At 68.7% G+C, this 57671-nt stretch carries 52 protein-coding genes (1 of these 52 running past the window's edge); 39 read left to right on the top strand and 13 right to left on the bottom strand.

Annotated features, from left to right (window positions below; translation table 11 throughout):
• Window positions 1-292: the 3' portion of a malate dehydrogenase gene (locus E3T42_RS05200; RefSeq protein ID WP_241975861.1), read on the top strand. The gene continues 680 nt to the left of window position 1, outside the view; only the last 292 of its 972 coding nucleotides appear in the window; its start codon lies off the left edge, out of view; it ends in the stop codon at window positions 290-292.
• A gap of 52 nt (window positions 293-344) precedes the next feature.
• On the opposite strand, the gene E3T42_RS05195 is transcribed toward E3T42_RS05200, so the two are convergent.
• From E3T42_RS05195 to E3T42_RS05185, 3 genes are all read right to left on the bottom strand, one after another.
• A complete protein-coding gene (locus tag E3T42_RS05195) occupies window positions 345-932 on the bottom strand; it encodes a DNA-3-methyladenine glycosylase I (protein ID WP_134367681.1) in 588 nt (195 codons plus the stop codon).
• Entirely contained in the window at window positions 929-1429 is a 501-nt protein-coding gene (locus E3T42_RS05190) for a methylated-DNA--[protein]-cysteine S-methyltransferase (protein ID WP_134367683.1), read from the bottom strand. The genes E3T42_RS05195 and E3T42_RS05190 overlap by 4 nt, the downstream gene beginning before the upstream one ends.
• Before the next feature lie 124 nt (window positions 1430-1553).
• Entirely contained in the window at window positions 1554-2720 is a 1167-nt protein-coding gene (locus tag E3T42_RS05185) for a N(5)-(carboxyethyl)ornithine synthase (RefSeq protein WP_134367685.1), read from the bottom strand.
• A gap of 58 nt (window positions 2721-2778) precedes the next feature.
• Here E3T42_RS05185 and E3T42_RS05180 point away from each other — a divergent pair, with 58 nt between their 5' ends.
• The 7 genes from E3T42_RS05180 (at window position 2779) to E3T42_RS05150 (ending at window position 10404) form a co-directional block, all read left to right on the top strand.
• Window positions 2779-3741 carry an aldo/keto reductase gene (locus tag E3T42_RS05180; protein WP_134367687.1) on the top strand — a complete coding sequence of 321 codons (963 nt, stop codon included), beginning with the start codon at window positions 2779-2781 and terminating at the stop codon, window positions 3739-3741.
• A 189-nt stretch (window positions 3742-3930) separates the two neighbouring features.
• Window positions 3931-5094: an acyltransferase gene (locus E3T42_RS05175; protein WP_241975860.1), complete on the top strand. Its 1164-nt coding sequence runs from the start codon at window positions 3931-3933 to the stop codon at window positions 5092-5094.
• A gap of 9 nt (window positions 5095-5103) precedes the next feature.
• Window positions 5104-5694, top strand: coding sequence for a TetR/AcrR family transcriptional regulator (locus tag E3T42_RS05170; protein WP_134367690.1), 591 nt, complete (start codon window positions 5104-5106; stop codon window positions 5692-5694).
• Between the two features lie 8 nt (window positions 5695-5702).
• Complete coding sequence (locus E3T42_RS05165) at window positions 5703-7436, top strand: ABC transporter ATP-binding protein (protein WP_134402601.1); 1734 nt, start codon at window positions 5703-5705, stop codon at window positions 7434-7436.
• Entirely contained in the window at window positions 7433-9409 is a 1977-nt protein-coding gene (locus E3T42_RS05160; protein ID WP_134402600.1) for an ABC transporter ATP-binding protein, read from the top strand. Before E3T42_RS05165 ends, E3T42_RS05160 begins: the two co-directional genes overlap by 4 nt.
• 309 nt (window positions 9410-9718) lie before the next feature.
• Window positions 9719-10072, top strand: a complete 354-nt coding sequence (locus tag E3T42_RS05155) for a YidH family protein (RefSeq protein WP_134367696.1) — start codon at window positions 9719-9721, stop codon at window positions 10070-10072.
• The gene (locus E3T42_RS05150) at window positions 10069-10404 is read left to right on the top strand and encodes a DUF202 domain-containing protein (RefSeq protein ID WP_166805307.1); all 336 of its coding nucleotides are present in this window, start codon (window positions 10069-10071) and stop codon (window positions 10402-10404) included. Before E3T42_RS05155 ends, E3T42_RS05150 begins: the two co-directional genes overlap by 4 nt.
• 39 nt (window positions 10405-10443) lie before the next feature.
• Here the strand turns inward: E3T42_RS05150 and E3T42_RS05145 are convergent, their stop codons facing one another.
• A complete protein-coding gene (locus E3T42_RS05145) occupies window positions 10444-10830 on the bottom strand; it encodes a TraR/DksA family transcriptional regulator (RefSeq protein WP_134367700.1) in 387 nt (128 codons plus the stop codon).
• A 109-nt stretch (window positions 10831-10939) separates the two neighbouring features.
• Window positions 10940-12553 (bottom strand): molybdopterin-dependent oxidoreductase, encoded by a 1614-nt coding sequence (locus tag E3T42_RS05140; RefSeq protein WP_134367702.1) that lies wholly within the window; start codon window positions 12551-12553, stop codon window positions 10940-10942.
• A 106-nt stretch (window positions 12554-12659) separates the two neighbouring features.
• On the opposite strand from E3T42_RS05140, the gene E3T42_RS05135 reads away from it, so the two are divergent.
• Together E3T42_RS05135 and E3T42_RS05130 are read left to right on the top strand one after the other, a co-directional pair.
• Complete coding sequence (locus E3T42_RS05135) at window positions 12660-13100, top strand: DUF6325 family protein (RefSeq protein ID WP_134367704.1); 441 nt, start codon at window positions 12660-12662, stop codon at window positions 13098-13100.
• Between the two features lie 64 nt (window positions 13101-13164).
• Window positions 13165-13515 (top strand): SHOCT domain-containing protein, encoded by a 351-nt coding sequence (locus E3T42_RS05130; protein WP_134367706.1) that lies wholly within the window; start codon window positions 13165-13167, stop codon window positions 13513-13515.
• A 138-nt stretch (window positions 13516-13653) separates the two neighbouring features.
• On the opposite strand, the gene E3T42_RS05125 is transcribed toward E3T42_RS05130, so the two are convergent.
• From E3T42_RS05125 to E3T42_RS05115, 3 genes are all read right to left on the bottom strand, one after another.
• Window positions 13654-14310, bottom strand: coding sequence for an AI-2E family transporter (locus tag E3T42_RS05125; protein ID WP_370261823.1), 657 nt, complete (start codon window positions 14308-14310; stop codon window positions 13654-13656).
• Between the two features lie 89 nt (window positions 14311-14399).
• The gene (locus tag E3T42_RS05120) at window positions 14400-15551 is read right to left on the bottom strand and encodes a glycosyltransferase (RefSeq protein WP_134367709.1); all 1152 of its coding nucleotides are present in this window, start codon (window positions 15549-15551) and stop codon (window positions 14400-14402) included.
• Window positions 15552-15583: 32 nt separating this feature from the next.
• Window positions 15584-17101: a glycosyltransferase family 39 protein gene (locus E3T42_RS05115; protein ID WP_134402597.1), complete on the bottom strand. Its 1518-nt coding sequence runs from the start codon at window positions 17099-17101 to the stop codon at window positions 15584-15586.
• A 152-nt stretch (window positions 17102-17253) separates the two neighbouring features.
• On the opposite strand from E3T42_RS05115, the gene E3T42_RS05110 reads away from it, so the two are divergent.
• From E3T42_RS05110 to E3T42_RS05090, 5 genes are all read left to right on the top strand, one after another.
• Complete coding sequence (locus E3T42_RS05110) at window positions 17254-17931, top strand: response regulator transcription factor (RefSeq protein WP_134367712.1); 678 nt, start codon at window positions 17254-17256, stop codon at window positions 17929-17931.
• Window positions 17928-19370, top strand: coding sequence for a HAMP domain-containing sensor histidine kinase (locus tag E3T42_RS05105; RefSeq protein ID WP_134367714.1), 1443 nt, complete (start codon window positions 17928-17930; stop codon window positions 19368-19370). The genes E3T42_RS05110 and E3T42_RS05105 overlap by 4 nt, the downstream gene beginning before the upstream one ends.
• Entirely contained in the window at window positions 19367-19870 is a 504-nt protein-coding gene (locus tag E3T42_RS05100; RefSeq protein WP_134367716.1) for a DUF2127 domain-containing protein, read from the top strand. The genes E3T42_RS05105 and E3T42_RS05100 overlap by 4 nt, the downstream gene beginning before the upstream one ends.
• Window positions 19871-19933: 63 nt before the next feature.
• Complete coding sequence (locus E3T42_RS05095) at window positions 19934-22453, top strand: RNA helicase (RefSeq protein WP_134367718.1); 2520 nt, start codon at window positions 19934-19936, stop codon at window positions 22451-22453.
• A gap of 58 nt (window positions 22454-22511) precedes the next feature.
• Window positions 22512-23561, top strand: a complete 1050-nt coding sequence (locus tag E3T42_RS05090) for a Gfo/Idh/MocA family oxidoreductase (RefSeq protein WP_134402596.1) — start codon at window positions 22512-22514, stop codon at window positions 23559-23561.
• Window positions 23562-23829: 268 nt separating this feature from the next.
• Here E3T42_RS05090 and E3T42_RS05085 read toward each other — a convergent pair whose 3' ends face one another.
• The gene (locus tag E3T42_RS05085; RefSeq protein ID WP_134367722.1) at window positions 23830-24315 is read right to left on the bottom strand and encodes a LysM domain-containing protein; all 486 of its coding nucleotides are present in this window, start codon (window positions 24313-24315) and stop codon (window positions 23830-23832) included.
• A gap of 60 nt (window positions 24316-24375) precedes the next feature.
• Window positions 24376-25746, bottom strand: a complete 1371-nt coding sequence (locus E3T42_RS05080; protein ID WP_134367724.1) for an L-serine ammonia-lyase — start codon at window positions 25744-25746, stop codon at window positions 24376-24378.
• 128 nt (window positions 25747-25874) lie between these two features.
• On the opposite strand from E3T42_RS05080, the gene E3T42_RS05075 reads away from it, so the two are divergent.
• Window positions 25875-27050, top strand: coding sequence for an FAD-dependent oxidoreductase (locus tag E3T42_RS05075; protein ID WP_134367726.1), 1176 nt, complete (start codon window positions 25875-25877; stop codon window positions 27048-27050).
• 255 nt (window positions 27051-27305) lie between these two features.
• On the opposite strand, the gene E3T42_RS05070 is transcribed toward E3T42_RS05075, so the two are convergent.
• The 3 genes from E3T42_RS05070 to E3T42_RS05060 all read right to left on the bottom strand — a co-directional run bounded on the left by E3T42_RS05070 (window position 27306) and on the right by E3T42_RS05060 (window position 31340).
• Window positions 27306-28307: a YeiH family protein gene (locus tag E3T42_RS05070; protein WP_134402595.1), complete on the bottom strand. Its 1002-nt coding sequence runs from the start codon at window positions 28305-28307 to the stop codon at window positions 27306-27308.
• A 140-nt stretch (window positions 28308-28447) separates the two neighbouring features.
• On the bottom strand, window positions 28448-29548 hold the full coding sequence (locus tag E3T42_RS05065) for an acyl-CoA desaturase (RefSeq protein WP_134367730.1): 1101 nt from the start codon (window positions 29546-29548) through the stop codon (window positions 28448-28450).
• 181 nt (window positions 29549-29729) lie between these two features.
• Window positions 29730-31340: a dolichyl-phosphate-mannose--protein mannosyltransferase gene (locus E3T42_RS05060; RefSeq protein ID WP_134402594.1), complete on the bottom strand. Its 1611-nt coding sequence runs from the start codon at window positions 31338-31340 to the stop codon at window positions 29730-29732.
• Between the two features lie 39 nt (window positions 31341-31379).
• Here E3T42_RS05060 and rsmI point away from each other — a divergent pair, with 39 nt between their 5' ends.
• From rsmI to E3T42_RS04945, 23 genes are all read left to right on the top strand, one after another.
• The gene (rsmI, locus tag E3T42_RS05055; RefSeq protein WP_134367734.1) at window positions 31380-32246 is read left to right on the top strand and encodes a 16S rRNA (cytidine(1402)-2'-O)-methyltransferase; all 867 of its coding nucleotides are present in this window, start codon (window positions 31380-31382) and stop codon (window positions 32244-32246) included.
• A gap of 373 nt (window positions 32247-32619) precedes the next feature.
• Window positions 32620-32862, top strand: a complete 243-nt coding sequence (locus E3T42_RS05050; protein ID WP_134402593.1) for a zinc-binding dehydrogenase — start codon at window positions 32620-32622, stop codon at window positions 32860-32862.
• A 40-nt stretch (window positions 32863-32902) separates the two neighbouring features.
• Window positions 32903-34465, top strand: coding sequence for a methionine--tRNA ligase (metG, locus tag E3T42_RS05045; RefSeq protein WP_134367737.1), 1563 nt, complete (start codon window positions 32903-32905; stop codon window positions 34463-34465).
• Window positions 34458-35405: a TatD family hydrolase gene (locus E3T42_RS05040; RefSeq protein WP_134367739.1), complete on the top strand. Its 948-nt coding sequence runs from the start codon at window positions 34458-34460 to the stop codon at window positions 35403-35405. Before metG ends, E3T42_RS05040 begins: the two co-directional genes overlap by 8 nt.
• A gap of 269 nt (window positions 35406-35674) precedes the next feature.
• Entirely contained in the window at window positions 35675-36469 is a 795-nt protein-coding gene (gene rsmA / locus E3T42_RS05035; RefSeq protein WP_241975858.1) for a 16S rRNA (adenine(1518)-N(6)/adenine(1519)-N(6))-dimethyltransferase RsmA, read from the top strand.
• 44 nt (window positions 36470-36513) lie between these two features.
• Window positions 36514-37449: a 4-(cytidine 5'-diphospho)-2-C-methyl-D-erythritol kinase gene (locus tag E3T42_RS05030; protein WP_134367741.1), complete on the top strand. Its 936-nt coding sequence runs from the start codon at window positions 36514-36516 to the stop codon at window positions 37447-37449.
• 54 nt (window positions 37450-37503) lie between these two features.
• Window positions 37504-39309, top strand: coding sequence for an ABC-F family ATP-binding cassette domain-containing protein (locus E3T42_RS05025; RefSeq protein ID WP_134367743.1), 1806 nt, complete (start codon window positions 37504-37506; stop codon window positions 39307-39309).
• Between the two features lie 175 nt (window positions 39310-39484).
• Complete coding sequence (locus tag E3T42_RS05020) at window positions 39485-40360, top strand: MetQ/NlpA family ABC transporter substrate-binding protein (protein WP_134402592.1); 876 nt, start codon at window positions 39485-39487, stop codon at window positions 40358-40360.
• 151 nt (window positions 40361-40511) lie between these two features.
• Window positions 40512-41573 carry a methionine ABC transporter ATP-binding protein gene (locus tag E3T42_RS05015; protein ID WP_134367747.1) on the top strand — a complete coding sequence of 354 codons (1062 nt, stop codon included), beginning with the start codon at window positions 40512-40514 and terminating at the stop codon, window positions 41571-41573.
• A gap of 1 nt (window position 41574) precedes the next feature.
• Window positions 41575-42234 (top strand): methionine ABC transporter permease, encoded by a 660-nt coding sequence (locus E3T42_RS05010; protein ID WP_134367749.1) that lies wholly within the window; start codon window positions 41575-41577, stop codon window positions 42232-42234.
• A 148-nt stretch (window positions 42235-42382) separates the two neighbouring features.
• Window positions 42383-42946 carry a hypothetical protein gene (locus E3T42_RS05005; RefSeq protein ID WP_134402591.1) on the top strand — a complete coding sequence of 188 codons (564 nt, stop codon included), beginning with the start codon at window positions 42383-42385 and terminating at the stop codon, window positions 42944-42946.
• Window positions 42946-43737, top strand: coding sequence for a lytic transglycosylase domain-containing protein (locus E3T42_RS05000; protein WP_134402590.1), 792 nt, complete (start codon window positions 42946-42948; stop codon window positions 43735-43737). Before E3T42_RS05005 ends, E3T42_RS05000 begins: the two co-directional genes overlap by 1 nt.
• Window positions 43738-44069: 332 nt before the next feature.
• The gene (gene pstC, locus E3T42_RS04995; protein ID WP_134367755.1) at window positions 44070-45122 is read left to right on the top strand and encodes a phosphate ABC transporter permease subunit PstC; all 1053 of its coding nucleotides are present in this window, start codon (window positions 44070-44072) and stop codon (window positions 45120-45122) included.
• Entirely contained in the window at window positions 45122-46423 is a 1302-nt protein-coding gene (gene pstA / locus E3T42_RS04990) for a phosphate ABC transporter permease PstA (protein ID WP_241975849.1), read from the top strand. The genes pstC and pstA overlap by 1 nt, the downstream gene beginning before the upstream one ends.
• On the top strand, window positions 46420-48069 hold the full coding sequence (gene pstS / locus E3T42_RS04985; protein WP_241975848.1) for a phosphate ABC transporter substrate-binding protein PstS: 1650 nt from the start codon (window positions 46420-46422) through the stop codon (window positions 48067-48069). Before pstA ends, pstS begins: the two co-directional genes overlap by 4 nt.
• Window positions 48066-50738 (top strand): hypothetical protein, encoded by a 2673-nt coding sequence (locus tag E3T42_RS04980; protein ID WP_134402589.1) that lies wholly within the window; start codon window positions 48066-48068, stop codon window positions 50736-50738. Before pstS ends, E3T42_RS04980 begins: the two co-directional genes overlap by 4 nt.
• 109 nt (window positions 50739-50847) lie before the next feature.
• Window positions 50848-51939, top strand: a complete 1092-nt coding sequence (locus tag E3T42_RS04975) for a hypothetical protein (RefSeq protein WP_134366602.1) — start codon at window positions 50848-50850, stop codon at window positions 51937-51939.
• Between the two features lie 31 nt (window positions 51940-51970).
• Complete coding sequence (locus E3T42_RS04970; RefSeq protein WP_134402588.1) at window positions 51971-52876, top strand: hypothetical protein; 906 nt, start codon at window positions 51971-51973, stop codon at window positions 52874-52876.
• Between the two features lie 194 nt (window positions 52877-53070).
• Complete coding sequence (locus tag E3T42_RS04965) at window positions 53071-53631, top strand: hypothetical protein (protein ID WP_134366604.1); 561 nt, start codon at window positions 53071-53073, stop codon at window positions 53629-53631.
• Complete coding sequence (locus E3T42_RS04960; protein ID WP_241975847.1) at window positions 53628-54560, top strand: sortase; 933 nt, start codon at window positions 53628-53630, stop codon at window positions 54558-54560. Before E3T42_RS04965 ends, E3T42_RS04960 begins: the two co-directional genes overlap by 4 nt.
• 233 nt (window positions 54561-54793) lie before the next feature.
• Entirely contained in the window at window positions 54794-55567 is a 774-nt protein-coding gene (locus E3T42_RS04955; RefSeq protein WP_198416034.1) for a phosphate ABC transporter ATP-binding protein, read from the top strand.
• 38 nt (window positions 55568-55605) lie between these two features.
• On the top strand, window positions 55606-57141 hold the full coding sequence (locus tag E3T42_RS04950) for a CYTH and CHAD domain-containing protein (protein WP_134366605.1): 1536 nt from the start codon (window positions 55606-55608) through the stop codon (window positions 57139-57141).
• A gap of 107 nt (window positions 57142-57248) precedes the next feature.
• On the top strand, window positions 57249-57671 hold a 423-nt coding region (locus E3T42_RS04945; protein ID WP_134402587.1), incomplete at its 3' end, for a DUF222 domain-containing protein.

Below are 57671 nucleotides of genomic sequence, written 5' to 3'. Positions count from 1 at the left end.
GGCACGCGGCGCGTCGTCCGCGGCGTCCGCGGCCAGTGCGGCCATCGACCACGTCTACGACTGGGTCAACGGGACCGGCGACCGATGGACCTCCGCGGGCGTCGTGTCGGACGGCTCCTACGGCGTGCCGGAGGGTCTGGTCTGTTCATTCCCGGTGCGCGGCGTGGACGGGCGATACGAGATCGTGCCGAACCTCTCGATCGACGCCTTCTCGCGCGCCCGGATCGACAACTCGGTCGCCGAGCTGCTTGAAGAGCGCGCCGCGGTTCTGTCTCTCGGCCTGCTGCCCTGACCTCCGGTCGGACCTCCAGCCGATCCTCTGGTCGGCGCCTCCAGCCGGTCCTCTAGTCGGCGGAGGCGCGGTGGCAGCCCTGCACGTGATCGTCGACGAGGCCCGCGGACTGCATCAGCGCGTACATCGTGGTGGGGCCGACGAACCGGTAACCGCGGGCGCGCAGCTCGCGGCTGAGCGCCGTCGATTCCGGGGTGATGGCCGGGATCTCGCTGAGCGTTACCAGCCGGGAGCTGCGGCCTGGCGGTGCGAAGCTCCAGATCAGCGCGGCCAGGCTGTGACCGAGGTCCCGGGTGACCCGGGCGTTGCCGATGGTCGCCTCGATCTTCCCGCGGTGGCGGATGATGCTGGGATCGGCCACGAGACGGGCGACGTCTGATTCGTCCATGACGGCGACCCGGTCCACCTCGAAGCCGTGAAACGCGGCCCGGAAGGCGGGGCGTCGCCGCAGGATCGTGATCCACGACAAGCCCGCCTGGAAGCCCTCGAGGCACAGCTTCTCGAACAGCGCCCGGTCGTCCCGAAGCGGACGTCCCCACTCTTCATCGTGGTATCGCCGGTATTCGGCGTCGTCGCCCACCCAGCCGCAGCGGGCGAGCCCGTCCGCGCCCACCCGGAGCGAACCGGTCGCGTCGGTCACGACCGGTGCTCGATGCCTTCGTGATCGAGCAGCCAGACCTTGGTGGGGATGCCGCTGCCTCCGCTGTACCCGGTGATGCGCCCGTCAGCGGCCAACACCCGGTGACAACCGACCAGGATGGGCACGGGATTCGCACCGATGGCGCCGCCGACGGCCCGGCCTGAGCCCGGCTTTTCCAGCGACCTCGCCACTTCTCCGTACGAGGTGACGTCGCCGAAGCCCAGTGCGGCCAGGCGCGCCCAGACATCCTTCTGGAACGCAGTGCCCTGCCGCGGCCGGACGGGCACGTCGAAGCTGGTGCGGGTTCCGGCGAAGTACTCCGTCAGCTCCCGGGCGGCCTGGGCGAGCAGGGGGGAGGGGGCCTCTGCCGACGCCTCCAGGGGCAGATGCCCGTCGCGCTCGATCGAGAGCGACAGGATGCTCTCACCGTCGCTGGTCAGTTCCAGCCGCCCAATGGGGCTGGGCAGCCGGATCAAAGACGTTTCGATGCTGATCATGACTCGACTGTAGTCGGCGCCGCAGCGGGACTCTGGCGGCTTTCGGACCTGAGGGGAACTGGCACCGTCGCCCACTGGGGAGGAGGCTTCGGCCATGGTCACCCGACCGGACCAGGCCCCCGGCTCAGGCCAGCGGTAGGTGCGGGTAGTCGGCGGAGCGGTTCTGGAAGGCCAGGATGCTGGGATTCTGGATGACCCCGTTCCTGATCTCGATCGCCCGGCGCAGGGTCTCGTCGGCACCCCAGGCGTTCTCGCCCCTCAGCACGTCCTCGAGGTAGGGGAGGAGTGCCGCACTGATCTCCCAGGTGGCGGAGTCCCACAGATAGGAGGGACTGTGGTCGACCGCGTAGTACGTGACGTTGTCGCCGACGGTGAAGACCGGGTTGGCGAACGTGGTCGGCCGGGCCCAGGCGAACCCCATGCCGGCATCGCACGACACGTCGACGACGAGGGTTCCCGGGGCGAGCAGCGCGAGGTCCGCATCCCGCAGGAAGGTGAGCGGCTGGTTGGGGTCCTGCAGCACGCAGTTCACGATCACGTCGTGGCCGGCCAGGAAGTCGGGCAGCGGCATCCGTTTGCCCTCGACCAGAACGGAGTCGACCGAACCGGCGGCGACACCACCGGAGTCGCCGGCGCCATCCTCGCGCACGAGCGGCACGATCCGGGCGGCGTCGAACACCGACCCCGGCGCGATGGCGCGCGGGGTGACCAGGCTGACGTCGGTGACTCCGTGGGCCCCCAGGGCCGTCACGGCTCCGCGGGCGGTGGACCCGGATCCGATCACGGCCGCGCGCAGCGGGCGGCCGTACACGCCGGTCGAGCCAACGAGCGACAGGGCGTGCACCACCGAGGCGTAACCGGCGAGCTCGTTGTTCTTCTGCAGGATGTGCCGTTTGAAGTCGCCGTCCGCGGTCCACTCGTTCATCGCCTCGAAGGCGATCAGGGTGAGTTTCTTGTCGATGGCGAGCTGGGTGAGGGCCGGGTCCTGCACGCAGTGCGGCCAGCCCCAGAGGATCTGCCCCTCCCGCAGCTGGCCGATATCCGCGAGCAGCGGCTTGGCCAGCAGGATGACGTCACACTCCGCGATCAGCTGCTCGCGGGGGAGCAGGCCGCCCACCAGCGGCGCGAGCCGTTCGTCGGGCATGCCGAACTGTTCCCCGTAGCCCTGCTCCAGATAGATGCGGCCGCGCACGTCGGCATCAATCTGGTCGAGGTGGAGCGGATGCAGCGGAAGGCGACGTTCGTCCACCTTGCCGGAACGGGACATGACGCCAATGGAGAGCCGGTTCATCTGATGCCTTTCGGGTCACGACCTGTTTAGCACAGCGCTGTGAGCCTAATGTGGGGGCATGGCGCAGATCGACTACCGCAGGCTGGGCGATTCGGGACTGATGGTCTCCACGATCGGCCTCGGCTGCAACAATTTCGGTCGTGCGGGCACGGCCACCCAAAGCCAGGCGGGCACCTCCGCCGTCATCGATACGGCGGTCGACGCCGGGATCACCCTGTTCGACACGGCGGACATCTACGGCGCGGAACGGGGCCTCAGCGAAACCCTGATGGGCCACGCTCTGCAGGGCAAGCGGGACCGGATCGTGCTGGCGTCCAAGTTCGGCATGGACATGAACGGCCGGAACGGGCCGGACTGGGATGCGCGCGGCTCGCGCCGGTACATACGCCTGGCCGTCGAGGCCTCGCTCCGGCGGCTGCAGACCGACTGGATCGACCTGTACCAGCTGCACACGCCCGACCCGAACACGCCGATCGAGGAGACGCTGCAGACGCTGGACGACCTGATCCGGGAGGGCAAGGTGCGCTACATCGGCCACTCCAACCTGGCCGGCTGGCAGATCGCGGAGGCCGAGTTCACGGCTCGGCTGCACGGGCATCCGCGGTTCATCTCCGCGCAGAACGAGTACAGCCTGCTCGTGCGCGACGCGGAGGAGGAGGTGCTGCCGGCCGTCAACGCCTACGGCCTGGGGTTCCTGCCGTTCTTCCCGCTCTACAACGGCCTGTTCACGGGCAAGTTCTCGCGTGCCGGGGGCCCGGCCGACAGTCGGATCATGATGTTCAGACCCCATCTGGCCGAGACGGCCCCCTGGGACGTGATCGAGAAGTACGAGGCGTTCTGCGACGAACACGGCGTGACCATGCTCGCGGCCACGTTCGCCTGGCTCCTGGCCCAGCCGGGGCTCACCAGCGTCATCGCCGGCGCCACGCGGCCGGAGCAGGTCGTGCAGAACACCCTCGAAGCGAACGAGTGGCAGCCGACGCCCGAGGACGTCGCCTGGATCTCCGACCTGTTCGCGTGAGTTCACGCGGGGCCGGCCGCCGCGGATGGGCCCAGAGGGGCCGGCTTCCGCACGGGTTAGGCTTACGGGATGGTCGGCGGGAGTAGCCGGTCGCCCGGGGCGAATCATCCTCCGGCAGGTGGCTATCGTCGCTTGAGTGTTCGAGCGCACGCTCACCCTCGTGCCGACAGTGAGGCTCCACCCGTGACGATGCAGACCACCCGGCGGCCGCGCGTGAAGCGCCCCGCCGCCCAGCTCAACACCGTGCAACTGGCCCGAGGGTTCGCGGCGCTCGCCGTGGTGGCCTACCATCCGCAGTCGACCGAGGTGAAGTACTTCTCGGGCACGAACATCCTGCCGGAATTCCTCGGCCGAGGGCTGTCCGGCGTCGACCTCTTCTTCGTGATCAGCGGTTTCGTCATGGTCCTGACCACCCGCGGCAAGCACGGAACGCCCCGCCAGGTGGGCAAATTCGTGTGGAACCGGTTCTTCCGCATCTACCCCACCTACTGGGTCTACAGCCTGGCGCTGCTGCCCGTGCTGCCCGTGCTGTTCCTGGCCCCCGCGTTCATCAACTCGTCCCAGGGCGGTCAGATCGACATTCTCTCGTCCTTCCTGCTGCTGCCGACCGAGATCCTGCCGCTGCTCCTCGTGGCTTGGACGCTGACGATCGAGGTGTGGTTCTACGTCGTGTTCGCGGTGGTCCTGTTCCTGCCGGAGCGGATGCTGGTGTCCGCCCTCGCGGTCTGGTTCGCCCTGCTGGTGATCGTGAACTGGGCCGGCCCCATCTCGGCGAACCCGTACCTCGAACTCCCGACCAACGCCATGGCCATCGAGTTCATCCTCGGCGGGGTCGCCGCGCTGCTGTTCCGGCACGTCAACCGGGTCGTCGCCGCCGTGCTGGCCGTCACCGGCATCGTCGTGCTGCTCTCCTTCGGCGCCACCACTCCCGCGGACCTCTACGCGGGTCCCGGCCTCGACCGCCCACTCACCCTCGGCGTCGGGTTCGCCCTGCTGCTCCTGGCGGCAACGGCCCTCGAGCACCGTCGCGGAATCGGCGCCCTGTCCCGGCTCACGGTTCTCGGCGACATGTTTTACTCCGTCTACCTCTGCCACGTGCTCGTCCTCGCTGTGACGGGTCGCGTCTGGCTGACCATCGCCGGCTCGTTCGCCGCCAACCCGATCATGGTCGCCGGCTGGTGGGTCGTCACCCTCGCGGCCGTGCTCACGGTGGGCTACCTGAGCTACCGCCTGATCGAGCGCCCGGTGATGACCGTGGCGCATCGCTGGCGGGCAGCCGTGTTCCACGAGAAGGACACCGGAAGCCCGGCGGGCGCCACATCCCTCCTTGTGAGTGAGCGCTCACTCAGTTAGTCTGAACGGATGACGCGGAAGCCGGCCCGAGCCAGGTCGCTGTCGGTCGAGGACCGGCAGTCGATGATCATCGACGCCGTCACCCCGCTGCTGATCGAACACGGCCAGGGCGTCACGACCCGGCAGATCGCCGAGTGCGCCGGCATCGCCGAGGGCACCATCTTCCGGGCTTTCGACAGCAAGGACGAACTGATCCGGGCCGTCGTGGCCCGGCAACTCGATCCGGAGCCGCTCCGGGTGCAGCTGGCCGCGGTGGACCTCGCCCTCCCGCTCGAGGAACGGGTGGGCGCCATCGTGGGGCTCCTCCGTGCGCGCTTCGCCCGGGTCTTCACGATCCTGAACATGGCCGGATCGATGGGCAGGCCCCACACCCATGAGGCCGCGCACGAGTTCACCGAGATGCTCGCCCACCTGCTCGCCCCGGACTTCGCGCGCCTGAGCGTGCCGCCGATCCGGGCGGCGCAGATCATCCGGATGGTCGCGCTCGCGGCATCCGTGCCCCAGATCCGGTCCGGTGCCGCCTTCGACGACGACGAGCTGACCGCCCTCATCCTCTACGGCATTGCCGGTGCACCCGCCCGGCCGATCGCCACCCCCTAGGAGAACCGATGTTGTGGAAATTGCTTGTGAAGTACCTGCGGCCCTACTGGCGGCTGCTGGCGGCCGTCGTGTTCTTCCAGCTCGTTCAGTCGATCGCGTCGCTCTATCTGCCCACGCTCAATGCCGACATCATCGACGAGGGCGTGGCCAAGGGCGACACCGGGTACATCCTGCAGACCGGCGGCCTGATGCTGGCGATCACGCTCCTGCAGATCCTCGCGGCAATCACGGCGGTCTACTTCGGGGCCAAGGCGGCCATGGCGCTGGGGCGTGACCTGCGCGGTGCCGTCTTCACCCGGGTCGGTGAATTCTCCGAGCAGGAGGTCACCCGGTTCGGAGCGCCCTCGCTGATAACCCGGTCGACCAATGACGTGCAACAGGTTCAGATGCTCGTCCTGATGACCTCCACCCTGATGGTGTCCGCGCCGATCCTCTCGATCGGCGGCGTGATCATGGCCATCCGGCAGGACGTCCAGCTGTCCTGGCTGATCGCCGTCAGCGTGCCCGTGCTCCTGATCGGGGTCGGGCTGATCATCGTGCGGATGGTTCCGCTGTTCCGGCTGATGCAGACCAGGATCGACACCGTCAACCGGGTGCTGCGGGAGCAGCTCACGGGCATCCGGGTGATCCGGGCCTTCGTTCGCGAGGACGTCGAGTCGGCACGCTTCGGCCGGGCCAACGAAGACGTCACGGACACTGCCCTCCGCGCCGGCCGACTGATGGCCCTGATGTTCCCCGTCGTCATGCTCGTGCTCAACGTCTCGAGTGTCGCAGTGATCTGGTTCGGCGCGTTCCGGATCCAGGACGGATCCATGCAGGTGGGCACCCTGATCGCATTCCTCAGCTACCTGATGCAGATCCTGATGGCCGTGATGATGGCCACGTTCATGGCCGTGATGATCCCCCGAGCGACCGTCTCCGCGGACCGGATCGGCGAGGTGCTCGACACCCCGTCGAGCGTGCGACCGCCAGCGCACCCGATCAATGAGACCGTCGGGCAGGGCGAACTCGAGCTGGTGGACGTCGGTTTCGCCTACCCGGGCGCCGAGCAGCCGGTGCTGCGCAACGTGAGTTTCCTCGTGCACTCCGGGGAGACGACGGCCATCATCGGCAGCACGGGCTCGGGCAAGACCACCCTGGTGAACCTGCTGCCCCGGCTCTTCGACGCCACCAGCGGCAAGGTACTCGTGGACGGCGTGGACGTGCGCGAACTCAAACCGGACCTGCTGTGGGGGCACATCGGCCTCGTGCCGCAGAAACCGTACCTGTTCTCCGGCACCGTGCGCAGCAACCTGCTCTACGGCAAACCGGATGCGACGGAGGAGGAACTCTGGCGGGCGCTGACGATCGCGCAGGCGAAAGACTTCGTGCAGGAGATGGAGGACGGCCTCGACGCCCCGATCTCACAGGGCGGAACGAACGTGTCCGGCGGCCAGCGGCAGCGCCTCGCAATCGCGCGGGCCCTGGTCAAACGGCCGGAACTGTACATCTTCGACGACTCGTTCTCCTCGCTCGACCTGGCGACGGATGCGCGCCTGCGTGCGGCGCTGCGCACGGGCACCGACGGCGCCACGATGGTGATCGTCGCCCAGCGGGTGTCGACGATCATCGACGCGGACCAGATCCTCGTGCTGGAGGGCGGCCGCATCGTCGGCCGCGGAACCCACGAGCAACTGCTCGAATCGAACCAGACCTACCAGGAAATCGTGTCATCGCAGCTCACCGCGGAGGAAGCAGCATGAGCGAATCAACCGCGGCGAAGACCCCGCCCCGTCCGCCCATGCGCGGCCCGGGACACGGCGGCGGCCCGTTCGGCGGGATGAACGTTCCAGCCGAGAAGGCGATGAACTTCGGCCCGTCGGCCAGGCGGCTGCTGGGCAAGTTGCGCCCCGAACGGCTGTGGCTCATGCTGGTGCTGTTCCTCGCGATCGCAAGTGTCACCTTCTCGGTGATCGGCCCGAGGCTGCTCGGCGAGGGCACGAACCTCATCTTCGCCGGCGTCGTCTCCAAGGGCCTGCCCGCCGGTGTGAGCCAGGCTGACGTGATCAACCAGCTGCGCGCATCCGGTGAAACGGGCAAAGCCGACCTGCTCAGCGGGATGACCCTGACTCCGGGCCTGGGGATCGACTTCGCGATGCTGTCCACCGTGCTGCTCTGGGCGATGGTGCTGTACGTGCTGTCCTCCGTCTTCAGCTACGTACAGGCGTACGTGCTGAACGGGGTCGTGCAGCGCACGGTGTTCCGCCTGCGCAGCGAGATCGAGGCGAAGATCAACCGGCTGCCGCTGCGGTACTACGACACCGTGCAGCGCGGCGAACTGCTCAGCCGGGTCACCAATGACGTGGACAACGTCTCGCAGAGCCTGCAGCAGTCGCTGAGCCAGGCGGTCACCTCACTGCTCACGGTCGTCGGCGTGATCGTGATGATGTTCCTGCTCTCGCCCCTGCTGGCCGTGATCGCCCTGGTCACCGTGCCGTTGACGCTGGTCACCACCGTGCTGATCGCGAAGCGCTCGCAGAAACTCTTCGTCGACCAGTGGACGCACACCGGCGAACTGAACGGTCAGATCGAGGAGACCTTCACCGGGCACGCCCTGGTCAAGGTGTTCGGTCGTCAGAAGGAGGTCGAAGAACGTTTCCGGGCCAAGAACAACGAACTGTACCAGGCCAGCTTCGGCGCCCAGTTCGTCAGCGGCCTGATCATGCCCGCGATGACGTTCATCGGCAACCTGGTCTACGTGGCCATCGCCGTCGCCGGCGGCCTCCAGGTGGCGTCCGGCGCGATGCAGCTCGGCGACGTGCAGGCGTTCATCCAGTACTCCCGGCAGTTCACCCAGCCGCTCGCCCAGCTCGGATCGATGGCGAACCTCCTGCAGTCCGGGGTCGCCTCCGCCGAGCGGGTGTTCGCCCTCCTCGACGCGGAGGAGCAGAGCCCGGACCCGGAGCCGGCGACGAGCCCCGAGGTCGTGCACGGACGGTTGACCTTCGAGGACGTCTCCTTCCGCTACACCCCCGACAAACCGCTGATCGAGAACCTCAGCCTGGTGGCCGAGCCCGGCCAGACCGTCGCCATCGTGGGTCCGACCGGGGCCGGAAAGACCACTCTGGTCAACCTGATGATGCGCTTCTACGAGCTCGACGCCGGCCGGATCACGCTCGACGGTGTGGACGTCAGCGGGATGACCCGGGACGACCTGCGAGGCCGGATGGGCATGGTGCTGCAGGACACCTGGCTTTTCGGCGGCACCATCCGCGACAACATCGCCTACGGCCGACCGGATGCCTCGGAGGAGGAGATCCTCGCGGCGGCGCGCGCCACCTACGTGGACCGGTTCGTGCACACGCTGCCGGACGGTTACGACACGGTCCTCGACGACGAGGGCGGCAACGTCAGCGCCGGCGAGAAGCAGCTGCTCACCATCGCCCGCGCCTTCCTCGCGAAGCCGAGCGTGCTGATCCTCGACGAGGCGACCAGCTCCGTCGACACCCGCACCGAGGTGCTCGTGCAGAAGGCGATGAGCGCCCTGCGCGCCGACCGCACCAGCTTCGTGATCGCGCACCGCCTCTCCACGATTCGGGACGCCGACCTGATCCTGGTGATGGAGGCCGGCCGGATCGTCGAACTGGGCACGCACGATGAGCTCCTCGCCGCCGGCGGCGCCTACCACGCCCTCTACAACGCGCAGTTCGCCGCGGCGGTGACCGACGAGGCCTAGCCCCCGTCTCCGGTCGGCCCCGAACCAATTCGACGGAGATTTTGCTGCAAATCGGCCGTTCCGGCGGGTTTGAGGCCGTTTCGGGCAAAATCTCCGTCGAATTCGACAGGGGCGCGGGGCTACCGCGGACACCGCCTGGGCCACAGACGGGCGGCCGGCGACGGGTGGCCGGCGGCGGCGGCGGACCAGCCGGACCGTCCGGCGGGTACTGTGGTGTCGCGGTCCGGAACGGAACGGAACGGAACGGGCACCGGTGCGCGCCGAGACGGGGTCAGTCCGCACCGCGGTGCATTTTCGAGAGGACACGTCGTGACACGGTTTCCCAGCTCGGTCTACCGGCACGGTCAGGAGCCTGACCCCCGGTTCAGCCTGGCGAACGAGCGCACCTTCCTCGCCTGGATCCGCACCGCGCTCGCCCTGATCGCCGCCGGGGTGGCGCTGGAGGCGCTGCCGCTGCCCATCCGCGCCGACTTCCGTCTCTCGGCGTCGGGCCTCTTCGTCGCCCTCGGGCTCATCGCCCCGGCGCACGCGTGGATCAGCTGGATGCGCATCGAACGGTCGATGCGCCAGAACCGGCCGCTGCCAGCGCCGGCACTGTCCGGCATCCTTGCGGCCGGAGTGGTGGTGGCCGGCCTGCTGATCGCGGCCGGAATGTTCCTGTGACCTCGGAGCGGCCCTTCGACCCGGGGCTGCAGCCCGAGCGAACCCTGCTCGCCTGGCAGCGCACGGTGCTTTCGCTCACCGCCTTCGTCGCCGTCGGAGTGCGCCTGACCGCACCGGACCGGGGAGCCGTCGCCGTGGCCACCGGCATGGTCGGGCTGGCCCTGGCGATCGCGGCCTACCTCGGCGTGAGTGTGCGCTATCGCCGCGCCCACGCCGCGCTCACGCGGTCCGCGTCCCTGCCGCCCAGCGGTGCGTGGCCGTTGCCCGCCCTGGCCGGCTCGACGGTCATGCTGGGACTCCTCGCCGTGCTCTATCTCGCAGCCGGCCCGTGACACCGCTTCAGTCTTGATCCAACCCAGCCCCGAAACGACTCAGGCCTTGAGCTGGGCCTCCAGCTCGCGGGCGCAGTCGATGCAGAGTTCCGCGGCGGGTCTGGCGTCCAGCCGGGCGCGCCCGATAGGTTCGCCCCGGCGGGTGCAGAACCCGTAGCTGCCGTTCGCAATCCGCACGAGCGCCCGGTCGATTTCGGCTGATTTGACCTCCAGGTCGCTGTGCACGCCGGAGATGCGGGACCATTCCATCGTCAGGGTGGGGCCCTCGGGGTCGTGTTCGTCGTCGGCCGTGCCCCGGGCCTCGATCACCCCGTCGAGCGTGGTGACGATGCGACCGAGGGCGATGTCGAGGTCGTGGCGCTGAGCACGGAGGAGCTTCTCGAAATGTCGCAGGTCGGCTGCAGACAGCTTCGTCTGGGTGCGCATGATGGACGTCCTCTCAGGCCGGGCACGGCCCAACGCCGGCACCATGGTTTTCGGTGTTGAGGATACGCCCGGGCAGCGCTTCTGTCGCGGTGCCCCGGGGCCCGGGTGACTACCCGACCGTCACCGGGATCGAGTGCAGCCCGGTCGCCCCGTCGGGCAGCACATCGCGCACCGTAGAAGTCTGCACCTGCCCTGCGGCATCCGTCGCCCGCACGGTGAGCGTGTGCCGTCCGGAGGCGGCCGGCCACACCCAGGTCCACTGCCGCCAGGTGTCGGCGGAGATCGCGTCGGCGAGGGTCGCCGCGTTCCACCCGCCGTCGTCGACCCGCACATCGACGGCACGGATGCCCACATGCTGGGACCAGGCCACGCCGGCTACCGTGACGGGCCCCGCGGGCATCTGCACGTTCTGCCGGGGCACGTCGATCCGGGAGGACAGCTTGACCGGGCCGCGTTCGGTCCAGCCGCGGCTGGTCCAGTAGGCGGTCTCCTGGTCGAACCGGGTGACGTGCAGCTCGACGACCCATTTCGTGGCCGAGACGTAGCCGTACAGCCCGGGCACGACCATCCGCACCGGGTAGCCGTGCTCGAGGGGGAGCGGCTCGCCGTTCATCCCGACCGCAAGGATCGCGTTGCGGTCGTCGATGAGCACCCCCAGCGGAGTGCTGGCCGTCCAGCCGTCTTCGCTGCGGGAGAGGACCATGTCGGCGTCCGCGCGCGGCTTGGCCCGCGCGAGAAGCTCGCGGATCGGGTAGCCCAGCCAGGTCGCGTTGCCGATCAGGTCTCCGCCGACGTCGTTCGACACGCAGGTGAGGGTCGTCGTGCTCTCCTCGAGGGGGAGGGCGAGCAGCTCGGCGAAGCTCAGCTCGACCTCGTTCTCGACCATGCCCGTGATCTTCAGGGTCCAGGCGCCGGGATCGATCCGGGGAACCTGGAGGGCCGTGTCGATGCGGTAGAAATCCGCGTTCGGGGTGATCAGCGGGGCGAGGCCGGGAATGTCCAGGGCTGCCCCGGCCGGCACGGGTGCCGCGGCCACGGCCGGCGTGGGGAGGGTGAAACGGGCGCGGGCGGCATCCGTGGCCCTGACCCCGGCCGAGATCATCTGGCCCCCGATCGCGGCGAGCAGTCCGAGGCCCGCACCGGCGCCCGCATAGGCGAGGAAGCGCCGACGGTCGGGAGCGGATGCCGGCGCACCGGCCGGCATGCGGCGGAGCGTGACGATGAGCAGGGTGAGCACCACCGCGGCGACGACCATGGCCACGACGGCGGGCATCGCGTCGAAGGGCGCCGCGTTCGCCCGGGTGAGCACCGCGGCGACGGCGAGGGTACCCGACGCCGCGACGATGACCCGTCCCGCAGGCGGCCGGAGGAATTCGAGAACCCCGGCCGCGGCGGCGAGGAGGACGGCGCCGAGCGCCACGCTGACGATCAGCACGACCTTGTCGCCCGTGCCGAACAGGGAGATGACGAGTTCCTTCAGCCACCCGGGCGCAAGGTCGACGACCACCGCTCCGACGGCCAGGATCGGGTTGCCGGCCGGGGCGAAGAGTCCGGCGGCCAGCTCGGCCGCCCCGAGGCCGGCCAGCGCGGCGGCCACGCCCGCGAGGGCGGGCCGCCACAGTCGCGACGTTCGCGAGGATGCCCCGGGCGGCGTTTCGGGCGTCGGGGACGACAACGTCGACGGGGGCGGCACGGGGGACGGGGAGGCGTCGCGGCTGACCATCAGCCCAGCTTAGATACGCGGGCTGGGAGTCGGTCCCGCACTTGATGCACCCCCCCGAACGGGTTTATCGTCCCAGTGTCCTGATGCTCAATCGGAGGAGTCACCCATGCTTGGTCCCATCGAAATACTGGTCATCGCGTTCCCCGGAAACAGGTTCACCGGTGAGATCCTCCCGGCACTGGCCGACCTCGTCGACACGGACACGATCAGCATCATCGACGGCGTGTTCGTGCGAAAAGACGAGGACGGCACAATCTCGTACTCGGAGTTCGAGGAACTCGGCGTGAACGAGGACGCGATGGCGCTGACCGACGTGATCGAGATGATCAACGGCCTCGTCTCCGACGAGGACGTCGAAGAACTTGCGGCAGACCTGGAAAATGACAGTTCGGCCGCGATCCTCGTCTTCGAGCACACCTGGTTCAAGCCGCTGCGCGACGCCATCGTCTCGTCCGGCGGGGTGCTCGTGGACACGGTCCGGATTCCGGGAGCCGTCGTCGACGAAGTGCTCGAGGCGCTCGCCGAAGCCGACGCCGACACGGACTGATCGCCACACCTCCATCGGCCCTGCAGCTCAACCGGCTCCGCGGGCCACAGCGAAAGGAATCAGCATGCCCAGACGAATCGGCCGTCCCGGCCTGATCGGCACGATGGCCCGCACAGCGGTGGTGGCCGGAACCGCGACGGCCGTCGCCGGCGGCGTGAACCGCAGGCAGCAGTCACGGGCCCAGGCCTCGGCCGACGAGCAGGCCGCCGCCGAGCAGCAGCAGTACGAGGCTCAGCAGTACGAAGCGCAGCAGGCGCGGCAAGCCGAGCAAGCCCAGCAGGCTCCGGAACCGGCAGCCGCGGCGGGAGGCGACGACCTCAGCGCGCAGATCGAGAAATTGGCCACACTCAAGACGGCCGGCGTCATCAGCGACGAAGAGTTCGCGGCGGCAAAGGCCAAGCTCCTCGGGATGTGACCCGCCCCCCGTTCCGCCCCCGAATGTGCCCGTTCCGGTCGAGAGTGCCCGCTACAGCGGGCACTCTCGACCGGAACGGGCACTGTGGCGGACAGCCTGGTCAGGGGAGCCTGGTCGGGCCAACGGGGGCGGGGCTGCCTAGCCGGTCTGGATCGTTGGCGGTGCGGTTGGCGGAACCGGTATCGGAGGGCGCTTCCTGGCCCGGCGCCCGGCTTTCCGCTCGGCCGCCTCCCGCGTCATCAGGGCCCGCGTCGCCGCCAGGTCGCCGAGCAGAGGGCGCCACCACCGTGACCGGGGATCGGAATCGACGAGGATCGTTCGCACGAGAAACGTGAGGGGGATGGCCAGCAGCGCACCGATCGGCCCCATGATCACCGACCAGAACATCACGGAAACGAAGGTTATGGTCTGGCTGAGGGCGACGGCGTTGCTGACCAGTCGGGTCTGGATGGCGCCCTGCACGACCGCGTTCACGAGGGTGTAGACGACGATCACGGAGATCGCCGTGGACCAGCCGCCTTCGAGGAATCCGAAGACCACGGGCGGGACGATCGCGATCAGGTAGCCGACATTCGGGATGTAGCTGCACACAAACGACAGCAACCCCCAGAGGAAGGCGCCCGGAACGGCGAGGACCACCAGCGCGAGTGCGTTGAGGGTGCCCTGCACGAGCCCGAGGGCCGTGGTCGTGACCATGTAGCGGCGCACATTCGACGCGTTGGCACGGAGCGCGTCGACCAGACTGGAGCGGGTCGGTTCGAGCCGCCCGGTACGGGAATTCTCTTTCGGTGCCAGCGCATATGAGTCCCCTCCGACGGGCCGATGCTTGCCCCGAATGTAGACCCAGGGGCCCTGCCCGGATAGCTCGAGGACAGACGGGGTCTCTACCGCGCCCTGGCGTCGTTCCCCGCGGACCGGTCCGCGAGGAAGCCCGGCGCGGCCTCGACGCCGTAGCCCGCGGACGACGTGCGCTTCGGCCGGTAGACCACGCGGGAGTGGTACACGAACCGAAGCACGAAACCGGCGGTGAGCAGCGCCGCCTGGGCCGCGACACTGGGGATGGACGTCACGCTGACGACCACCCAGAGCAGGTACGTGCGGAGCGTCGTCTCCGCCCCGTTGAAACCGAATGACTGCGCCAGTCGAGTCCAGACGTGTCGCCCCTCTTCCCGGAGGTCGTGGAAGACGAACCGTTCCTGCAGCAGGAAGTTCGTCACCATCGTGACCACGGCGGCGATGATCGCCGCCAGCAGGTACCAGACGCCGAACGCCTGCAGCAGGGCCATGATCGCGAGGTTGCCCACCGCTCCGAGCGCGCCGATCAGCGCGAATCCGGACAGCCGGCCGAATCGGAGCGTCGCCAACTGAGTCACGAACCGCAAGCCCTGGCGGAAGTCGGCCTTCGACTCACCCGCGTGACGTTCCCCGAACACGAACGGCACCTCGACGACCGTGACCGCATTGCGCGCCAGGATCTCGAGCAGGATCTTGAACCCGCGCGGCCGGAGCGAACCGAGATCCACCGACGACCGCCTGACGGCGAAGAACCCGGTCATCGGGTCGGTGCAGTTGCGGAGCCGGGTCGGGAACATGGCCCGGGTGAGAACGGTCGCCGCCGAAGACACCAGCCGGCGGACAAACCCGCTCAGGCCCGCGGACGATCCGCCGCTGATATGGCGCGAGGCGACCACGACGTCGGCGACCTGGTCGACGCCCGACGCCAGCAGAACCGGGATGAGTTCCGGCGGATGCTGCAGGTCGCCGTCCATCACGACGCACCACTCGCCGACGGTCGCGGCCAGGCCGCCCAGAACAGCCCCGGAGAGTCCTCCGGCCGGGTGGTCCCGGTGGATGAGTCGCACCGGGATCTGCGCCCGGGCGGCCGCGCGCAGGATCGCGGCCGGAGTGTCGTCGGTCGAATCATCGACGAAGACGATTTCGGCCGTGCGTCCCTCCAAGGCGGTTTCGATCCGCCGGACGAGTTCCGGCACGTTCGGCGCCTCGTTGAAGGTCGGGACGATGACGGAGACATCCACGGTATTCCTCTTCCCATCGGGGTGGTCGGGAGTCATGATCGCCGGTCCAGTTCGTAGACGATCGTGCGGTGGGCCATCCGGGTGGAGACGACCTCGAACCCTTCACTCTCCAGCGCACCGAGGGCGCTGCCCCGGACGTTGTCGGGGCTGCCCGTGATTTCGACCAGCCACACCCGATCGGCGGGCGCGAGGCGGGCCGTGACGTCGGCGACCGGGTAGGTGGTGTCCCACAGTCGTCCTCTGGCCTGGTACGGCGTCTTGAGGGTGACGTCCCGCAGGCCCCGGAAATCGTCGGGGTAGAGGTGCAGCGCCAGCCGGGGGCGCTGGCGGGGGGCGGTCGTTTCGTCGAACACGACGGCATCACCGGGCCGCGCTTGCCGACCGAGGATCGCGGAGGCCTGGGCCAGGTCGCTGCCGGCGTCTTTGGCGTAGGGGCCGCGCTGGAGCACGTCGGTGGGGGCAGCCAGGACCAGCAGGAGCAGCAACAGGGCGATCCGAGCCGACCGGGGCCTGACAGCGTCGATGCCGGCGGCCAGGGACAGGGCGACCGCGGGCACACAGAAAGAGACGTAGCGGAGGTTGTAGGCGGGGGTCGCCGCGTTGAGCCCCAGCAGGGCCAGCGTCGGAAGGACCACCCAGAGCAGCGCGAGCAGAACAGGAGGCGGGTTGCCGGGGCTTCGCCGCCACGCCCCGATCGCGGCGACGGCGGCAACACCGAGCAACAGCCAGCCGGCAGCGGCGAGGAACGGGTTCCCGAACCACTGGGCGACCACGACCGACTGTGCCGTGGCGTACCCGCGATGGGCCAGGAAAGCGATTTGTTCTCGTTGGGCATACCCCAGCAGAACGATCGGAAGGGCCATTACGACGGCGACGCCGGCCGCCGGTGCCCACTCCTTCAGGTGGTCCCGGCCGGCCCGGGAGCTGAGGAGGAAAGCCCCGTGCACCACCAGAAGCAGCCCGAGGTAGAGGAACACGTAGATTCCGACGGCCAGGCCGACCGCGTAACCGGCCCAGGCGAGACGGCGGGACACCACGGAGCCGAACCGGTGCCGGAGGAGGATCAGGAACAGGATCGTGACCCAGACCGCGATGGCGGTGGAGGAAGCGTACGAGCGAGCGTCAGCCCCGAGGTAGCTGGTGCGGGGCAGCACCGTGCAGATGACGGCGGCGACGATACCCGCGTTCCGGCTCAGCAGCATCCGCCCGAGGACGAACGTTCCGGCGACGACGAAGCCGACGGCGATCGCGCTGGGCAGTCGCACCGAGAGCTCCGAGGCGCCGAACACCTGAATCCAGAAGTGCAGGAAGAGGTAGTAGACGCCGTGCACCGCGTCGATGTTCTTCAGCATGTCGATCAGGGTGGGCAGCGAGCGCTCAGCCGACATCACACTCGCGGCTTCGTCGCCCCAGAAAGAGGGGATCCACGAGCCGGCAACCGACACGACGAAGCCGACTGCTCCGAGGCCCGCTGCCAGGCGCCACCGGTCTGAGCTCGGGCGCGCGGCCGGCTCGATCCCAGCGGAGGTCCGAGCGAGCGTTGAGGTCATAGTGCAATGCTCGGCGGCGAAAATGACGATGTACCGGTAAATCAGGGGTTTTAAGTTGTAACTGTGTACAGGAAGCGCCGGGTATGACCTCCGGGCGCGTTCCCCGGGCGATGAAGTAGTTTTGTGGACATGCGGGACGGGAGAATCCACCAGTGAGATCGATCCTCATCGTCGAAGACGATGCGCAGATGGGCCTCGCTCTCGAGCGCGGGATCCAGGCGGAGGGGTATGAGACCGTGCTCGTGGACAACGGTGTCGACGCGCTGATCAACCTGGCGAACAGAAAATTCGCCGCGGCCGTCGTCGACGTGATGCTGCCCCGGATGTCCGGCTTCGAGATCTGCCGGCACGTGCGCGAAACGGGCAACGCCATGCCCCTGCTTCTGCTCACCGCGCGTGATGCCGTCGATGACCGGGTGACCGGGCTCGATGCCGGCGCGGACGACTACCTGACCAAGCCGTTCAGCTTCGCCGAGCTGGCCGCGAGGATCCGGGCGCTGATCCGGCGAGACCCGGCGGAGCAGTGGATCAAGGTCACCGCGGGCGACGTGACGCTGGATTCCCAGTCCCGAAAAGGGCAGGCCGGCGGGCATCCGCTTTCGCTCAGCCCCAATGAGTTCATGTTGTTGCGAGGATTGATCACCCAGCTGGAGGTGCCGTTCACCCGGCAGGAGATTCTCGAGTCCGTCTGGGGGACGGCGACGCACATCGACGCCAACATCGTGGAACAGTACGTCAGCACGTTGCGCAAGAAGCTGTCGGCCCGAGGCAGCAACGTGTCCATCGTCACCGTGCGTGGTGTGGGTTACCTCGCGAAGGTCGACGAGTGACCTGGATCCGACGGCTGTCGATCCGCTGGAAGATCACCATCGGCAGTGTCCTCGTCGCAGCCGTGCTGCTGACGGCGGCCTCGTTCATCTTCCGGTTGCAGATGGAGCAGGTGCAGATCAACTCCGACAAGAAGTTGCTCTACGACGCCAGCACCCCGTACCTGACGGACATCCAGTCGCATCCGGACCAGATCGACCCGCCGGCCGGGGAACAGCATGTGGCCGTTGTGAGTCCGGACGGGGCGGTCGTCGTCAGTAATCTTCCGGACGCGCTGTCCGACGGGCTGGGCCGCCTCACCGAGCTGGCGGACGGCTCCCACATCGTCCACGAACCGCGCGCCGACTACCTGGTGGTCGTGCGCACGGTCCCCACAGCGGATGGTGCGTGGCACGTGGTGGCGACGCGCGACCTGCGATTGACGGCGATCGTGCTGGCGAACGTGACGAAGGTGCTGATCATCGGCGCCGTGATGCTGCTCGCGGGGTTCGGACTGGCGTCGTGGCTCCTGACCACGGCGGCGTTGCGACCCGTCTCGCAGATGCGGCGTCGTGCCGAAGAACTTCGCGCCAGCGGGTCTTCCGAACCCCTGCCGGTAGGTCCGGCCCAGGATGAACTAGCCGATCTCGCCATCACCCTGAACGACTTCATCGCCAGTGTCCGCTCCACCGCCGCCAGGGAAAAGCAGATGGTCTCTGATGCCAGCCATGAACTGCGCACCCCGATCGCCCTGCTCAAGATCCAGCTCGAGCTCGCCCACCTGAGCGAGGGCAACGCGACTGCCCTCACGGACGACCTGCGCCTGGCCGAAAACTCCGTGGATCGGCTGTCCGTGCTGGCGACGAACCTGCTCACCCTGTCATCGCTCGACGCCGGGCAGATTGCGCAGTCCTCACCCTGGCGGGAACTCAGCGCCGAGTTCGCCGCCGCATCGGACCGGGCTCGGCTGCTGGCCCTGGACAAGTCCATCGCCGTGGAGTTCGACGTGGAGGACGCCTCGGACGACCTCGAATACCCGATCGCCGTGGCGCACTTCGCCCAGGTCGTCGACAATCTGATCAGCAACGCGCTGCGGGCAGCGCCGGAGTCGGGGGAGGTCCACGCGCGGCTGGTGCAGCACGGCACCGAACTTCGGCTGTCGGTCGAAGACACCGGGCCAGGGATGCCGGACGATTTCATCGGCATCGCGTTCGACCGCTTCACTCGCCCGGACGGGCAAAGAGGGGGCGCCCTCGGCGGCAGCGGCCTCGGGTTGGCCATCGTCCGGGCAATCGTCTCGAGCTCGAGGGGCGGAGTCCGGCTCGCCAACCGGCCGGGCGGCGGTTTCACGGCTACAGTGACCATTCCGCAGTCCCCATCCGGCCAGCAGCCCCCGCCCTTTCTGCAGGCAGGGTCCACGGCCGCCGAGCCGACGGTTCCCGCGGAACACGGAGAGCGATGAGCGCGCGTCAGCCCGGGCGCCTGCTGGACACCACCTTCCGCGTCAGCGTGATCCTGAAAGGCCTCGACGGGGTCCTGGAGATCGTCGGCGGCGTCCTGCTGCTGCTGGTGTCGCCCGCGCAGATCGGGGCGATCACCCGGTTCCTGACCCAGCACGAGCTCTCCGAAGACCCGCACGACCTGGTCGCTAACGGCCTGCGGCACCTCGCCGACGGAATCAGCGTGTCCGCCTCGATCTTCGCGGCGGTCTATCTGCTCCTCCACGGGCTGGTGAAAGTCGTGCTCGTCTGGGCGGTGCTCAGGGACAAACTGTGGGCGTATCCGTGGATGATCGGGTTCCTCCTGGTCTTCATCGTGTACCAGTGCTACCAGCTGGCGGTGGCCTTCTCCTGGGGCATCGTGGCCCTCACCGCGTTCGACCTCATCGTCGTCTACCTCACCTGGCGGGAGTACGGAATCCACCGGGCCCGGCGGGCCGACGCGGAGCGCAGTGCGGCCTGACCGCGACCGGCGGGCGCCCGGGCGCAGCGGACGCCCAGAGGAATAGGGCAGGATCGAAGGATCATGGCTACCCTCACCGCCCTCCCGCACGTCACCGATCCCGACGTGCTCTTCGAGGCCTTCGAAACGTGGGCGGGGGAGCAGGAGCTGTCACTGTACCCGGCCCAGGAGGAAGCCCTGATCGAGATCGTGTCGGGGGCGAACCTGATCCTGAGCACCCCGACCGGGACCGGCAAATCGCTCGTCGCCGTCGGCGCACACTTCGCCGCGCTCTCGGCCGGCAAGCGCAGCTTCTACACCGCGCCGATCAAGGCCCTCGTCAGCGAGAAGTTCTTCGCGCTGGTCGAGATCTTCGGCGCCGAGAACGTGGGCATGATGACCGGCGACTCCTCGGTCAACTCGGATGCCCCGATCATCTGCTGCACGGCGGAGATCCTCGCCAACTTGGCGCTGCGAAACGGCGAGGACACCCCCGTCGACCAGGTCGTGATGGACGAATTCCACTTCTACGGCGACCCGGACCGCGGCTGGGCCTGGCAGGTGCCGCTGCTGCTGCTGCCGCGGGTGCAGTTCATCCTGATGTCGGCGACCCTCGGCGACGTCACCTTCATCGCCGACGACCTCTCCCGGCGCACCGGCCGGCCCACCGCGGTCGTCACCGGGGTCGAACGGCCGGTGCCGCTGCACTACTACTACGAGACCACGCCCGTGCACGAGACGGTCGAGGAGCTGCTCAAGACCGGGCAAGCGCCGGTCTACATCGTGCACTTCGCGCAGGCCGCCGCCCTCGAACGGGCGCAGGCGCTCAGCAGCGTCAAGGTCGCCACCAAGGAACAGAAGGAGGCGATCGCCGACCTGATCGGCGAGTTCCGCTTCACCACGAGCTTCGGCAAAACGCTGTCCCGGCTGATCCGGATGGGGATCGGCGTGCACCACGCCGGCATGCTGCCCAAGTACCGGCGCCTGGTCGAGCAGCTCGCCCAGCGCGGCCTGCTCCGGGTGATCTGCGGCACGGACACCCTGGGCGTGGGCATCAACGTGCCCATCCGCACGGTGCTGTTCACCGCGCTGACCAAGTACGACGGCGTCAAGATGCGCCAGCTCAACGCCCGCGAATTCCACCAGATCGCCGGACGCGCGGGCAGGGCCGGCTACGACACGGCCGGAACCGTGGTCATCCAGGCGCCCGACCATGAGACCGACAACCTCAAGGCGGTCGAAAAGGCCGGCGACGACCCGAAGAAGAAGCGCAAGATCATCCGCAAGAAGGCGCCCGTGGGATTCGTCTCCTGGGGTGAGCCGTCCTTCCAGCGGCTCGTTGCGGCCGAACCGGAAACCATGAACTCGAGCATGCAGATGACCGCGGCCATGCTGATCAACGTGATCGGCCGCGGCGGGGACGCGTTCGCCCATGTCTACGACCTCATCTTCGACAACCACGAACCGTGGAAGCGTCAGCTCGCGCACGCCCGGCGCGCCCTGGGGATCTACAAGACCCTGCGGGCGGCGGGGATCGTGGAACAGAGCGCGGGCGGGGACATCCGTCTGACCGTCGACCTGCAGCCCAACTTCGCCCTCAACCAGCCCCTGTCGCCGTTCGCGCTCGCCGCCTTCGACCTGCTCGACGCCGACCCCGACGTGGCCGGCCCGGGCAGCGGCCACTACGCCCTCGACATGATCTCCATCCTCGAGGCCACCCTCGACGACCCGCGCCCGGTGCTGATGGGACAGCAGTTCGCGGCCCGCGGCGAGGCCGTGAACGCGATGAAGCGCGAGGGCGTCGAATACGACGAACGGATGGCGCTGCTCGAGGAGGTCACCTGGCCCAAGCCGCTCGAGGAGCTGCTGGACTACACCTTCGCCACCTACAAGGAATCCCAGCCCTGGATCGCCGACTTCGAGCTCAGCCCGAAGACCGTCGTGCGGGACATGTACGAGCGGGCGATGTCGTTCGGCGAGTTCGTGGCCTACTACAAGCTCGCCCGCAGCGAGGGCGTCGTGCTCCGCTACCTCTCGGACGCCTACCGGGCGGCCCGGCAGACCATCCCGGACGACGCCAAGACCGAGGACTTGCTCGACCTGATCGAGTGGCTGGGCGAACTGGTGCGCCAGGTGGACTCGAGCCTGCTCGACGAGTGGGAGGAGCTCATCCACCCGGACCTGGCCGTGCACTCGGATGCCGCGCAGTCGGTGCTGCCGCCGGCGCCGCGCCGCCTGACCACCAACACCCGCGCGTTCCGCATCCTGGTGCGCAACGAACTGTTCCGGCGGGTGCAGCTGGCCGCGCTCGAGAACTACGATGCGCTGGGCGAACTCGACCGGGAACACGGCTTCCACGCGGATGCCTGGGGCGACGCCATGGACGGCTACTACGCCGAGCATGACGAGCTGCTCACCGGGGCGAATGCGCGCAGTGCCGGCCTGTTGATCCTGGAGGAGGGTGCATCCGTCTGGACCGCCCGGCAGATCTTCGACGACCCGGCGGGGGACCACGACTGGGGCATCAGCGCCACGGTCGACCTGGCCGCATCGGACGAACTCGGCGCCGCCGTGCTGCGCGTGACCGGGGTGGACCGGCTCTAGGCGAGTCGGTGCCGGGGAGCCCGTGCCGGGGAGCCGTCCGCGGAGTACCGTGGGGAACATGCCCCAGTTTCAGCCTGCAACGGCCCCCATCCGCACCGGCCTGATCGGTTTCGGCACCTCCGGGCGCGTCTTCCATAGCCCGCTCCTCGCCGCGAACCCCGACTTCTCGCTCGACCTGATCGTGACGCGGGACCCGGCCCGGCTCAACGCCGCGACGACCCGATACCCTCAGGCGCGCCTGGTGCCGACCGTGGAAGACCTGTTCGCGGCCGCCGACGACCTGGACCTGGTCGTGATCGGCTCCCCGTCGGCCACCCACGTCGAGCTCGCGAACGCCGCCCTCGACGCCGGCCTTGCCGTGGTCGTCGACAAGCCGTTCGCAGTGAAACCATGGGAGGGCCGTGACCTGATCGAGAAGGCCCGGCGACTCGGTTTGCTCCTCACCGTGTTCCAGAACCGGCGCTGGGACGGCGACTTCCTCACGCTGCGTGCGCTGCTCGCCGAGGGGGCGCTGGGTGAGGTGCGCCGGTTTGAGTCCCGGTTCGAGTGGTGGAAGCCGGAACAGACCAAGTCGTGGAAGGTCGGCGCGACCATCCAGCAGGGTGGCGGGGTACTCTTCGACCTCGGCGCACACCTGATCGACCAGGCCCTGCAGCTCTTCGGCCCGGTCGATGACGTCTACGCGGAGACCCTGACCCGGCGCCCGGGCGGCGCCGCCGATGACGACACCTTCGTCGCCCTCCATCACGGGTCTGGGGTGCGCTCACACCTGTGGATGAACGGCATCGCCGCGCAGGTCGGCCCACGCTTCCGCGTGCTCGGCTCCGAATCCGGGTACACCAAGTGGGGCCTCGACGGCCAGGAGACCGCCCTCGCGGCAGGCGCCAGCCCGACCGACCCGGACTTCGGGGTGGACCCGGAATCCGCCTGGGGCATGCTCGGCCGTGACGGCGCGCTGACCCGAGTGCCCACCGAGCGCGGCGCCTACGGGGCGTTCTACAGCGGACTGGCCGACGCCCTGCTGCGCGGGGGGCCGGTCCCGGTCGACCCGGAGGACGCGCTGCGCGTGATCAACGTGATCGAGCGCGTGAACCTGCTGACGCACTAGACGGTTCCGCGGCTCGCGGTGCTGGTTCCCGCTGCCGGTCGGGCTCGCACCGCGGCTCCCGCCGCCGGTTCCCCGGCCGGGGTCCGCACGTCCCCTAACCAATTCGACGGAGATTTTGCCCGAAACGACCCCGAATGCCCTGATTTAGGGCATTTTCGGCAGAATCTCCGTCGAATTCGTTCAGCGGCCGGCGGCTGGTGGGCCGGACGAGGGGCGGCCGGCGGTGGGTGCGGCGGGCGGCGGGTGCGGCGGCCGGTGGGCGGCGCTGCTAGCGGGTGGTGGTCCAGTCCAGGTTGATGACATCGCGGATGTAGATGTCCTCGCCGAGCCCCGACACCGACGGGTTCATCCGCAGCAGCTGCTGTACCGGCACGTCGAAACGCTGCGCGATCGCGAAGAAATCGTCTCCCTCGACCACGGTGTAGCTGAGCAGGTTGCCCGACCCGTCCCGGGTCGCCGCGCCCAGGGCGCCCGCCGTGGAGCCCAGGTCGTTTGCCGGGCCCTCGGGCAGCGGTTCGGCCGGGGCGGCCTCCGCATTGGGCGTGATGGTGGGCGCCGGTGCCGGCAGAGCAGGCGGGACCGGCACCGCAGCAGGAGTGGGGGTGGGTGTGGGCGTCGGCGTGGGCGTGACCGTCACGGTCGCCGTGACGACGGGTGCCGGCGCGGCGGCGCATCCGGCCAGGCCCAGCAGCGCAGCCGCCACTACCGTGATGCCGAGCCCACCGGCTGCCAGGCGACGCTGTGTGGAGCGCATTTTCCCCCCAAGGTGAGCGCCGCGCGTCCCCCGCACGGCAGTGTCAGTCTAGGCCGCGGTTCAGCATTCGATGACGTTGACCGCCAGGCCGCCCTCGCTGGTCTCCTTGTACTTGGTCATCATGTCCAGGCCGGTCTGGCGCATGGTTTCGATCACGGTGTCCAGGGAGACGAGATGGGTGCCGTCCCCGTGCAAGGCCAGCCGGGCTGCCGACACCGCGGTGGAGGCCGCGATCGCGTTCCGTTCGATGCAGGGCACCTGCACGAGGCCGCCGACGGGGTCGCAGGTCAGGCCCAGGTGGTGCTCCATCGCGATCTCGGCGGCGTTCTCCACCTGTCGCGGTGTGCCGCCGAGCACGGCGCAGAGGGCAGCGGATGCCATCGCGCAGGCCGATCCGACCTCGGCCTGGCAGCCGCCCTCCGCCCCGGAGATCGAGGCATTGGCCTTGACCAGCGAGCCGATCGCAACGGCGGTCAACAGGTAGCGACGGATGCCGGCGGCATCCGCCCCCGGTACGAACCTCAGGTAGTAGTGGCCGACCGCCGGGATGATGCCCGCGGCGCCGTTGGTCGGGGCCGTCACCACCCGCCCGCCGGAGGCGTTCTCCTCGTTGACGGCGAGGGCGAAAGCGTGCAGCCACTCGGTCGAGGTGTCGCGCTCCCGCTTCGGCAGCCGGTCATATTCTTCCAGCTGCATACGGACCGCGGCGGCCCGTCGCTTGACCTTGAGCCCGCCGGGGAGCGTGCCGGTGGCCACGAGGCCGGCCTCCACGCAGACGTGCATCGCGTCCCAGATCGCGTCGAGGCCGGCCTCGAGTCCGTCGGCGCCGTGGATGGACTCCTCGTTGGCGCGGGCGACGTCGCAGATGCCGAATCCGTGCTCGTCGCACAGGGCCAGCAGCTCCGCGCTGGAGGAGAACTGCAGCGGCTGGGTCCGGGTCGTGCGGGGTCCCGCGGTGTCGCCGTCGCGGCGGATGAACCCGCCGCCGATCGAGTACCACGTCTCTTCGAACAGGGGCCGGGCATCCATGCCCCACGCCGTCAGGGTCAGCGCGTTCGGGTGGCCGGGCAGGCGGGTGCGCGGTTCGAAGGTGATGTCGTCCCGCGCCACCGGGATCTCGTGACCGTGCAGCACCAGGATGGCGTCGGCGGGCAGGCCGGACCAGGCGGTGCGCACCGCGGCCGGGTCGCAGGTCTCGGGCCGGAGCCCGGCCAGACCGGCCAGGACGGCGTCGGGCGTGCCGTGGCCGAGCCCGGTCGAACCCAGCGAGCCGAACAGCGCACAGCTGATCCGGGTGACGAGGGGCAGCGTGCCCGAGTCGAGGAGGTGGTCGGCGAAGGTGCGGGCGGCCCGCATGGGGCCGACCGTGTGGGAACTGGAAGGGCCGATCCCGATGGAGAAGAGGTCGAGGGCCGACACGTACGCTGTCATCCGACCATCGTAACCGCGCCCCGCTCCCGGACGGCGTCAGGTCGGCGGATGGTCGTGCGCGCCGTGATCTGCACCGACGCGGCTCGGTCGCCGCCCACCATCCCGTCCGCGTCGGGCAGGATGGGGGCATGGACGAGAACGTGGAGACCGTCGTCATCGGCGGCGGGGCGATGGGGTCGGCGACGGCGTGGCAGCTGGTCCGGCGGGGGCGCCCGGTCACCCTGCTGGAACGCTTCGAGCCGGGGCACCTCAACGGGGCCTCGCACGGCGCCTCCCGCAACTTCAACACCGCCTATGCTGACCCGACCTATGTCGGCATGCTCGCCGAGGCGTTGCCGCTCTGGCGGGAGCTGGAAGAGGAGACGGGCAGTGCGCTGCTGGCCCAGGTCGGAGTCGTCAACCACGGCGCGAACCCGGCGTTCGACCGGGTGGCGGAGGCGCTGACCGGCGCGGGGCTGGGGGCCGAGTTCCTGGTGCCGGAGGCCGCGGCCGAACGCTGGCCGGGCATCCGCTTCGATGGGCGGGTGCTGCACAATCCGGACGCCGGTCGATTGAACGCGGATGCCGCGGTGACCGCACTGCAGGCCGCGGCCGTCGCCGCCGGGGCTTCGGTCAGGCACGGCGTCCGGGTGCTGCGTCTGGACGTTCAGGGCGACGACCGGGTTCGCGTGACCCACGAGAACGGCAGCATCACGGCCCGGCGCGTGGTCGTCACGGTCGGGGCCTGGACCAGCGGCCTGCTCGCGGGCGTGCTTGCGACGCCCCGCCTCACGGTGACGCAGGAGCAGCCGGCGCACTTCGCCCTGCGCGACACCACGCCGGCCGCGCTGCACCGGGCAGGGACCGAGTGGCCCGGCTTCAACCATGCGCCCGACCGGTCGGACCCGCGCTACGCGTGGTGGTACTCACCGGTCTACGGCATGTACACCCCGGGGCAGGGGGTCAAGGCCGGCTGGCACGGCGTGGGCCCGGGGACCGACCCGGATGCGCGCAGCTTCCGCCCGGAGCCGGTGCAGCTCGCCGCCCTGCAGCGGTACGTGCGCGAGTGGCTGCCCGGCGCCGACGCCGACGTGCTGGAGCCGGTGACCTGCACGTACACGACCACGGTCGACGAGGACTTCGTGCTCGACCGGGTGGGCCCAGTGATCGTCGGCGCTGGCTTCAGCGGACACGGCTTCAAGTTCACGCCGTCGGTCGGCCGGATCCTCGCCGACCTGGTCACGGGCGCCGCCCCCGCCCCGTCGCGCTTCGCCCTCAACCGCACGCCGAACGCGGGCCCCGGCGGCTGGCTCGCCCGCGCCTGAGCGGAGCCGCGCCTGAACGGACCCGCGGTGTCCGGCGTCGACCCAATTCGACGGAGATTCGGCTCTAAAAACACGTTTCCGGCCTGTTTTGGGGCGATTTGGGCAGAATCTCCGTCGAATTCGTTGGGGCGAAGGTGCGGGCAGGTGAGTCTCGGGCAGGACGGATGCGCCCCGGGAAGGGCGGCTGCGCCCCGGGAAGGGCGGCTGCGCCCCGGTCAGGACAGGTGCGCCACGGGAAGGGCGGCTGCGTCCCCGTCAGGAGAGCTGCACCGCCGCCAGCGCGAGCGCCGCGATCAGGGTCCAGGAGAGTAGGCCGACGGTCAGGGCGCGGCCGCCCGTGCGGGCGAGCGAGCGCAGGTTCACGGCTGCTCCAAGCCCGAAGAGCGCGGCGGCGAGCAGATACGTCTGAACGGTGTCCGCGGCGACGAGCACGGCATCGGGCAGCGGCGCGACCGTGCGCACGAGCACCGCAACCAGGAACCCGGCCACGAACAGGGGCATGATCGGGGTGCGGCGGGTCGGGGCATCCGTCGCCGGGGCGCCCTGCTGCCGGAGTGCGTCGAGGCGGCGCTCCCGCAGGCCGACCACCGCGACGAGCGGGGCGAGCATGAGCACCCGGGTGAGTTTCACGACCACGGCCACGCCCAGCGCGGCCGTCCCGGCGACCTGGGCGGTGGCGACCACCTGCCCGACGTCGTGCACGCCGGCGCCGACCCAGTGCCCGAATTGCAGGTCGGTCAGGCCCAGCGGATGCCACAGCAGCGGCAGCACGGCAATGGCGAGCGTGCCGCAGAGGGTCACCAGCGCGATCGGGGTGGCGGTCTCCTCATCCTTCGCCCTGACGACCCCGCCCACCGCACCGATGGCGGAGGCGCCGCAGACGGAGAAGCCGGTCGCGATCAGGAGCGGCTGATGCCCGGTCAGGCCGATCCGGCGGCCGAGCCAGAGGGTGCCCAGGAATGTGAGCAGCACGATGGCCACGGTGCTGAGGATGGACACCCAGCCGAGGCTCGCAATGTCCACGAGGCTGAGCTTGAGGCCGAGCAGCACGATGCCCAGGCGCATGAAGCGGCTCGCGGCCAGGGACAGGCCCGGGGCGAGGACCCCGGTCAGGGCCGGGCGGGCGACTGGGACGTTGCCGGCGACGATGCCGAGGACGACCGCGACCGTGAGGAGCGGCAGCGACGGGACCAGCGCGTGGACGGTGCCGGCGAGTACGGCGGTGGAGGCCGCGACGAGCACTCCCGGCAGCCACATTGCGCCAAGTTTACGGGCGGCGGCCCGTGCGCTCGGCGCCGAACCGTGAGAAAAGCCCCTCTCCCGGGCGGGAAAAGGGGCTTTGCTCACGGTTCGGCGGGGCTTCGCGGCGGTCTCTGTGCTCGGGCTCCGCGGCAGGTCTAGCGGTGGTGGAACCGCGCGACCATCGGGCAGTCGAACGGGTCACGGGCGCCGAGGCCGACCTTGTTCAGGTAGGCGATCACGATGCCGTACGACTCGAAGAGCGAGGTCTCCGTGTAGAGGATATTGTGCGACTGGCAGTATTCCTTGGTGATTTCCTGGGCCTTGCGCAGGTGCGGCCGGGCCATGTTCGGGAACAGGTGGTGCTCCACCTGGTAGTTGAGGCCGCCCATGAACGTGTCCATGAAGGTTCCGCCGCGGATGTTGCGGGAGGTCAGCACCTGGCGACGCAGGAAGTCGACCTTGCTCTCGTGTGGGAGCTGCGGCATGCCCTTGTGGTTGGGGGCGAAGGACGCTCCCATGTACACGCCGAAGACGGCCAGCTGCACTCCGATGAAGGCGAACGCCATGCCCAGCGGCAGGAAGTAGAAGATCACGGCGACGTACAGCAGGATGCGCGTGGTGAGCATGGTGATCTCGAGCCAGCGCTTGTCGACCTTCTTGCGGCCGAAGACCGTCTTGAAGCCCTGCACGTGCAGGTTGAAGCCCTCGGCCATCAGCAGCGGGAAGAACAGGTAGCCCTGCTTGCGGGTGACGAAGGAGCCGACCCAGCTCACCTTGGCGGCGTCTTCTTCACGGAAGACGATGAAGTCCGGTTCGATGTCCGGGTCCTTGCCGATGACGTTCGGGTTGGCGTGGTGACGGCTGTGCTTGTTCATCCACCAGGCGTAGCTGATGCCGACGAACAGGTTCGCGAGGATGCGGCCGGCGGCATCGTTGGCCTTGCCGGACTGGAACACCTGCCGGTGCGAGGCCTCGTGGGCGAGGAACGCGAACTGGGTCAGGATGATGCCGAGAACGCCGGCGATGATGAGCTGGTACCAGCTGTCGCCGAGCAGGACGAAACCGGTTGCGGCCCCGGCGGTGGCCAGGATCAACATCGAAAAAACAAACCAGTAGAAACCGGTGGCCCGCTTCAGCAGGCCAAGATTGCGCACGGTGTGCAGCAGCGATGAATACTCGGTAGTGGGGTTTTTCGAATCGCCACCCGGGCGAGTCTTGACAATGCGCACCGTGGGTGCAGCTGCAGCTTCCGACATGAGGCCTTTGGTTGGTGTCTGGACTTCTCAGCCGGTGATGGAGCAAATACTCGCGAAACAGATATCTGTATCCTATGGGCGCAATCCCCTTGCGGGGGGTGTTTTCACACCTGTTTCCCAGTCGCTATATGCCATCGGCGGCATATGAAGGAGCTGCGGTTTCACCGAATCTGGTCGGGAATCAGCGCCAGCCGGGAAGCCAGATGTGCAGCTGCCAGTACTGCAGAGACGTCTGGGTGCCGGTCCAGAGCGGGTAGAAGAAGGCGCTGACGACGGTGGCGGCGATCAGGAATGCCAGCACGAGCCAGCGGGCCTGGGCTGGCGCGGCATCCGGCGCCGCTGCACCTGGCGGGGCGGCATCCGTCAACGAGGCATCCGTCACCGCGGCATCCGTCACGTCCCCGGAGGTGGCAGCAGGGGCGGCGTCCGTCGGGGCCAGGCGGAGGATGACGCCGATCACGAAGGTGAGGCCGAGCAGCAGGTACGGCTCGAACGTGATCGTGTAGAACTGGAACACCGTGCGGTTCAGATACATCAGCCAGGGCAGGTAGCCGGCGACCAGGCCCATCAGGATCAGGCCGACGCGCCATTCCCGGTACCGGGCCAGACGGTAGACGAGGTAGAAGATCGCGGCCGTTGCCGCCCACCAGATCAGCGGGTTGGCGATCCCCGTTATCGCTTCGGAGCAGGTTCCGGTGCCGCAGCCGTTCTCGCCCAGCGAGGAGCCGCGGTAGTACATGCTGGTCGGCCGGATCATGAACAGCCAGGTCAGCGGGTTGGCCTGGTACGGATGCGGCGTGCTGAGGCCCACATGGTAGGTGTACGCGGCCACCTGGTAGTGCCAGAAGCTCTGCACCGTGCCCGGCACCCAGGCGAGGGCGCCCGTCCACGCGGCCCCGGGGGAGGACGCCCAGTCGCGGTAGTACCCGCCGGCGGTCACGAACCAGCCGGTCCAGGCGACGAGGTAGGTGGCCACGGCGATCGGGACGGTCAGCAGAAAAGTGGCGGGTGCCTGCTTCAGCAGCGCGGCGCTCCACCAGAACGGGATTCCGGCCCGCCGCCGGGCGAGGGCGTCCACCACCACGAGGTAGACGCCGAATGCGGCCAGGAAGTAGAAGCCCGACCACTTGACGCTGCTGGTGAGGCCGAACGCCAGCCCCGCGGCGAGCAGCCAGGGCCGCCACCAGAGGGCCGGGCCCCAGCCGGGGTCGCGCCCGGCGTCCCGCTCTCGCGCCACCCGGGCGGCCAGCCGCCCGGCGTGCCAGTCCCGGTCGAGCAGCACGGCACCGAAACCGAGCAGGGCGAAGAACATCACGTAGTTGTCGAGCAGGGCCACCCGGGACATGACGATGGCGTTGCCGTCGATGGCGAACAGGAACCCGGCGATCACGGCCAGCAGGGTCGACCCGAGGAGCCTCTTCGCGATCAGCATCAGCAGCACGACCGCCAGCACGCCGATCAGGGCGGTCATGATGCGCCAGCCCCAGCTGCTGTCGGGCCCGAAGGCCGCCATCCCCAGCGCGATCAGCCACTTTCCGAGCGGGGGATGCACCACGAACGACGGGGCGGTGAGGAAGATGTGGGTCTGGCCGGCCGCGAAGAGGGTATCCGCCTGGTCGGGCCAGGTCGATTCGTAGCCGTGGTTGAAAAGTGTCCAGGCATCCTTGACGTAGAAGGTCTCATCGAAGACCAGCGAGTGCGGGCTGCCGAGGTTCCACAGGCGCAGAACCGCGGCCAGGATGGTCACCGCGAGGGGGCCGGCCCAGCGGAACGCGCGGTTAGTGAGGAACACCTGACCATCGTAGTGAGCCGGGGCTGCGAGACTGGGAGCATGATCATCCTCGCTGCCACCCCGATCGGAAACCTGGGCGACGCGTCGGCGCGTTTGGTTGAGGCCCTGACGACGATGTCGATCATCGCCGCCGAGGACACCCGGGTCACGGTGCACCTGCTCAAGGCGCTCGGCGTCGAGAACCGCCCCCGGCTGATCAGCCTGCACGACCACAACGAACGCGGCAAGGCGGCCGAACTCGTGGAACTGGCGCGCGACACCGACATCCTCGTCCTCAGCGACGCGGGGATGCCCACCGTCTCCGACCCCGGGTTCCACCTGGTGGATGCCGCCGTCGCCGCCGGCGTCGTCGTGTCGGTGCTGCCCGGGCCGTCCGCCGTGCTGGCGGCGCTCGCCGTGTCAGGGCTGCCGACCGACCGGTTCACCTTCGAAGGCTTCCTGCCCCGCAAGCACGGCGACCGCGTCTCCGCCCTGCGCGAGGTGGCCGCGGAACGGCGAACGATGGTGTTCTTCGAATCCCCCAACCGCCTGGCGGCATCCCTGACCGACCTCGCCGCGGTCCTCGGGGCCGAACGCCGGGTCGTGGTCTGCCGCGAGCTGACGAAGTTCTACGAGGAAGTGAAGCGGGGGACCGCGGCCGAGCTGGCCGAGTGGGCCGCCGCCGGGGTCAAGGGCGAGATCTGCATCGTCGTGGCCGGAGCCGAGGCGCGCGTGCTCAACCTCGAGACCGGTGTGGCCGAGGTGCTGGCGCTGGTCGCGGCCGGCACTCGCCTCAAGGATGCCGCCGCGGACGTGTCCGCCGCGTCCGGGCTCGGAAAGCGCGACCTGTACGAGGCCGCCCTGCAGCAGAAAACGGGCAAGAGCACGCCGGCCCAGGACGACTTCCAGTCACTTCCGCTCTCCTGAACCGCTGCACCGACGAGTCGCCCCGGCACATAGTTCGCCGAAGCTGACAGAGCATCCGGAGATAAGTGAGGGATACTCGACGTTCGGGGCGCCAGTGTCGGCACCAGGCGACGTCAGAGGCAGCCCCCGGAAGGTGTGCAATGAACCGGGCCGTGAAATTCCCCAACTACGGGAGACTCGCGCTCCTCGAAATCATCGAGGAGCCCCTGCCGGTACCGGAAGCCGGGCAGGTCCTGGTCAGGGTCGAAGCGACCGGACTGAACCCCACGCCTCGGTTCCCCGCCGGGCAGGGCACCGACTTCGCGGGGGTCGTGTCGCACAGGTCGCCCCCCATGGGATCGACGCCGAACTCGACCCGGTCGTCGACGCGGCGATGTCGAGCGAACCCTGGATCAACTGGATCACCGTGGCGACCGTGGCCGATCTGGTTGCCAGCCACCGGATCGTGGTTCCCGTCGTCTCGATCTACCCGCTGGACGAGGCGCAGGATGCCTGCCGTGAACGCGAGCGGGGCGAGGCCGAGGGAATGATCGTGCTCAGGACGGATGCCGGCCGTCGCGCGCGGCACGGGCCGGGCCACCGGGCCGTGGGCCGCAGAAACAGCCCCGCCGAGTAACGGGGCCAGCTTCATCCGCTGCTCCCAATAGAATGTGACCATGTCCGACGGCTCATCTTTTTACATCACCACGCCCATTTTCTACGTGAATGATGTCCCCCACATCGGGCACGCCTATACCGAAGTGGCCGCCGACGTGCTCGCGCGCTGGCACCGCCAGTCGGGGGAGGACGCCTGGCTGCTCACCGGAACGGACGAGCACGGGCAGAAGATCCTGCGCACCGCGACCGCCAACGGCGTCACGCCGAAGGAGTGGGCCGACCGACTGGTCGAGACCGCCTGGAAGCCCCTGCTGAAGACGGTCGACATTCGAAACGACGACTTCATCCGCACCACCGACGAGCGCCACGAGGTGAACGCGCAGAAGTTCCTGCAGCACCTCTACGACGCCGGCCACATCTACACCGGCGAGTATGAGGGCTTCTACTGCGTCGGCTGTGAGGAGTACAAGCAGCCGAGCGACCTCATCGACGGCGTCGGGGAGTACGCTGGCCAGCAGGTCTGCGCCATCCACTCCATCCCGTGCGAACTGCTGCACGAGAAGAACTATTTCTTCCGGATGAGCACCTTCGCCGACAAGCTCCTCGCGCTCTACGAGGAGAACCCGAACTTCGTGCAGCCCGAATCGGCGCGCAACGAGGTCATCTCCTTCGTCAAGCAGGGCCTGTCCGATCTGTCGATCTCCCGCTCCAGCTTCGACTGGGGCATCAAGGTTCCGTGGGACGACAGTCACGTCGTCTACGTCTGGTTCGACGCGCTCCTGAACTACATCACCGCCGCCGGCTATGGCCACGACGACGAGAAGTTCAGCCGGCTCTGGCCCGCGACCCACGTGGTCGGCAAGGACATCCTGCGCTTCCACGCCGTGATCTGGCCCGCCATGCTGATGGCCGCCGGCATCGAGGTGCCCCGCCGGGTCTTCGGCCACGGCTGGCTGCTGGTGGGCGGCGAGAAGATGAGCAAGTCGAAGCTGACCGGCATCGCGCCGAGCCAGATCACCGACACGTTCGGCTCGGATGCGTTCCGCTACTACTTCATGCGCGCCATCAGCTTCGGCCAGGACGGTTCCTTCTCCTGGGAGGACCTCTCGGCCCGGTACCAGTCCGAACTCGCCAACGGCTTCGGCAACCTCGCCTCCCGCGTGATCGCCATGGTCGTGCGCTACTGCGACGGTGTGATCCCCGCCGCCGGCACGTTCGAGGAGGCTGACGAACTCATCCGCGGCACCGAGAAGAGGGTGACGGATGCCGCCACGCTGGCCATCAGCCACCTCGCCATTCACGAGGCCCTCGCCGCCGTCTGGGAGCTCGTCGACGAACTGAACGGGTACATCACCAGCCAGGAACCGTGGGCTCTCGCCAAGGACCCGGCCAACCGGGAACGGCTGGAGGCAGTGCTCCACACCGCCGTGCGCGGACTGGGCACCCTGGCCGTGCTGCTCTCGCCGGTCGTGCCCCAGGCCACCGCGAAGCTCTGGACCGCGCTTGGCGGCACCGGCCTGGTCACCGACCAGCGCATCGACCAGGCCTGGCTGTGGACCGGCGGCCCGAAGGTGTCCCCGCTGGAAGCGCTCTTCCCACGGATCGAGGCCACCGTTGGCTGACGAGCCCGGTCACGTTCGTCAGCGGGACCCGGGGGCCGGCCGCGACCTGAGCTACCCGCCGCTGCCGGTACCCCTGGTGGTGCCGGTGTACGACAACCACACCCATCTGGAGATCGCCGACGGCGAGCAGGCCCTGAGTGTGGCCGAGCAGCTCGACCGGGCGTCGAGCGTCGGCGTGCGCGGCGTCATCCAGGTCGGCGGCGACCTGGAAACCTCGCGCTGGTCGGCCGAGATGGCGGCGCGGGAGCCGCGCATGCTCGCTGCCGTCGCCATCCACCCCAACGAGGCCCCGGTGTACGAGGCGGCCGGAATCCTCGACGACGCGATCGCGGAGATCGCCGAGCTGGCGACCCGGCCCCGCGTTGTCGCTGTGGGGGAGACAGGGCTGGACTTCTTCCGCACCGGGCCCGAGGGCCATGCCAGCCAGTTGCGCTCGTTCGAAGCGCACATCGAGATCGCCAAGCGGAACGGCCTGGCCCTGCAGATCCACGACCGCGACGCCCACGAGGCCGTGATCGAGACCCTGCTGAGGGTGGGAGCCCCCGAACGCACGGTGTTCCACTGTTTCTCCGGTGACGTCGATATGGCCCGTGTCTGCGCCGACCACGGCTGGTACCTCTCCTTCGCCGGCACCGTGACCTTCAAGAACGCCGGGAACCTGCGCGAAGCCCTCGCGGCCGTGCCGCGCGCCCTGCTTCTGGTCGAAACGGATGCCCCCTTCCTCACCCCGGCGCCCTTCCGCGGTCGCCCGAACGCGCCCTACCTGCTGCCGAACACGTTGCGTGCCATGGCCGATCACCTTGAAACGGACGTCACCATGCTCGCCGCCCAGATCTCCTCGAACACCGAACTGGTCTACGGGCGGTGGGATGCCGAACCGGTGACCGCCCCCGACAGCCTGCCGAACACCAGGACGCGCCCGACTGGCGGGCTTGCATGACCCCGCCGCGCCACGGCTACGACCCGGGAGACGCAGCGGAGCCCATGCCCGGACCGGTCGCGGAGGCCGGCTCGATCTCCGAGGGCGAACCTGCCCGCGGCCGGCACGTGGCTCCGGTCGACGAGACCGCCGGCGACGACGCACCGAGCGCCGAGGATCCATCGACCGAGCTGTCGAACGAGCCATCGACCGAGCTGTCGACCGCGACGCCCGCCGCACCCGCCGGCCGCTCGCTGCTCGGTCCCGCCGAGATCCGCGATCTGGCCGAGATGCTGGGCGTCAACCCCACCAAAAAGCTCGGCCAGAACTTCGTCATCGACGGCAACACGGTGCGCCGCATCGTCAAGGTCGCCACGATCACCCCCGCCGACACCGTGGTCGAGGTCGGGCCGGGCCTCGGCTCCCTCACCCTCGGCCTGCTCGAGACCGGTGCTCGCGTCGTGGCCGTCGAGATCGACGACCGGCTCGCCGAACAGCTTCCGATCACGGTCGAACTCATGCACCCGGGCGCGCCGCTCACCGTCATCCGTGCCGATGCGCTGAAGATCACCGAGATCCCGGGCGAACCGTCCCGCCTCGTGGCCAACCTGCCGTACAACGTGTCGGTGCCCGTGCTGCTGCACCTGCTCGAACACTTCGAGTCGATCCGCGCCGGCGTGGTGATGGTGCAGGCCGAGGTCGGCGAGCGCCTCGCCGCGCCGCCCGGCTCCAAGGTCTACGGCAGCCCGAGCGTCAAGGCCGCCTGGTACGGCCAGTTCCGCACCGCCGGCAAGGTGAGCCGGCAGGTGTTCTGGCCGGTGCCGAACGTGGACTCGATCCTGATCGCGTTCGAGCGCCGGGCCGAACCGCTCGCGTCGGAGGAGTTGCGGTTGAACACGTTCGCCCTCGTCGACGGCGCCTTCCAGCAGCGTCGCAAGATGCTGCGCCAGTCGCTGTCCTCCGTTCTCGGCGACTCCGCCACCGCCAGCGAGATCCTGACGAAGGCCGGGATCGACCCGACCGAACGCGGCGAGCAGCTCACCGTGGACGACTTCCTCGCCATCGCCCGCGCCTGGGACCACTGACCCGCGGGGCAGTAGAGCCGGTGGGGCTGGGCTAGGTTAGTCACATGACCAACGCGGCCGCTTCCCCAGTGGTGCACGCGAGGGCACCGGGCAAGATCAACGTCTTCCTCAAAGTCGGCGCCGTGCTCGAAGACGGATACCACGAGGTCGCGACGGCCTATCAGGCGGTGTCGCTGAGCGAGGATGTGCGCGCCTACCCGGCCGACGATTTCTCGGTCACGTTCGGCGGCTCCATCGACACCTCCGGACTGGCCGTCGACGGCAGCAACCTGGCCATCCGGGCCGCTCAGGCGCTGGCCCGCAAGTCCGGCTTCCGCGGCGGCGTGCGCCTGGAGATCGAGAAGAACGTGCCCATCGCCGGCGGAATGGGCGGCGGGTCCGCGGATGCCGCGGCGACTCTCCTGGCCTGCGACACCCTCTGGGGAACCGAAGCCACCCGCGACGACCTGCTCGCCATCGCCGCGACCCTGGGCGCCGACGTCCCGTTCGCGTTCACCGGCGGCACCGCGATCGGCACCGGCCGCGGCGACCAGCTCAGCCCGGCCCTCGCAAAGGGACAGTTCCATTGGGTGTTCGCCCTGGCGGACTTCGGCCTGTCCACGCCGGCTGTCTACAACGAACTGGACCGCCACCGCGAGCGTCACGCCCAGGACATCTTCCCGGCCCAGATCCAGCCCACCGTGGATGCGAACGTGCTGCAGGCGCTGCGCGCCGGCGACCCGCGGATGCTGGCGGAGGCCCTGCACAACGACCTCCAGGCGCCCGCGCTGCACCTGGCCCCCGGCCTCGGCAAGGTGCTCGAACTCGGCGAAGAGAACGGGGCGCTCGCCGGCATCCTCTCCGGCTCCGGTCCGACCGTCGCGTTCCTGGTCGCCGATGCCGACAACGCCCTCGAACTGCAGGTCGCGCTCAGCGCCTCCCGGCTGCGCGTGGTGCGGGCCACCGGCCCGGTGCACGGTGCCCGGGTCATCCACGACTAGCCCCGAACAGAAGGCGCGCGGGGCTCTCAGGCGGGGCGGGTAAACTAGGACCCTATGGCACATTTGCTCGGGGCCGAGTCCCTGCACCTTGAATTTCCCACCCGCGTCATCTTCGACAGCGTCACCGCCGGCTTGAACGAAGGCGACCGCATCGGCGTCGTCGGCCGCAACGGCGACGGCAAGTCCACCCTCATGCGCCTGCTGGCCGGGCGGATGGAGCCCGACGAGGGCCGCGTCACCCGCCGCCGCGGAGTCACGATCGGCATGCTCGACCAGTCCGACGACCTGGCCTCGGGCCAGACCGTCGGCCACACCATCGTCGGCGGCATCGACGAGCACATCTGGGCCGGCGACGCCAAGGTGCGCGACGTCATCGGGGGTCTCGTGCGGGACATCCCCTGGGACGCCCTCGTCGACGACCTCTCCGGTGGCCAGCGCCGCCGGGTGGCCCTCGCCGCCGTGCTGATCGGCGACCACGACGTCATCTTCCTCGACGAGCCCACCAACCACCTCGACGTGGAGGGCATCTCCTGGCTGGCCGGCCACCTCAAGACCCGCTGGGCCCCCAACTCCGGCGGCCTCGTGGTCGTCACTCACGACCGGTGGTTCCTGGACGAGGTCTGCAACATGACCTGGGAGGTGCACGACCGCCTGATCGAGCCCTTCGAGGGCGGCTACGCCGCGTACATCCTGCAGCGCGTCGAGCGGGACCGGATGAGCTCCGTGGTTGAAGCCAAGCGCCAGAACCTGATGAAGAAGGAACTGGCCTGGCTGCGCCGCGGAGCACCGGCCCGCACCGCCAAGCCCAAGTTCCGCATCGACGCCGCCAACGTGCTGATCGAGAACGAGCCGCCGCCCCGCGACACCGTCTCGATGCAGTCGATGGCCATGCAGCGCCTCGGCAAGGATGTCGTCGACCTGATCGACATCTCGGTGAAGTTCGGCGACAAGACCGTGCTGAACGACATCACCTGGCGGATCGCGCCCGGAGAGCGTACCGGCATCATGGGCGTCAACGGAGCCGGCAAGAGCACCCTGCTGAACCTGGTCGCCGGATCGCTTCAGCCCACCAGCGGGCACGTCAAGCGCGGCAAGACCATCAAGGTCGCCGTGCTCACCCAGCAGCTGTTCGAACTGGACGGCATCCAGAACGACCGCGTCAGCGAGGTCATCGGCCGCCAGAAGACGTCGTACATCGCCGGCGGCAAGGAAATCACCCCCGGCCAGATGCTCGAGCGGATGGGCTTCATGAGCGCGCAGCTGACCACCCAGGTCAAGGACCTCTCCGGCGGGCAGAAGCGGCGCCTGCAGCTTTTGCTGATCGTGCTCGACGAGCCGAACGTGCTGATCCTCGACGAGCCCACCAACGACCTGGACACCGACATGCTCGCGGCCATGGAGGACCTGCTCGACTCCTTCCCCGGCACACTGCTGGTCGTCTCGCACGACCGGTACCTGATCGAGCGCGTGACCGACAACCAGTACGCGGTCACCGAAGGCGCCTTCCGTCACCTTCCCGGCGGCGTGGACCAGTACCTCGAGATGCGCAAGAACCAGATCAACGGGAACGACAAGCCGGCCGCGGCGAACGAGTCGAACACGTCGGGCGGCAAGGCATCACGCAAGCTCGCCATCGGCGGCGCCGATCTGCGCAACGCCCAGAAGGAGCTCGCGTCGATCGACCGCAAGGTCGCCAAGCAGAACGCCCGGATCATCGCCCTGCACGAGAGCCTGGCCGTGCACGACCAGTCCGACTACGACGGTCTGGGCGCGCTGAGCACCGAACTGCAGGGGCTCGAGTCCGCCATCGCCGGTTTCGAAACCCGCTGGATCGAACTGTCCGAGCTGATCGAGGGCTAGGGTCGCAGATGCTGTGACCTCGTGTGACGTACGGGCGCACGAGGCGCAGCATCCGCCGATAACCTAGGGGTGTGCCTGGCGCTGCAGCGGCACAGACTCCCACCCTTCTCGTCTGGCGTGGTTCCTCTGTGCCCGAGCATTGCGCCGGCACCCACAGCCAAAGGGGAAACACATCGTGAAGAAGAGACTTCTCGCCGCGCTCGCGGTCGTACCACTGATCGCACTGCTGGCCGGTTGCGCCGCGGGATCCACCGAGTCAGACAAGACCGTCAAGATCGGCGTCGTCGGCGCCAGCGACCCGTACTGGGCCGTCTACGAAAAGGCCGCAGCGGATGCCGGCATCACGGTTGACATCGTCGACTTCGCCGAGTTCGGGCAGCCGAATCCGGCCCTCTCCGCGGGCGAACTGGACCTCAACCAGTTCCAGCACATCGTCTACCTCGCCGAGTACAACGTCGCGAGCAAGGCAGACCTGGTGCCGGTCGGCGCCACCGCGATCTACCCCCTCGCCCTCTACTCGACCCGGTACGGCAAGGTCAGCGAGATCAAGAAGGGCGACACCATCGCGGTGCCGAACGACGTCAGCAACCTGGCCCGCGCCCTGCTCGTGCTGCAGTCGGCGAAGCTGATCACGCTGAAAGACGGCGGGACCATCTACTCCACCCTCGCCGACATCGACAAGGACAAGTCCAAGGTCACCGTGACCGCACTCGAGGCGTCGCTCACCGCCACCTCGCTGCCCGACGTCGCCGGGGCGATCATCAACAACGACTTCGTCGAAAAGGCCGGCCTCAAGGTCGAAGACGCCCTCGCCCAGGACGACCCCAGCGACCCCAACGCGCTGCCGTACGTGAACATCTTCGCCGCCCGGGCCGAGGACAAGGACAACGCCACCTTCAAGAAGCTGGTCGACATCTACCAGACCACGAAGGCCGTGCAGGACGGCGTGCTCGAGGTCTCCGGCGGCTCGGCCGAACTCGTCACCACCCCCGTCGCCGATCTCGAAACCGCGCTCGCCAAGGTCGAGAAGGACACCAGGGCAAAGAAGTAGCCCCACCCGTCCCGCCCCGGGTCCGTTCGTGTGTGCCCGTTCCGGTCGAGTGTGCCCGTTCCAACGGTCGCGCTCGACCGGAACGGACACAGTCGCAGTCGCGGCCCGGCACCCCGCACCATGCCAGTCAGTCAGTCAGTAAGGACGTTCCATGCCTGCCCCCAGCCCCGTTGTCGAATTGCGTGACGTGAGCAAGGTGTACCCGGCCACGGCCAAGGGCGGCACGGATGTCGTCGCCATCGACAAGGTCAGCCTCACGATCGACGCCGGCGACGTCTACGGCATCATCGGTTACTCCGGGGCAGGCAAGAGCACCCTGGTCCGGCTCGTGAACGCCCTCGAACGGTCCACCTCGGGCGAGATCCTCATCAACGGGCAGGACATCGCCCGCCTGCCCGAACGGGAGCTGCGCCCGGTGCGGCTGGGGATCGGCATGATCTTCCAACAGTTCAACCTGCTCGGCTCGCGCACCGTCGCGGGCAACGTCGGCTACCCGTTGGAGGTGGCCGGGCAGACCAAGCCGGCGCGCCGGGCCAGGGTCGCCGAGATGCTCGACTTCGTCGGGCTCAGCGACAAGGCCCGCGCCTACCCCGACCAGCTCTCCGGCGGCCAGAAACAGCGCGTGGGCATCGCCCGGGCCCTGGCCAGCCAGCCGGGCATCCTGCTCGCCGACGAGGCCACCAGCGCGCTCGACCCGGAGACCACCCATGAGGTGCTCGACCTGCTCGCTCGGGTCAACAAGGAATTCGGGGTCACCATCATCGTGATCACCCACGAGATGGACGTCATCCAGACCATCGCGACCAAGGTCGCCGTGATGGACCAGGGCCGGGTGATCGAACGCGGCGACGTGTTCGACGTGTTCTCGAACCCGCAGCAGCCGGCATCCGCCCGGTTCGTGTCGACCGTCGTCAAGGGACTGCCGTCTCCGGCCGAGCTCGCCGTGCTGCGCGGCCGGCACACCGGGCGCCTCGTCACGCTCGCGTTCCGGGACAGCAGCGTCGACCAGGCCCGCGTCTTCGGCGAGTTCGCCGCCGCCGGCGTCACCTTCGAAGTCGTCTACGGCGGCATCAACGAGATCCAGGGCCGCTCGTTCGGCCACCTGACGCTCGCCCTGGCCGCGCCGGGGGCGCAGGATGCCACGGGCGACGCGGCCATCGACGCCGCCCTCGACCGAGTCCGAACGCACACGACCGTGACGGAGGTGCGCTGAGATGGACAGCCTGATGACCCTGCTGCCCGAACTCTGGATCGCCGCGGGGGAGACCCTCTACATCGTCGGCCTGACCCTCTTCTTCGGCGGGATCGGTGGCCTCCTCGTCGGGCTGGGCTTGTACCTCACCCGGGCCGGCAGCATCCTCGCCAACCGTCCGGTGTTCGTGGTGCTCAACCTGCTGGTGAACATCGTGCGGCCGATCCCGTTCATCATCTTCCTCGCCGCCGCCCAGCCGCTCGCCCGGGTCGTCGTGGGCACCGGCATCGGCAACGCCGCGATCATCTTCACCATCTCGCTCGCGGCATCCTTCGCTATGGGGCGCATCGTCGAACAGAACCTGCTCACCGTGACGCCCGGCGTGATCGAGGCGGCGCGCAGCGTGGGCGCCGGTCCGGCCCGGATCATCTTCACCGTGCTGCTGCCCGAGGCGCTCGGCCCGCTCATCCTCGGCTATACCTTCATCTTCGTCGCGCTGGTGGACATGTCGGCCGTGGCCGGTTACGTCGGCGGGGGCGGGCTTGGAAACTTCGCGCTGCTCTACGGTTACCGCCAGTTCAACCCGGTCGTCACGTGGGCGGCCGTGCTGCTGATCATCGTGTTCGTGCAGCTGGTGCAGTTCTTCGGAAACTGGTTGGCCCGGAAGGCATTCCGCCGCTAGCCCGACCCGCCCGGTCACCCCGCGTACACGTCTCCTTCACCCGGGCGCAAGGTCTCGGCCACCCGTGGCCACGAACGTTCTCGCTGAGGAAGATCGTCACACCGACGGTGCGTCCCGGTCATGGATGGTTCGGGGGGTGGGGGTAAGCGTGTCAGCGAGCCCGATCTTCGTCTTTTCGGCGTTCCGCTCATTCAGCGACCCGCGCTTACAGGGCTGGGTCGCCCTGCGGGAGCACCTCCGGGCCGGTGCCGAACTCGCCGACGCGCGCGAGGCGACCATGCAGCCCCGCCTGCCACGCGCGGCTGGGGCTGCCGCCAGCGCTGCGCTGGCGGGGGAATCCGGCATCTGGCGCCTGCTCGCTCCGAACAACCGCGAACTCGGTCGCAGTTCTTCCGTCTACGGATCGTTCACGGCGGCACGCACCCATGTGCTTGCCCTGCAGGCCGTCGTCGAGGACATGGTCGTGACGTGTGTGACGGGGCCGTCCTCAGGCACTCACGGCTGGTTCGTGACCGTCGGCGATGTTCCCGTGATGACCAGCGGACGCTGGTACGGTGCCGCCTCGTCGAGCCGCGAGGCGTGCAACGGGGCACTGGGGGCGTTCCCGGCGGCGATAGTCACCGAAGACCCTCGGCCCAGCGCCGACCCGGGCGTGCGGTTGACCCGGGGGAGAGGCCGCGCGGCGGACGCCGGGACGAGCGCGTCGTGGTGATGCGGGGGCTGGGAGGCTGGTGGCTCTTCGTCGCCTTCCTGGCGCTGGCCGGTTGGCTGGTGTTCGGGTGGCTGGCGCACGGCCACGCGCCGGTGCCGGCCCGTGCAGCTCCCTCTCTGCGCCTCGAGGCTGCCGCCGGGGACACCGTGGCTCCCGCCGCCCCCACCCAGCCACCCCTGGCCGGGAGCGCCACTGCAGCATCCGTCGTCGCGTCCGTGTCAACGGATGATGCGTCACTCGTCTCGGTGCCGTGGGCGCAGGCCACGTCAGAGGCCACCGGCATCGGCTACCGCGCGTTGCTGGGTTACGCGGGCGCCTCGCTCGCGATGGCGAGTCGGCAGCCCTCCTGCCACCTGGGCTGGACCACCCTCGCTGCCCTCGGTGCCGTCGAGTCCGGCCACGGCACCCACGCCGGGTCATCCGTCGACGCGGACGGAGTGGTGCGGCCAGGCATCTACGGTCCGCTTCTGGACGGCACCGCCCTGGACGCGTTCGCCGATACCGATGGCGGCCGGTGGGACGGGAACGCCCAGTGGGACAGGGCCGTCGGCCCGCTGCAGTTCATTCCCAGCACCTGGCAGCGGTGGGGCGCCGACGGCAACGGCGATGGCATCAACGACCCCCAGCAGGTCGACGATGCGGCCCTGGCCACGGGGCTCTACCTTTGCTACTCCGGCGATCTGTCGGCCGCCGGGACCTGGCAGTCCGCAATCTTTTCGTACAACCACCTGGAGTCATATGTCGACGCCGTGGCCGGCCGGGCAAACGCGTATGCGGCCCAGGTGGACTGAGCGTGGGGGACGATGGGGCGGCGGGGCTGATCTCGGGCCGCTTCCGGCTGAATGAGCTCCTCGGCACGGGCGGCTCGGCTTCGGTCTTCTCCGCCGTGGACGTGACGCGGGGCTCGGTTGTGGCGCCGACACCGCCGCCGACGCCTGCACCGAGCCCGGCACCTGCTGCCACCTGACCCCCGAACAGCCGCCACGGCCAAACCGACACGTCGCGTCCACATCTCGATTCGCAAACGTTGGCCCAGTGTTCACCTGGGGTCCCAAGCATGTGATTCGGAAGCGTGACTCCCGCGCACTTCCGCCCTTCCCGAGCCAGTTCCCCTAGGACAAAAATGACTCTTGCGAGCCTCGTCGCCGCGCTGAACGAGCCGCCCGATACCGGTGCGCCCGTTCTGGACCCGGCCAGCCCGGACTCCTCACCGCGCCGGCTCCTGGTCTCACGTCCCTCCCGTTCCGACTCGCTCTTCCGTTCGGTGGCGTTCAGCGCCGGCGGCATCACCGTGGCGATCATGCTGGCCGTGGGCGTCTTCCTGTCGATCCGGGCCTCCGACGCTCTCGGCGTGGCCGGAGTGAACTTCCTCTTCGAACAGGACTGGTCTCCTGAGTCCAAGAAGTTCGGTATTGCTTCCGTTCTCTTCGGCACAATCACGATCGCCGTGATCGCCATGTGCGTTGCCGTCCCGCTGGCGCTCGGAACGGCGCTCCTAATCTCCGAGATCGCCCAAGGGCTTATGAAGAGCACCCTGGTCACCCTGGTCGACCTGATGGCCGCCGTGCCCAGCGTCGTCTTCGGCCTCTGGGGTGTCTTCTTCCTGCAGGCCAACGTGATCCCGGTCGCAACCTGGATCTCCCTGTATTTCGGTTGGATCCCGCTGTTCCGGGTCGCGGATGCCAGTGGGCACGCGCTCACGGAGGCTAGCGCGTTCACCTCCTCGGCCTTCATCGCCGGCATCGTGGTCGGCTTGATGGTGGTTCCGACCCAGACGTCGGTCATGCGCGAGGCCTTCTCTCAGGCGCCGATCGGCGAGCGCGAGGCCGCCTTCGCGCTCGGCTCGACCCGCTGGGGGATGATCCGTAGCGTCGTGCTGCCCTTCGGTCGCGGCGGCATCATCGGCGGCACCATGCTCGGCCTCGGCCGCGCACTCGGCGAAACCATCGCCGTGTACATGATCATCTCGCCCATTTTCACGATCAACTGGCAGGTGCTCAAAACCGGCACCAACTCCGTCTCCGCCCTGATCGCGCTGCGGTACGGCGAGTCGAGTTCGTTCGGCCTCTCGGCACTCATGGCCGCAGGCCTCGTGCTCTTCCTGATCACCCTGATCATCAACTTCACCGCGTCGTCCATCGTCGCGCGGTCCCGTTCCGGGGCAGAGAGCGACTGATGACAATCACGCAGGCAACGACCATCACGCCCGCCGCGACCAGGTCGTACGCGATGTCCGGCCGTCCCGCTACGACGATCCCGGCTCCGGAGGGCGCCCCGATCGGGCCGCGTCGCCGGGTGCGGGGCGCCCGGCTCGACGATCGGTTCAACGTTATCGGCGCCGCCGCCGCCGGGGTCGCCGTCGCGGTGCTCCTCTTCGGCTGGGTCAGTCCGCTTTCCGGCGGTGTGGGCTGGGTGCTCGTGGCATACCTGGCGTTCCTGGGCTTCTACGCCCTGCTCGTGAGCTTCACGAGCGACGCACAGGAGGTCAAGGACCGGCTGATGTCCGTGCTCCTCTCCAGCGCCGGCGTGCTGCTCTTCGGCGCCCTGGTCTTCGTGGTGGCGTTCACTTTGGTGCGCGGGCAGGAAGCCCTGCCTCATCCCAACTTCTTCACCCAGAGCATGGAACTGGCCGGACCCCTCGACGGCCTCGACATGGGCGGCATCGTGCACGCGATCCTGGGCACGCTGATGCAGATCTCGATGGCGCTGGCGATCACCATTCCTCTCGGCATCACGACCGCACTGTTCCTGAACGAGGTCGGCGGCCGGTTCGCGCGGTTCGTGCGCACCATCTCGGATGCGATGACCGCGCTGCCGTCCATCGTGGCCGGCCTGTTCGTCTACTCGGCGATCATCGTGCTGATCACGCACCAGAGGTCAGGCTTCGCCGCGGCCATGGCCATCACAGTCATGATGCTCCCGATCGTCATCCGCGCCTCGGACATCGTGTTGCGCCTGGTTGCCGGCAACCTGCGGGAGGCCGCCTACGCCCTGGGGTCCACCCGCTGGGCCACGATCTGGCATGTCGTGTTGCCCACGGCGCGCCCAGGCCTGGCGACGGCCGTGATCCTGGGCACCGCACGCGGCATCGGCGAGACCAGTCCAGTGCTGCTCACCTCCGGCGTCACAGCGGTGACCAACCTGAACCCGTTCGCCGGCCCGATGATCTCCCTCCCGCTGCAGGTCTTCGACTTCGTCAAATCGCCCGAGCCCACCATGATCGCCCGCGGGTTCGGCACGGCCGCCGTCTTGATCCTGCTGGTACTCACGCTCTTCGCCCTTGCCCGGGTTGTCGGAGGCAAGGGTCCCGGCCAGCTTTCCCCACGCCACGAACAGCGCGTCCTGTTGGCCTCCGGGCGCGACCTGCAGCGGATGAACGTGCGGAATGACCTCGCCGCCGGGGATCCGAGTCCCCGTCCAGAATCCCTCCCGACCAGTTCACCCACCGACCTGACCACGAAGGAGACGTCCTCGTGACGCCGCACACCCGACGGATTCGTTCCATCCGAACCCTATTCGCCCTGCTCGTTGTTGGTCTAAGCGTCTCCACAACGGTGCCGGCGCAGGCCCTGAGCTATGACCCGATCACCGGCACCGGTTCGACGTGGTCTCAGAACGCTCTCGATCAGTGGCGCAAGAACGTAGCCACGAACTACGCGATGACCGTGAACTACTCCGGTGTCGGTTCGTCAGCGGGGCGCCGGGACTTCGTCGCGGGCAGCGTGGACTTCGCGGTCAGCGAGATCCCGTTCCAGACCGCCCCGGAGGACGGTTCGGCCCCAGAGGTGCCCGCTCGCGGGTACGCCTATATGCCCATCGTGGCCGGTGGTACCGCCTTCATGTACAACCTGAAAATCGGCGGCAAACGAGTCACCAACCTACGGCTCAGCGGCGAGGTCATCACCAAGATCTTCACCGGGGTCATCACGAAGTGGAACGACCCGGCCATCGCGACCGACAACCCTGGGCTGGCCATGCCGGACAAGGGAATCGTCCCGGTCGTGCGCTCGGACGGTTCCGGCTCCACGGCGCAATTCACTCTCTGGATGTCCAAACAGCACCCGGCCCTCTGGAAAACGTTCTGCACCAAGGTCGGGCGCTCCGCTGACTGCGGCCTGACTTCACAGTTCCCCACCTTCGGCAGCGCCAAGGCACAGAGCGGATCCTCCGGCGTCGCCGGCTACGTGAGTCAGGACTACGGAGACGGCGCGATCACCTACGTCGAGTACTCGTATGCCAAGAACTCCGGTTTCCCGGTCGCCAAGGTGCTCAACGCGGCCGGCTACTACGTCGAACCCACGGCGAACTCGGTGGCTGTGGCGCTCCTGAAAGCCGCCATCAACACCACACCCGGACCGACCTACCTCACCCAGATTCTGGACGGCGTTTACAACAACGCCGACCCTCGCACCTACCCGCTCTCGAGTTACTCCTACATGATCGTGCCCACCGAGGTCGGCGGCGTCTTCACCGCGAAGAAGGGTTTGACCCTGGGCGCCTTCGCCAACTACATGCTCTGCGAGGGACAGCAGCAGGCCGCAGCCCTGGGCTACTCCCCGTTGCCGATGAACCTCGTGCTGGCCGGCTTCGACCAGATCAAGCGAGTCCCGGGCGCCGATGTCAGCGGCGTTGACATCAACAAGTGCCACAACCCGACGTTCAATGCCGGCGACTCTCCGTCGAGCAACCTGCTGGCCACCACCGCCCTCCAACCAGCCGCCTGCGACAAGGTCGGGGCCAACCAGTGCACCACCGGCACGGCCGGGGCGTTGGCCGACACTGCCGTGTCGGGCAGCGGCACGGGTGGTGGCGCGGCCGGCTCAGCCTCCGCGAAGACTGCAGCGGCGGCGACCGGAGGAACGGCGATAGCAGCCGTCGCCCTCGCCGATGCGGCCGCGCCCGTGTTCGACGAGAACGGCGCCCTCGTGTCAGCGGTCGGCACCGCTGCAACCGGCGTTGCCGGCACCGCAGTTGCCGCACCGTTCACCCTGGCCGAGACCGGCTGGGGCACTCAGCAGTCGGTCATGCTGCTCGCCGGCCTCCTGCTGCTGGCCGCCGCTGTGCTGCCGCCCGTGCTCGCCCGCCGGTTCACGCCCCGCGGCGCGAAAGCCGGCACCAAGTGAAGCGGCTCACGTTCGGCCCGAAAAACGCACTCTGGGCACGGGCCGGCGCCAGCGGAGTCGTGGTCGGCCTGATGGTGGGCGTCGGTGTCGCCGCGCTAGGCTCCCTCGCCCCCTCCGCGGCATCCGCTGACGCATCGACCGCTGTCACGGTCGCGTCGAGGGGCTTCGACCCCGATCTGGCAACCGCGCCCTTCCCTGATCTCAAGGTCACCGTCTCCCAGACCAAGGATCTCGTTTCCCAGGGCATCGTCGTGAACTGGAGCGGAGGAAAGAAATCCGTGCGACCAGATGGGAGCTCCGGAGGGGAGGACTTTCTCCAGATTGCGCAGTGCTGGGGAGACGACCCGACGGATTCCAGCCGTCCGGATCGCACGACGTGTCAATACGGAGGATTCCCCGGCAAGGTCGCGTCCACCCGCGACAACGCCGTGAGCCAGGAGAACGTGGCCACGCAGGACGCGCAGTACACGTCCCCGGCCAACGGATTCACGGTTCCCGCCTTCACCGCCATTCCCTACCGCGCATCAACGGGCGGGTCCATCGCCTCGGTGTTCGCGGACTCGGCCAACGTCCTCACGCATTACATCGTGGACCCCCTGACCGGCCTGGTGCAGAACGCCAATGGATCGCCGTCCGCGACCGGGGTGCCCCTGCCCGCCGGCGTGTCAGGCGTGGACCTGGCCACCAATGAGTTCTACACCCAGTACACGACGAATGAGGTGCCTTGGGCGGGCTCGAGCGACAGTGGCGACGGCTCCGTGAAATTCGAGGTGCAGACCGCCATGCAATCTCCGGGCCTCGGCTGCGGTATGCCCGTGACGGCCGCGAACGGCGCCGTCGCCGGCAAATCGTGCTGGCTCGTGGTCATCCCGCGCGGAAAAAACGACGCGGGGGAGTCCTACATCACCAAGTCCGGGCTGCTGTGGGATTCCTGGAAGCACAGCGTGGCCGTCAAGCTTGATTTCAAGCCCATCGGCCAACGCTGCTCCATCGGCTCGGCCGAGAAGCAGCTCTCCGGGAGCGAACTCGTCGCCGCGGCGATCGGGTCGTGGCAGCCCAACCTGTGCGCCGGTGCCTCCGGCTCCTCGTTCGTGCTCAGCACCGGCAACGAGGAAGAGGCGTTGGCCGCGGCAAGCCTGACGGCGCCGAGCCCGCTGGCCCTCACTTCGCGTCCGCTGCAAACCGCTGGGACGGATCCGGTCGCCTATGCGCCGATAGCCCTCAGCGGCGTCGCGGTTTCGTTCTCCATCGACCGCCGCGTGAAACCGGTGGGCGAAGTTCCTCAGGAATACAAGGACCGGAACACCGAGGCATTCACGTCACTGAACCTGACCCCGCGCCTGATCGCGAAGCTCCTCACGAACTCGTATCTGGACTCCCTGCCTTCCGGAGCGCCGACCACATCGGACTCCCTCAAATTCTTCGGCTACACCGACTCCGCACACCCGGGCTCGAACGCGCGCAACCTCACGGTCGACCCCGATTTCCTGGCGGTCAACGACGAGGAATGGAGGTACCAGGACCTGACCGGGCCGTCCCTGGGAGACATGCTCCTCCCTTCCGGACGATCCGACGAGGCCGAGCAACTGTGGCGGTACGTTCTCTCCGACCCGTCTGCCGTCGAATTCCTCAACGGAACGCCGGACGAGTGGGGGATGAAAGTCAACCCCTGGTCATCCACCGACGCCACCATCAACCCGTCGGGGACGGTCCTGGCCCTTCCGCGCACGAATTTTCCAAAGGCTGATCCGATGGAGCGGCCCGCCGCCGCTGTCGGCGCCGGCACAACGGCGGTGAACCTCGTCACCTGGCGCCCCTACACCAGTGACTTCGAGAACGGCGCGTATCTCACCCTGCGCGGCGACGGGCTGGAGCTCGGGGACTGGAACCCCACAAGCGTTCCGCCGAAGTTCGGCAAGAGCGTGCGAAGCCTGGTGGGCAACCAGCGCGTGCTGAGCGTCACCACCGCGGCCGCGGCCGCACGGTACCAGACGGTGACGGCGTCACTGCAGAACTCCGCGGGCAGCTTCGTGGCGCCGACGGCGGACTCCATGCTCGCGGCCTCCGCGGCGATGGTCCCCACCAGCGCCAACCCCAAGGTGCTCGAATATGACCCGGCGAACCCGAGCGCCAAGGCCGCGGCTACGGCGTACCCGATGACGATGCCGGTCTATGCCGCTCTGAATCCGCTGCAGACGGATGCCGCTCAGCGGGCGATCTACGCCAACCTGATCCGGTACGCGGTCGGGGCCGGCCAGATACCCGGCACGGAGATCGGGCAGCTGCCGCACGGCTACACCCCGCTCCCCAAGAGCTGGGTGGCCCAGGCGCTCGCCGCCGCGACCGTGATCGAGCAGGGCAGCAGCACGATCGTCCCAACGACCGTGCCGGAGACCGCCCCGGACGCCTACATCCCGACCCCGTCAAGCGACGGAACGGCCGCGTCCCAGGCCGAGGGCGCACTGGTGATGGCCGACGCCGCGGTCGACCCGGCTGGCGCGGGCGCCACGGACGCCGCGGGCACCGTCACCGGCCCCCTGGTGGCAAGGCCGACGCCCGCGGACCCGGTCGTCGGGCTGGTGCGCGCGGCGGTCCCGGCCGGGCTGCTCTCCGGCCTGCTCGCCGCCGGCGGCGTCCCCCTGATTTCGCGCGTTCGGAGACGATCCTGATGCGCGCCCGACTTGACGGTTCACACGGGGCTTCCGCCTCGAAGCGAAGCGCCGAGAAAGAGGGACCCGCCCGGGTTCGTCTCCTGCACCACACCCGAAAGGCACCCCAGTGAACACCAAGAAGATGATTGCGCTCTGCGCGACTGTCGGCGTGGCCATCTCCGGTCTTGTCATCGCGACCCCGGCCAACGCCGAGCCCGTCTCCAACAGCTACTCCATTGTCGGTTCCGACACCCTCGAGGACGTTGTCAGCGCCCTGGTCAACGGTTCCTCCCTCTCGGGAGCGTCCGTTCGGACGACGGCCAATGGGAACACCATCGGCTCCTTCGACGCGACCGGAACCCCCTACATCACGGCGAAAACCTCCGGCGTGCGTTTCGGCCGGCCGAATGGCTCGGGGGACGGCCGCACGGCCCTGCTCCGTTCCATTGACGGCGCCCCGTACACCTCCGGAACCGTCGGCGGGCCCGCGGGCGTCGTCATCACGGGCCAGGTCGACATCGCGCGTTCGTCCGGATCAGGCACTGTCGATCCGGCAGGCAGCCTGATTCAGGTGCCCTTCGGTCGAGACGCGATCGCCTACGCGTACGACAGCGGTTCGACGGCGGCCGGCATCAACACCATCGACACTGCGACCATGAAGAGCCTGTACACCTGCAGCGTCACCACTCTGGGCGGTGTCACGGTCACGCCCGTCATCCCGCAGGCCGGCTCCGGAACCCGCAAGGACTTCATGGCCAAGATCGGCGTCACGGACTCGACGCTGGGCTCCTGCGTCACCGTGGGTCAGGAGCATGACGCCTCCAACCTCGGCCTGAACGCCGTCATGCCCATGTCGGTGTCTCGCTGGGTCGCCATGAACACCGGGGCGAGCTTCCCCAAGAAAAAGGACACCACGGTTTTGGGCTCGCTTGTCGCCGGGGCCACCCCCGTCACGGGAACGGGTACCTCCATGGTTCCCAATGCGCCGTACTACGCCGACTCCCTGTGGGGACGCGACACGTACCTCGTCGTGCAGTACGCACGAGTCGACCCGTCGAACGCCGCGTACGACTCGACCCTGGCCGCAGTGCTCGATCCGACGAAGGGCCAGAGCCTGACCAACTCCCAGACGACTTTCGCCGCCAAGGCCGGTTCGCTGAAGAAGAAGTTCGGCATCCTGGCTCCCTCCACCACCACCGCCGTTCGCATCTCCAAGTGACCTACGTTCCAAGAACAGGACCTGTAACTACATGAAGCTCAATAAGAAGACGCGTTACGCCGCCGCCGGCGTCGTTTCCCTCGCCCTGGTTGCCGGGGCCTCGTCCGCGGCGAACGCCGCGCCGCAGATCAATGGTTCTGCCGCTCCCGTTTACATGTATGACACGAACGCGGCGCAGGTGCCGGATGGTCACGTCTGGGCATGGGATGACGAGCTCATCGGTTCGTCCACTCAGGGCGACATCAATGGCGAGTTCACTTGCCCGGCCGACAGCACGAACGTGTTCGCCTTCCTCGCCGCCCCCGGCACCGAGACGACTGTCCTCACTTGGAAGGCCTATGCGGGCCTCGGGTTCAATGGGGCCACGAAGAACGTGCTGAACCCCTTCCTCACACCGCTCTCACTCATCAACAACTCCCAGGGCGCGGCCAGGGCCGCCGGTGGTAACTACAGCCTCGGTCTCGCCTGCACGAAGTTTGACGGTGTCGCAGTGACAGCCGCTTTCTTCCGTTCGATCAGCGTCGTTCCGGTCACCGGCGCCTTCACGTTCCTGCCGCAGGCCGCTGTGGCGGCTCCGACGCCGACGCCCACTGCGACGCCGACTGCGACGCCGACTGCGACGCCGACTGCGACGCCGACTGCGACGCCGACTGCGACGCCGATAGCGACGCCGACGCCGACTGCGACGCCGAAGCCGACTGCGACGCCGACGCCGGGAGTGACGTCAGGCTCCTCGGACAGCTTCACGCCTGGCTCGTCGGGGACCCTGACGTCTGGCTCGTCGGATCGCCTTGGATCAACGACGAACCATGCTGACAAGGGGCTCGCGTCGACCGGAACGGCCAACACCCTGCCGTTCCTGGTCTCGGCCATGCTCGCCCTGGCGGCCGGAGCCGGCGTGATCATCGCGCGTCGTTTCCGCCGCGTAAAGAAGTAAACCGCACTCCGTACCACGGAAGGCCACGGGAACGAATGTCGTCCCGTGGCCTTCCGGCACGGGAGACGAGCGGGGACGGGAGCGTTTCCCCTTCGTTCGCCTCGCGTTCAGCACTCCGAAACCTCGAATGGACTAACTTGACTGTGCTCACATCCGCTGCCGCCCGCCGCCTACCGGCCGTGACCCTGACTGCAATGTCCTTGTTCCTCGGGCTGGCTTGGCTGGCCGTATTTCCGGCAAGCGCCCAAGCGGCCACGGATTCGCACGCGAGCAACAGCCACGACTTCCTCTACGTCAGCGGGCTCACCGTGCTCACCGAACCGACGATCGGGCCGGGCGGCGGGGACCTGGCCCTGGAGTTCACGATGAAGAACGTCAGCACTTCCCCGATCACCTCGAGCGTGCAGTTCCGGCTCGACAACGCGATCAACCAGCCCATCAAGACTCTCGACAAGGTCGAGGTCGCGAACCTCGCACCGGGGGAGACGCGCACCGTGACGGCGAACTTTAAAAGCGTCGGCCAGTGGACCTTCTATCGCGGCCATGTGACGATGACTCCGCCCGCGGACATTGACGGCACGGCCCTGTGGCCCTCGACCCGCGACTCGTTCACGCTCCTGCTGCCGTGGTTCCTCCTGGCGGTGCTCGTGCTCCTGGCCGCCCTCGTTCTGGCGGTGCGCCAGTTGCTTCGGCTGCGCCGGCTGGAACGACCGCTGCCCGGACTCGTACCCGGATACGGGACCGTCACATCGTGACGATCACCACAGCCCCCCGGCGGCTGAAGCTGCCAACGCCGCCGCGGCGGATGCCCCTGCCTCCACGCGCACCCGTGGTGTTGAGCGTCCGAGACCAGGCCGTTCGCACCGCGCTCACGATCGTTGCCGTGCTCATCTTCGGCTTTCTCGCCCACCTCACGATTTTCGGGCAGGTGCAGCACTTCGTGTCCCAGCAGCAGCTGACGAACTCCCTGCGGGCCGAACTCGCGCAGGGCACGGCGCCGGTCAGTGAGGGTACCGTGGACCGGGTTCTGCTGGCGGCGGGAGCCCCGGTGGCGCTGATCGACATCCCCGCGATCGGGGTGCACGAGGTGGTCGTCGAAGGAACCGACTCCGGCACCCTGCGGGCGGGACCGGGCCACCGCCGCGATACCGTACTGCCGGGCCAGGCGGGCTACAGCGTCATCATGGGCCGCGCAGCCGCCTATGGCGGACCTTTCGCCCGGTTGCAGGAGTTGCGACCGGGGCAGCAGTTCACGGTGATCACCGGCCAGGGCCGTCAGAAATTCTCCGTGCTCGGCGTTCGGTATGCGGGCGACCCGATGCCGGCTCCGCTCGGCGCGGGAAAGAGCCGCCTCGTCCTTGAGACGGCTCGCGGCCCGGCGTTTGTGCCGAGCGGGATCGCCCGGGTGGATGCTGAGCTCGTGTCGGAGACGAAACCCGCCGGCACGCGAGCGACCACGTTTGTGACCCTGCCTGCCGTCGACCGGGAGCTCGCCACCGACACCGAAACGGTCTGGGCGCTGGTGTTCGCCCTGCAGTTCCTGCTGCTGGTCGAGCTCGCCGCAGTGTGGGCCTACCGACGTGTCGGCCTCCGCAAGACCTGGACGGTTTTCCTTCCCGTCGTCACCGTGGGCGGCCTGTTCGTGGCCGACCAGGTGGTGCGCCTGCTTCCGAACCTGCTGTAGAAAAGATGGAGTCCATGAACGAGGAACTGACCAATGATGACCGCACGCAGGTGCTGCCGCTACCGACATCGCCACGGCAGCGGGACGGCCGGCTGCGCCCGCCGGCCCGCTCCGCCACCGACGCCGCGCCGACCGGGACGAGTCGCCTGTCCGTGCCGTGGCGTAAACGCCCGGCGGGCAAGGACCTGTCCCTGAACGCTTCCGGCCCTTCGGCCGTGCGGGATCCTGGCCCGTTGGCCACTCTGGAGGGCCGAAATGTGTCGGCCTGGTTCGGCGAACGCCAGGTGCTCGACCGGGTCAGCCTCACCATGCCCGCCGGAATCATCACCTCGCTGATCGGCCCCTCCGGCTGCGGCAAATCGACGTTCCTGCGCATCCTGAACCGTATGCACGAGCTGGTGCCCTCGGCGAGCCTGGCCGGCGAGGTGCTCCTCGACGGCGAGGACATCTACGACCCCGAACGCAAGCTGGTTGACGCCCGCAAGCACATCGGGATGGTGTTCCAGAAGCCCAACCCGTTCCCGGCAATGTCGATCTACGACAACGTCGTGGCCGGACTGACCCTCACCGGGCGGCGTGCCTCCGTTGACGAGAAGGACTTCCTCGTCGAGAGCTGCCTTACCAAAGCCGGCCTGTGGAAGGAGGTGCGCGACCGGCTGCGCGCCCCGGGCAGTGGCCTTTCGGGCGGGCAGCAGCAGCGCCTCTGCATTGCCCGCTCCCTCGCCGTCACCCCGCGGATCCTCCTGATGGACGAGCCATGCTCGGCCCTCGATCCCACCTCAACCCGCGTCATTGAGGAGACGATGCTCGAGCTGGCCCGCGAGGTCACCATCGTCATCGTGACCCACAACATGCAGCAGGCACAGCGGGTCTCCCAGAACTGCGCGTTTTTCCTCGCTGCCCAGGGGGCTCCCGGCGGGATCGTCGAGCACGGGCCCACCGACGCGATGTTTGGCAACCCGATCGACAGCCGCACGGCCGATTACGTCAACGGCCGGTTCGGGTAGTCCGGTATCAAGGCCCGGTGGGCGCACTAGAATTGATCATGACTTCCGATGGCTTTGCCGAGATCGAGCGCAAATTCGACGTCAATGCGGCCACCGTGCTGCCCGCCCTGCACGACCTCCCGGGCGTCACCCACGTCGAGCCGCCGGTCGAGCATGACCTCGACGCCCTGTACTACGACACCGACGACCTTGCCCTCGCGAACCGGCGGATGACGCTGCGCCGTCGCACCGGGGGAGACGACGCCGGCTGGCACCTCAAGTTGCCCGTGTCCGTCGACGAGCGCCGCGAAATGCGTGAGCCGCTGGGCAGCGACCCGGCGCAAATCCCGGAGCCTATTCTCAACCTGGTCAGGGTCTTCCTGCGTGGACGGGTGCTGGTGCCGGTGGTGCGCCTGCACACCCGCCGCGTCGTGCACCTCCTGGTCGGCAAGAACGAGCGGGTGCTCGCCGAGGTCTGTGACGACGAAGTGGAGGCCGAGCGGTTCGGCACCGGGGCCGGTGGTGCAGATGCGTTCCAGCAGAGCTGGCGCGAGTGGGAAGTCGAGCTCGTCAACGGCTCGAGGGCGCTGTTGGACGCAGCCCAGGAGCGGTTGTCTTCGGTCGGCGTCGAGCCGGCGACGAGCCCGTCCAAGCTCGCCCGGGCCCTGGGCGACCGGGCCCCCGTGCTCGGGGCGCCCGTCTCGTTCCGGCCGACCCGCAAGAGTTCGACCCGAACCGTGCTGCTCGCCTACCTGCACGAACAGGTCGAAGCCATCAGCGCGCAGGATGCTCGGGTGCGTGAGAACGACGTCGAGGCGGTGCACCGGATGCGGGTGGCCACCCGGCGCCTGCGCTCAGCCCTGGCCACCTACCGCGACTTCTTGGACACCGATGTCACGGCGCCGCTGCGCGTCGAACTGCGCTGGATCGCCGGGGTCCTCGGCGGGGCCAGGGACGCGCAGGTGATCCAGCAGCGCCTTGCGCACCGGCTGGCCGAGGAGCCGGAGAACCTCGTGGCCGGACCGGTGGTACAGCGCGTCGACGGCCACTTCGGCACGGTCATTCGTGCCGCCCGGGGCGATGCCCTGGCGGCGCTGAACTCCGACCGGTACTTCCGGCTGCTCGACAGCCTGGACGCGCTGCTGGCGTCACCGCCGCTGCTCCCGGACGCCGCTAAGCGCGCGGACCGGGTCATCCCCACGCTGATCCGGGCCGATTGGAAGAGGCTGCGGGCATCCGTGCGCACCGCTCGACTGACCCCCGCCGGTACCGCCCGGGACGCGGCGTTGCACGAGGCGCGGAAGCGGGCCAAGCGGCTGCGGTACGCGGCCGAGACGGCCGCCCCGCTGCGTCGCCGCCGCGCCACGCGGCTGGTGGCCGCCGCACGTCAGGTGCAGGACACGCTCGGCGACCACCAGGACAGCGTCGTCGCCCGCGGCGTGCTACTCAACCTCGGCATGGCCGCATTCCTGCACAGCGAGAACGCGTTCACCTATGGGCGGCTGCACGCCGTGGAACAGACCGGTGCCGCAGCGACCGAGGCGCGGTTCTTCCGTTCCTGGGCGGACTTCCCCTCCGCCTCCCTGAAAAAGTAGCCGGTCCCGGCGCGGATTCACTCCTCCACAATGCCTGTTTGATCAGGTTATCCACAGTGTGCACGGATGCCGGGGGAGTGTCGGTGGCCGCCTCTAGCGTGGTCCTCATGAAGCCGTCAGTGTTCGAAGAGCGAGAGGCCATGGGCCGGCATTTCGACGCGATCGCGGAGGCCGAGCGGGACATCGCCGTGGCCTTCGCCCGGCGGGCGGAACGGGTCGAGGATGCCCGCCGATTCGGGCAGGCCATCGCCCACCACAATGCCCGGGTGCCGGGTGCGCGGCGAGACGCACGTGAGGTCGCCGAACGGGAGTTCTCGAGCGAGCTGGCCTGCACGATCCGGGTGCCGCAGCGCACCGCGGAGAACCTGGTCGCCGAGAGCCGGGCCCTGGCCCAGGAACTCCCGGCGACCCGGGCGGCGCTGGCGGCGGGCGAGATCAGCTATCGGCACGCGCAGGTGGTGGTCAATCAGGCCTGGTCTGTGCCCGCGGAAGGGCGGGTGAAATTCGAAGCGGCCGTGTTGAAATCGGCG

The sequence above is a fragment of the Cryobacterium sp. TMT4-10 genome (genome assembly GCF_004403275.1).
Taxonomy (GTDB): Bacteria; Actinomycetota; Actinomycetes; order Actinomycetales; family Microbacteriaceae; genus Cryobacterium; species Cryobacterium shii.
The sequence above is the reverse complement of the archived record's forward strand: the minus strand, read 5'-3'. Positions and strand labels throughout refer to the sequence as shown.

Coding starts and splice junctions, on each gene's coding strand:
- E3T42_RS05095 (WP_134367718.1), top strand. CDS start 19,934: ATGGCTACCCTCACCGCCCTCCCGCACGTCACCGATCCCGACGTGCTC.
- E3T42_RS05185 (WP_134367685.1), bottom strand. CDS start 2,720: ATGAACCGGCTCTCCATTGGCGTCATGTCCCGTTCCGGCAAGGTGGAC.
- E3T42_RS05130 (WP_134367706.1), top strand. CDS start 13,165: ATGCCCAGACGAATCGGCCGTCCCGGCCTGATCGGCACGATGGCCCGC.
- E3T42_RS05030 (WP_134367741.1), top strand. CDS start 36,514: ATGACCAACGCGGCCGCTTCCCCAGTGGTGCACGCGAGGGCACCGGGC.
- E3T42_RS05065 (WP_134367730.1), bottom strand. CDS start 29,548: ATGTCGGAAGCTGCAGCTGCACCCACGGTGCGCATTGTCAAGACTCGC.
- E3T42_RS05175 (WP_241975860.1), top strand. CDS start 3,931: ATGCAGACCACCCGGCGGCCGCGCGTGAAGCGCCCCGCCGCCCAGCTC.
- E3T42_RS05070 (WP_134402595.1), bottom strand. CDS start 28,307: ATGTGGCTGCCGGGAGTGCTCGTCGCGGCCTCCACCGCCGTACTCGCC.
- E3T42_RS05170 (WP_134367690.1), top strand. CDS start 5,104: ATGACGCGGAAGCCGGCCCGAGCCAGGTCGCTGTCGGTCGAGGACCGG.
- pstC (WP_134367755.1), top strand. CDS start 44,070: ATGACTCTTGCGAGCCTCGTCGCCGCGCTGAACGAGCCGCCCGATACC.
- E3T42_RS04970 (WP_134402588.1), top strand. CDS start 51,971: ATGAAGCTCAATAAGAAGACGCGTTACGCCGCCGCCGGCGTCGTTTCC.
- E3T42_RS05010 (WP_134367749.1), top strand. CDS start 41,575: ATGGACAGCCTGATGACCCTGCTGCCCGAACTCTGGATCGCCGCGGGG.
- rsmA (WP_241975858.1), top strand. CDS start 35,675: ATGCTGGGCGTCAACCCCACCAAAAAGCTCGGCCAGAACTTCGTCATC.
- E3T42_RS05145 (WP_134367700.1), bottom strand. CDS start 10,830: ATGCGCACCCAGACGAAGCTGTCTGCAGCCGACCTGCGACATTTCGAG.
- E3T42_RS05100 (WP_134367716.1), top strand. CDS start 19,367: ATGAGCGCGCGTCAGCCCGGGCGCCTGCTGGACACCACCTTCCGCGTC.
- pstA (WP_241975849.1), top strand. CDS start 45,122: ATGACAATCACGCAGGCAACGACCATCACGCCCGCCGCGACCAGGTCG.
- E3T42_RS05000 (WP_134402590.1), top strand. CDS start 42,946: ATGCGGGGGCTGGGAGGCTGGTGGCTCTTCGTCGCCTTCCTGGCGCTG.
- E3T42_RS05015 (WP_134367747.1), top strand. CDS start 40,512: ATGCCTGCCCCCAGCCCCGTTGTCGAATTGCGTGACGTGAGCAAGGTG.
- E3T42_RS05050 (WP_134402593.1), top strand. CDS start 32,620: ATGTCGAGCGAACCCTGGATCAACTGGATCACCGTGGCGACCGTGGCC.
- E3T42_RS04965 (WP_134366604.1), top strand. CDS start 53,071: ATGTCCTTGTTCCTCGGGCTGGCTTGGCTGGCCGTATTTCCGGCAAGC.
- E3T42_RS05160 (WP_134402600.1), top strand. CDS start 7,433: ATGAGCGAATCAACCGCGGCGAAGACCCCGCCCCGTCCGCCCATGCGC.
- E3T42_RS05085 (WP_134367722.1), bottom strand. CDS start 24,315: ATGCGCTCCACACAGCGTCGCCTGGCAGCCGGTGGGCTCGGCATCACG.
- E3T42_RS05140 (WP_134367702.1), bottom strand. CDS start 12,553: ATGGTCAGCCGCGACGCCTCCCCGTCCCCCGTGCCGCCCCCGTCGACG.
- E3T42_RS05075 (WP_134367726.1), top strand. CDS start 25,875: ATGGACGAGAACGTGGAGACCGTCGTCATCGGCGGCGGGGCGATGGGG.
- E3T42_RS05090 (WP_134402596.1), top strand. CDS start 22,512: ATGCCCCAGTTTCAGCCTGCAACGGCCCCCATCCGCACCGGCCTGATC.
- metG (WP_134367737.1), top strand. CDS start 32,903: ATGTCCGACGGCTCATCTTTTTACATCACCACGCCCATTTTCTACGTG.
- E3T42_RS05190 (WP_134367683.1), bottom strand. CDS start 1,429: ATGATCAGCATCGAAACGTCTTTGATCCGGCTGCCCAGCCCCATTGGG.
- E3T42_RS04950 (WP_134366605.1), top strand. CDS start 55,606: ATGACTTCCGATGGCTTTGCCGAGATCGAGCGCAAATTCGACGTCAAT.
- E3T42_RS05165 (WP_134402601.1), top strand. CDS start 5,703: ATGTTGTGGAAATTGCTTGTGAAGTACCTGCGGCCCTACTGGCGGCTG.
- rsmI (WP_134367734.1), top strand. CDS start 31,380: ATGATCATCCTCGCTGCCACCCCGATCGGAAACCTGGGCGACGCGTCG.
- E3T42_RS05025 (WP_134367743.1), top strand. CDS start 37,504: ATGGCACATTTGCTCGGGGCCGAGTCCCTGCACCTTGAATTTCCCACC.
- E3T42_RS05135 (WP_134367704.1), top strand. CDS start 12,660: ATGCTTGGTCCCATCGAAATACTGGTCATCGCGTTCCCCGGAAACAGG.
- E3T42_RS05180 (WP_134367687.1), top strand. CDS start 2,779: ATGGCGCAGATCGACTACCGCAGGCTGGGCGATTCGGGACTGATGGTC.
- E3T42_RS05080 (WP_134367724.1), bottom strand. CDS start 25,746: ATGACAGCGTACGTGTCGGCCCTCGACCTCTTCTCCATCGGGATCGGC.
- E3T42_RS05115 (WP_134402597.1), bottom strand. CDS start 17,101: ATGACCTCAACGCTCGCTCGGACCTCCGCTGGGATCGAGCCGGCCGCG.